The organism is Deltaproteobacteria bacterium (assembly GCA_016208165.1).
In the GTDB taxonomy this organism is placed as follows: Bacteria; Desulfobacterota; Desulfarculia; order JACQYL01; family JACQYL01; genus JACQYL01.
Genome location: JACQYL010000003.1, coordinates 1 through 46835, shown reverse-complemented (window position 1 = coordinate 46835; position 46835 = coordinate 1). Strand labels below are relative to the sequence as shown.

Annotated in this window: 39 protein-coding genes; 23 read left to right on the top strand and 16 right to left on the bottom strand. The window is 55.6% G+C overall.

Annotated features, from left to right (window positions below):
• Window positions 1-106: 106 nt before the first annotated feature.
• On the bottom strand, window positions 107-1291 hold the full coding sequence (locus tag HY788_00825) for an FprA family A-type flavoprotein (GenBank protein MBI4772719.1): 1185 nt from the start codon (window positions 1289-1291) through the stop codon (window positions 107-109).
• Window positions 1292-1492: 201 nt separating this feature from the next.
• Window positions 1493-3532, bottom strand: a complete 2040-nt coding sequence (locus HY788_00820) for a C40 family peptidase (GenBank protein ID MBI4772718.1) — start codon at window positions 3530-3532, stop codon at window positions 1493-1495.
• A gap of 256 nt (window positions 3533-3788) precedes the next feature.
• Here HY788_00820 and HY788_00815 point away from each other — a divergent pair, with 256 nt between their 5' ends.
• From HY788_00815 to HY788_00795, 5 genes are all read left to right on the top strand, one after another.
• On the top strand, window positions 3789-4994 hold the full coding sequence (locus tag HY788_00815; protein MBI4772717.1) for a universal stress protein: 1206 nt from the start codon (window positions 3789-3791) through the stop codon (window positions 4992-4994).
• A complete protein-coding gene (locus tag HY788_00810; GenBank protein MBI4772716.1) occupies window positions 4987-5190 on the top strand; it encodes a hypothetical protein in 204 nt (67 codons plus the stop codon). Before HY788_00815 ends, HY788_00810 begins: the two co-directional genes overlap by 8 nt.
• 5 nt (window positions 5191-5195) lie before the next feature.
• Complete coding sequence (locus HY788_00805) at window positions 5196-6122, top strand: ABC transporter ATP-binding protein (protein MBI4772715.1); 927 nt, start codon at window positions 5196-5198, stop codon at window positions 6120-6122.
• Window positions 6119-6838, top strand: a complete 720-nt coding sequence (locus tag HY788_00800; protein MBI4772714.1) for an ABC transporter permease — start codon at window positions 6119-6121, stop codon at window positions 6836-6838. The genes HY788_00805 and HY788_00800 overlap by 4 nt, the downstream gene beginning before the upstream one ends.
• 119 nt (window positions 6839-6957) lie before the next feature.
• The gene (locus tag HY788_00795; protein MBI4772713.1) at window positions 6958-7374 is read left to right on the top strand and encodes a hypothetical protein; all 417 of its coding nucleotides are present in this window, start codon (window positions 6958-6960) and stop codon (window positions 7372-7374) included.
• Window positions 7375-7495: 121 nt separating this feature from the next.
• Here the strand turns inward: HY788_00795 and HY788_00790 are convergent, their stop codons facing one another.
• The 7 genes from HY788_00790 to HY788_00760 all read right to left on the bottom strand — a co-directional run bounded on the left by HY788_00790 (window position 7496) and on the right by HY788_00760 (window position 16370).
• Window positions 7496-8086: a hypothetical protein gene (locus HY788_00790; protein MBI4772712.1), complete on the bottom strand. Its 591-nt coding sequence runs from the start codon at window positions 8084-8086 to the stop codon at window positions 7496-7498.
• 53 nt (window positions 8087-8139) lie between these two features.
• Entirely contained in the window at window positions 8140-8475 is a 336-nt protein-coding gene (locus HY788_00785; protein ID MBI4772711.1) for a hypothetical protein, read from the bottom strand.
• 13 nt (window positions 8476-8488) lie between these two features.
• Window positions 8489-9955 (bottom strand): cytochrome ubiquinol oxidase subunit I, encoded by a 1467-nt coding sequence (locus HY788_00780; protein MBI4772710.1) that lies wholly within the window; start codon window positions 9953-9955, stop codon window positions 8489-8491.
• Entirely contained in the window at window positions 9952-11346 is a 1395-nt protein-coding gene (locus HY788_00775) for a cytochrome ubiquinol oxidase subunit I (protein MBI4772709.1), read from the bottom strand. Before HY788_00775 ends, HY788_00780 begins: the two co-directional genes overlap by 4 nt.
• A gap of 1863 nt (window positions 11347-13209) precedes the next feature.
• Window positions 13210-14346, bottom strand: coding sequence for an acyl-CoA dehydrogenase family protein (locus tag HY788_00770; protein ID MBI4772708.1), 1137 nt, complete (start codon window positions 14344-14346; stop codon window positions 13210-13212).
• Window positions 14347-14375: 29 nt separating this feature from the next.
• Window positions 14376-15569, bottom strand: coding sequence for an electron transfer flavoprotein subunit alpha (locus HY788_00765; protein MBI4772707.1), 1194 nt, complete (start codon window positions 15567-15569; stop codon window positions 14376-14378).
• Window positions 15570-15581: 12 nt separating this feature from the next.
• The gene (locus HY788_00760) at window positions 15582-16370 is read right to left on the bottom strand and encodes an electron transfer flavoprotein subunit beta/FixA family protein (GenBank protein ID MBI4772706.1); all 789 of its coding nucleotides are present in this window, start codon (window positions 16368-16370) and stop codon (window positions 15582-15584) included.
• 191 nt (window positions 16371-16561) lie between these two features.
• Here HY788_00760 and HY788_00755 point away from each other — a divergent pair, with 191 nt between their 5' ends.
• The 9 genes from HY788_00755 (at window position 16562) to HY788_00715 (ending at window position 24597) form a co-directional block, all read left to right on the top strand.
• Entirely contained in the window at window positions 16562-17053 is a 492-nt protein-coding gene (locus HY788_00755) for an amino acid-binding protein (GenBank protein MBI4772705.1), read from the top strand.
• Between the two features lie 4 nt (window positions 17054-17057).
• Complete coding sequence (gene asnS / locus HY788_00750) at window positions 17058-18452, top strand: asparagine--tRNA ligase (GenBank protein ID MBI4772704.1); 1395 nt, start codon at window positions 17058-17060, stop codon at window positions 18450-18452.
• A complete protein-coding gene (locus HY788_00745) occupies window positions 18453-19016 on the top strand; it encodes an NUDIX hydrolase (GenBank protein ID MBI4772703.1) in 564 nt (187 codons plus the stop codon).
• Window positions 19009-19536 carry an NUDIX hydrolase gene (locus tag HY788_00740; GenBank protein ID MBI4772702.1) on the top strand — a complete coding sequence of 176 codons (528 nt, stop codon included), beginning with the start codon at window positions 19009-19011 and terminating at the stop codon, window positions 19534-19536. Before HY788_00745 ends, HY788_00740 begins: the two co-directional genes overlap by 8 nt.
• 30 nt (window positions 19537-19566) lie before the next feature.
• Complete coding sequence (locus HY788_00735; protein ID MBI4772701.1) at window positions 19567-20091, top strand: hypothetical protein; 525 nt, start codon at window positions 19567-19569, stop codon at window positions 20089-20091.
• The gene (locus HY788_00730) at window positions 20081-20689 is read left to right on the top strand and encodes a hypothetical protein (protein MBI4772700.1); all 609 of its coding nucleotides are present in this window, start codon (window positions 20081-20083) and stop codon (window positions 20687-20689) included. The genes HY788_00735 and HY788_00730 overlap by 11 nt, the downstream gene beginning before the upstream one ends.
• Entirely contained in the window at window positions 20652-22901 is a 2250-nt protein-coding gene (locus HY788_00725; GenBank protein MBI4772699.1) for a PAS domain S-box protein, read from the top strand. Before HY788_00730 ends, HY788_00725 begins: the two co-directional genes overlap by 38 nt.
• On the top strand, window positions 22894-23589 hold the full coding sequence (locus HY788_00720) for a response regulator transcription factor (GenBank protein MBI4772698.1): 696 nt from the start codon (window positions 22894-22896) through the stop codon (window positions 23587-23589). Before HY788_00725 ends, HY788_00720 begins: the two co-directional genes overlap by 8 nt.
• Window positions 23590-23670: 81 nt before the next feature.
• On the top strand, window positions 23671-24597 hold the full coding sequence (locus HY788_00715) for an amidohydrolase family protein (GenBank protein MBI4772697.1): 927 nt from the start codon (window positions 23671-23673) through the stop codon (window positions 24595-24597).
• A 127-nt stretch (window positions 24598-24724) separates the two neighbouring features.
• On the opposite strand, the gene HY788_00710 is transcribed toward HY788_00715, so the two are convergent.
• From HY788_00710 to HY788_00695, 4 genes are all read right to left on the bottom strand, one after another.
• Window positions 24725-26641: a chemotaxis protein gene (locus HY788_00710; protein MBI4772696.1), complete on the bottom strand. Its 1917-nt coding sequence runs from the start codon at window positions 26639-26641 to the stop codon at window positions 24725-24727.
• 302 nt (window positions 26642-26943) lie between these two features.
• The gene (locus HY788_00705; GenBank protein MBI4772695.1) at window positions 26944-28359 is read right to left on the bottom strand and encodes a sigma-54-dependent Fis family transcriptional regulator; all 1416 of its coding nucleotides are present in this window, start codon (window positions 28357-28359) and stop codon (window positions 26944-26946) included.
• A 5-nt stretch (window positions 28360-28364) separates the two neighbouring features.
• A complete protein-coding gene (locus tag HY788_00700) occupies window positions 28365-30275 on the bottom strand; it encodes a PAS domain S-box protein (protein MBI4772694.1) in 1911 nt (636 codons plus the stop codon).
• Window positions 30276-30344: 69 nt separating this feature from the next.
• On the bottom strand, window positions 30345-31256 hold the full coding sequence (locus HY788_00695) for a PAS domain S-box protein (GenBank protein ID MBI4772693.1): 912 nt from the start codon (window positions 31254-31256) through the stop codon (window positions 30345-30347).
• Between the two features lie 778 nt (window positions 31257-32034).
• Between HY788_00695 and HY788_00690 the strand changes: the two genes are divergently transcribed.
• The 9 genes from HY788_00690 (at window position 32035) to HY788_00650 (ending at window position 44159) form a co-directional block, all read left to right on the top strand.
• Entirely contained in the window at window positions 32035-34197 is a 2163-nt protein-coding gene (locus tag HY788_00690) for an alkaline phosphatase D family protein (protein MBI4772692.1), read from the top strand.
• 281 nt (window positions 34198-34478) lie between these two features.
• Window positions 34479-35168 (top strand): hypothetical protein, encoded by a 690-nt coding sequence (locus HY788_00685; GenBank protein ID MBI4772691.1) that lies wholly within the window; start codon window positions 34479-34481, stop codon window positions 35166-35168.
• Between the two features lie 84 nt (window positions 35169-35252).
• Window positions 35253-35885 carry a hypothetical protein gene (locus tag HY788_00680; GenBank protein ID MBI4772690.1) on the top strand — a complete coding sequence of 211 codons (633 nt, stop codon included), beginning with the start codon at window positions 35253-35255 and terminating at the stop codon, window positions 35883-35885.
• Between the two features lie 146 nt (window positions 35886-36031).
• Entirely contained in the window at window positions 36032-36259 is a 228-nt protein-coding gene (locus tag HY788_00675; protein ID MBI4772689.1) for a magnesium transporter, read from the top strand.
• A gap of 542 nt (window positions 36260-36801) precedes the next feature.
• Entirely contained in the window at window positions 36802-38409 is a 1608-nt protein-coding gene (locus HY788_00670) for a hypothetical protein (protein ID MBI4772688.1), read from the top strand.
• Window positions 38410-38437: 28 nt separating this feature from the next.
• A complete protein-coding gene (locus HY788_00665; GenBank protein MBI4772687.1) occupies window positions 38438-39757 on the top strand; it encodes a ferric reductase-like transmembrane domain-containing protein in 1320 nt (439 codons plus the stop codon).
• Between the two features lie 14 nt (window positions 39758-39771).
• Window positions 39772-40140 (top strand): cytochrome c, encoded by a 369-nt coding sequence (locus HY788_00660; GenBank protein ID MBI4772686.1) that lies wholly within the window; start codon window positions 39772-39774, stop codon window positions 40138-40140.
• 906 nt (window positions 40141-41046) lie between these two features.
• On the top strand, window positions 41047-43635 hold the full coding sequence (locus tag HY788_00655) for a PAS domain-containing protein (protein MBI4772685.1): 2589 nt from the start codon (window positions 41047-41049) through the stop codon (window positions 43633-43635).
• 92 nt (window positions 43636-43727) lie between these two features.
• Window positions 43728-44159, top strand: coding sequence for a MaoC family dehydratase (locus tag HY788_00650; protein MBI4772684.1), 432 nt, complete (start codon window positions 43728-43730; stop codon window positions 44157-44159).
• A 140-nt stretch (window positions 44160-44299) separates the two neighbouring features.
• Here HY788_00650 and HY788_00645 read toward each other — a convergent pair whose 3' ends face one another.
• The 3 genes from HY788_00645 to HY788_00635 form a co-directional block, all read right to left on the bottom strand.
• Entirely contained in the window at window positions 44300-45853 is a 1554-nt protein-coding gene (locus tag HY788_00645) for a hypothetical protein (protein ID MBI4772683.1), read from the bottom strand.
• A 183-nt stretch (window positions 45854-46036) separates the two neighbouring features.
• On the bottom strand, window positions 46037-46270 hold the full coding sequence (locus HY788_00640; GenBank protein ID MBI4772682.1) for a CopG family transcriptional regulator: 234 nt from the start codon (window positions 46268-46270) through the stop codon (window positions 46037-46039).
• Window positions 46260-46520 carry a BrnT family toxin gene (locus HY788_00635; protein ID MBI4772681.1) on the bottom strand — a complete coding sequence of 87 codons (261 nt, stop codon included), beginning with the start codon at window positions 46518-46520 and terminating at the stop codon, window positions 46260-46262. The genes HY788_00640 and HY788_00635 overlap by 11 nt, the downstream gene beginning before the upstream one ends.
• Window positions 46521-46835 lie beyond the last annotated feature (315 nt).

Sequence of the window (46835 nt, the reverse complement as noted above, 5' to 3'; positions counted from 1 at the left end):
ATCGGAGATGCCCTTTTTTTTTTTTTTTTTTCAATTCGTTCTCTCTGTGGGCCGTCGCCCCCTATGTTCCATCCTCTGCAGTGGATTAACGTCCCTTGCCCATCGTTTACGACCGCATAGCCGCGGCGACTCTGTTGCCCAGCTTGCGGCAGCTCTCGAGGTCATCCTTACCCGGCACATAGGTAACCCCCAAGCCCGGATCCAGGAGTTCGATACCCGCGGCCTCGAGCTCGGCGTTCATGGAGGGAATGGCCTCGCCGCTCCAGCCGAAGGAGCCGAAAACCACGCCTTTCTTCTTTACGGGCTGAAGCCCCTTGAGGTAGCTCAGGAACTGGGCCACCGACGGGAAGATGCCGCCGTTGATGGTGGGAGATCCCACAGCCAGGATTTTGGCGAACAGAACTTCTTTCGCGATATCGCTGTAGTGTGTTTTTCGCGCATGGACAAGCCTGGTATCCACCCCTTTTTGGGCAAGGCTTTCCGCCAGCGCGTGGGCCATGGACTCGGTGCTGCCCCACATGCTGTCGTAAACGATCAGCACACGGTCCTCGGCCAAGCCTTTACACCAATTTTTGTAGCGCCGTACGATAAGGTCCGGGTGGGAGCGCCAGATAACGCCGTGGCTCGGGGCGATCATTCGGGGCTCGATGTCGTGGGCCTCGAGTTCCCCCAAAAGGCCTGGAATCAATGCGCTCAGGGGCCACAGGATGTTGGCGAAATACTTGGCCGCCTCGTCCATAATGACCTCGATCGACACCTCGTCGTCGAATCGCTCAGTACTGGCATAGTGCTGCCCGAAAGCGTCGTTCGACAGCAATATGCCGTCTTCCCGGACAAAGGTTGCCATGCTGTCGGGCCAGTGCAGCATGGCGGCTTCGATGAACTCGAGGGTCTTGCCGCCCAGAGAGAGCGTGTTCCCGGTCTGCACTTCCCGGACGGGCCAGTCCGAGCGATAGTGGAAGTGCAACGCCTTGGCTCCTTCCCCGGTAGCCGTCACGCTCGCATGGGGAGCTTGCTTCAGGAGCAGCGGAAGTGCGCCCGAGTGGTCCATTTCCACGTGGTTGACCACAACGTGATCGATTTTGGCGGGGTCCAGGATCGCTTTGATCCGGCCCAGCATTTCCCCGAAAAACGGTTCCCGTACGGTGTCCACCAGAGCGGTTTTTTCTCCCTGTACGAGATACGCGTTGTAGGTGGCGCCCCGATCCGTGGTGTATCCGTGGAAGTCCCGCACATCGGCATCGACAGCGCCTACCCAATACACTCCCGGCGCCAGCTCAACAGGCTCCATACTTGGTGCTCCTCCCTATCTTCCGCAGTAACGGCGGGAAATGCCCTGCCGGGCGCCGGCAGGAACCATGGATGACGCGTCCGGAAAGTAGACCGTCATTAAAAGCGCCGCACCGGCTTTGCTGAACCTGCAACATCTCCCGGTCACAAAAGGCCTGGAAAGAATCATGTCTGTTTTTTGTCCGTAACAAGGGACGACTCTCTATTGTATGTCGGTGATTCGTGTTGCGCGCACGTATCGTTTCCAGAAGTACGTGTTATCGAAGAACTTACTGATGGTTACCCCTTGGCTGCAAGAGGAGTGTGCAAAGGTTCCATTACCATAATACATTCCTACATGCGAAATCTTACCTCTGCCCGTCTTGTTGAAGAACACAAGATCTCCAAATTTGAGCTTCTCTGTAGCGATGGGTCTCCCAACGGAGGCTTGTTCGCCTGAGACTCTTGGAATCCGTATCTCCTGTTCTTTGAAGACGATCTGGGTGAAACCGGAGCAGTCGACGCCTTTCCGGCTGGTGCCCCCCCACCGGTAGGGTGTGGAGGGAGGCGGATCTATGAAGGTTTTTACGGAAGTGCGGATGAGCTGGGCTGAAGCGGCGCCAACGGCTTTACCCTGTTGGGCGGCAAAAGGCTTGAGTTTCACGGAAATCATGGCCTTGCTCCGAGCCGTTTGGGCTTCGATCGCCACCCTTTCTTTATCCGCCCGGATCTGTTCGATCTGTTCCCGAATCCGTTTTTCCTGCTGTTCGAGGACCCGTGCCGCCTGAATCCGTTCGTCCTCCTTTTTCTTCCGTTCCTCTTCCTGTCTGTTTTGCTCTTCCACGCGTTTCTTCTGTTCCTCTTCCCGGATTCTGCGCTCTTCCGCGAGCCTCAGTCGTTCCGCTTCCTGTTGTTTTTCGAGTTCTTCCAGGCCCTTACGTTCCGCCTCTTCCTGCCGCCTGCGAGCTTCCACGAGTTCCAGTTGACGCTTGGCTTCCAGTTCCTGCTGGATTCGGATCCGGTCCTGTTCCTCCTCCTGTCTTCTTTTTCCCTCCTGCACCTGTTGAAGCTCGGCTTCTATTTTCTTCTGCTCCTGCTCCTGTCGTAGCCGGTCTAATTGAAGCTGCAGGCGGCGTTCTTCCTCCGCCTTACGCTCGGCGTCTTCCCGGAGCCGACGGGACTCCAGGAGTTCCTGTTCCCCGCGAGCGTCAGCTTCTGCGCGCGCTTTTTTCAGTGTCGCCAGTTTGTCCGCCTCGATTCCGCTTACAAAAGCGATTTCCTGGTCCACCATGGTTGCCGGCGGGACGTCTTTCAAGCCTTGGTCCACTCGAATGATCATGGCAATGGCCAGTTTTTCGGGTGTCAGCCCGATGCCCTGTCCGCGAATCATGCCCTCGAATACAGACTGCATCTCCGGTATGGACCAGTTACGTTCCAAAGCTACATAGGCCAGTTCCTGAGCCACCTGCTCCGGAACTTCCGCGGCTATGGCCCTGTCCATTCCTTGGTACGCCGCCTCCTGCCGCCTCTTTTCCTGAAGCTCCCACGCGGAGAGGGTCGAACCCTCGGCACGGTCGCCGCCCCTCCATAGGTGAGGTTCAAGGGATCGAACGTAATCGATTTCCTCCTCGACCATTTTGGGAGGGGGCACGTCACCGAGACCCTGGTCCACCCGGATGATCAAGGCCAAAGCGATCCTTCGCGGCGTTAGTCCGTTCCTCACGGCATAGATCAAGCCCTGGGAAACCTGCTCCAATTCCTGGGGCCTCCAGTAACGTTCCAATGCGTGGTAGACCACTTCCATGTAGATTTCTTCGGGAACGGTGGACAGCCTGAAAAGATTCAACGCCTTTGATGCGGCCATCAGTTCGGGCAAACCGACGTCCGGCTGCACGAAGAGTACTTCGGACAGGTCGATGAGTTCCGTCTCCGGACTGCCCATTTGTCGCGCTTGGTAGACCTTGTACGCGCACGAAGCCACCCGTTCGGGCTCCACCTCGTTAAAACGGCCGGTTTCCACCACGGACTTTACAATATCGACGAACTCGGCGGACATCGATTTTCCCTCTGCGACCTCTTTAGCAAAGGCGTTGAGGAGCGCATTCGAGAACTGTCCGATTTCCGCTTCGGTCAGTCCGTCTATGGACCGGAGCATCCGGACCAGTTGGTCGGAAGGCAAGGCCGCCCGGGCGGGGGACGGACCAATTAGGAAGAGCGCCAAGAGCGCTCTTATGAACCACGTTAGAGGAATTTGTCGCGCCATGAATCTCAGCCCTCGAACCCCGTTCCTAGGATGGGGAGAGTGTGTTCGGAACATCTTGATCCGGATCATCTTGCCGCGCCGGACCGCGGGAGCTTCAGAAGTTGACGGGTAGGTAGAGGAACGCGATCCGGATCCCAAGGGTTCAGAATAATCCGGTAGTTTCGGACAATCAAGGGGAATCGGGAAAAGCGTCGATCCGTCACCTCCGGAAACGGCCTCCCTTGAAGCCTTGAACGCGCGGTGCGCGAGAGCGGGATTGACTCGAAGAAAGAACTGCCGGACTCACATGGCCAACCCTCGCGTGATCGATCGGACCATTTTCTTGACCCGCGGGAACCGCCTCTGTATAGTAACTTCGGTCCCGTTTCGGGACGTTTTCATTCTGTCTCTCCGCCCGGCAATGGATTCGTCCTTTGCCGGGGATGAGTCGATCATAGACGTTGTCTTCCGAACTATGTACTCAAGAATACTAGTAGCTCTCGACGGGTCCGAATACGCTCGAAGGGGGGGACGGATAGCCCTCGACCTGGCTCGAAACATCGGCGCCACGCTGCTTGCTTGTCACGTGTATGGAGCCGAGCTTCACAATCGGCGCTTTCGGGATATGGAGCCCGGTCTCTCGAGCAGATACCTGGGCGCCCCTTTCTTGAACGAACTCCGTCATACGCACCGGTCATTGATCACCGATGGTTTGCGAGCGCTTTCCCGGGGATACATGGAGGATTACCTCACCGAGGCGAAGCGCGCCGGAGTTCAGGTGCGTGAAATCAATGTGGAAGGACGAAATTACGTCCGACTCCTTGATATCGCCCGGCAGGAAGGGGCGGGCCTGATGGTGCTGGGCGCCTTCGGGACGGCGGCGTACGATCCTGATTTTCATACTCAGCTTTTCAAGTCCATGGCCTGTTCCGTGCCGGCCGAGAGGATTGAAGCCATCGGGTTGAAACGGCAGGAAGAAGTGCACGATCAGATTATCAACGACGGTCTTGGAACCTTGTATTCACGCTTCCTCGAGAAAGCGGTTCAGCTCTCCGGAAGTTTGGGCGCCGCGGCCACATCCGGACTGGTGCGCGGCAAGGCTTACCGTGCTCTGGTGGACCAGTCGGAAATGAAGAACGCCTGTTTGACGGTGGTCGGTCGCTTTGGACACCATCGCGAAAAGGATTCGTGGATCGGTTCGAATGCGGAAGCCCTGGTTCGACTGACTCACAACAATGTGCTCGTTTGTATGTCCGAACAGGCCGCCGAGGCTAGATCCGACAAGGAGGCGTCGGCGTTCGAGTGGGATTCCGAAGCAGAAGAGCGATTGATGCGCATTCCTTCCCCTGCCAGGTCGATGGCCAAGACCGTGGTGGAGAACGAGCTGAAACAACGGGGCGAAGGCCGCGTGACCCTAAAAACCTTCCTCGAGATAGCACGACGGCTGGGCATGGGTGCTCGCCCGGATGCAGAAGATGGCTGAGATTTCAAGCGCCCGGGAGTTGACCTTACGCAAATTCAACCGGATGGCGCCTCCGTTCCATCGTCATATCGTTCGCAGCCGGCTTCTGGGCAAGACTTGTCAAGTCGGTGACCGCTTCGTGGTCTTCGAGGTGGTCCGGACCGTACCCGAAGGTCTGGTTCTGGTCACGGAACAAACCCTTTTCCGTTTCGAGTAGTGCTTGTGGCGTGCATCGATATCAGCTGCGCCGTCCGTCAATACGCTCCCGGAAGAGGCGTCTGTAACGTCTCGTTGTCCGTGGAAGAAGGTGTATGCTGCGCCCTGCTGGGCCGAAACGGATCCGGCAAAAGCACGCTTACGCGCCTCCTGTTGGGGTTGGCTCGGCCTCAATCGGGCCGGATCGCCGTGTTCGGGAACGTTGTATCCGAAGGGTCCCGAAACCACCTCAAACGAACGGGCGTGGTGCTGGATACAAGCGTCCACTGGGACAACCTCTCCGGATACGACAATGCCTATTTTGTGGCCCGATCCTATGGTCTCTCCCACGCCCTGGTGAAAGAACGACTGATCAATTATCTGCAGGCCGCGGATTTGCAGGAATGGGCGGATCAACCCGTAGCCGGCTATTCTTACGGCATGCGAAGGAAGCTCAGCATCGTTCAGGCCCTGAGTCACGAGCCGGATTTGCTGATCATGGACGAACCCACGGCGGGTGTGGACGCCCATTTCCTGACGCGACTGACGAAGATGGTGCAGGACAGAAGTTTGCGCGGCCGGACCACCTGGATCGCCGGAAACGACCCGGAATGGGTGAGCGGCGTGTCGGCCAAAGTTTTCTTTTTGGACAGAGGTTCCATTGTCGCAAAAGGGTCGGTGGACGACCTTGTCGGGGAAACCGGATCGTTGTCGGAGCTGCGCATTCTTCTGGAAGGATACACCCCGATCGCACCTCCGCCGTTTTCGTGGGTTCGCTCCTTTGTCCGGGAGGGTAGGGTGGTGACCGTCTTTCTGGACAAGGAGACTTTTCTCATTCCGGAGTTGGTGGAGTGGATCGTATCTCACGGCGGCTCCATCATCCGGATGGAGACGATCGGCGGCACGTTGCGGGACGCATTCCTGCTCAAGACGGGTAAAACCATAGAAGCATGAAGCCGATCAATGTATTTCGCCTCGAGCTGTGTTCCGCGTTCAGCAGTGTAAGGACCCTGGTTTTCCGGTTGGGCGTGGCGTTCCTGCTGGGAGCTCCCTTTGTTTTTATTGCCATGCCTGTCAGGATCAGGGTGGTCGGCCTGGTCATGCTTACCCTGTTCACCAGTTTTTTCGGCACGGCGGTGAGCCTTGTACGAGCCCGATCGGAAGGACGGCTGACGCGGCTTCGCGTGCTTCCCATTCCGGGGTGGCGGATGGCGAGCGATCAGCTTTTTGCGTGGTCGCTGGTGGATTTCGCTCAGACCGGGCCGCTGATGTTTCTGCTCGTTGCCGTGAGCGGCCATCCGATTTCGCCGGGGTTGGGGCTGCGTCTTGCCGGGCTGTACTGCATCACCGTGCTTTTGCTCAACGTGGCCGGATTCACGCTGGGATGGGTGATGAAAAACAATCCGGAAGTTCATCTCTGCGGGGGGCTGATTGTGATGGGGGTCGGACTGCTTTCCGGCCTTGTGCCGGTTCCGTCCAGGATCGAACCGCTTGTGGAGGTAACCGCGATATTCAGTCCCGTCGGACGACTGGCGGATGCGTTGGAGCGGGCAGTCACAGGCGTGCCCCAGCATGAGGGGGCACTTGCCGGAGCACTCTTTTTTCTGATTTTTTCCGGGACCCTGATCGGCCGCGCAGTGGACTGGCGCACCCGATTCGGACGCCGGTAGAGAGGGCTTCGTCCGCCGTCCGGTTGACGGAACCCAAGCCGTATTCAGTTACGGAATCCGATGTCGGTTGAGCGGTTTTCAGGCGGTTCGCGGACACACGTCAATACCAAGGAGTCCAGATGGATCCGGTGACCAAAACGTACGTGAGCATTGGACTGGTTGTTTTGGCGGCTTTTGAATTCTGGGCGGCCATGCGCATCTTCGGTCGAAAGGGACAACCGGGCAAATACAGCCCCCTCCTATTACGGCTCCACCGGATTTTCGGGTATCTGTTCGCCGTATATTTTGTGTGGATAGCCTGGGTCTGTGTCGATTTGATGGATCGATTGGCCGACGCGGGCCGGACCCTCGATTCCCGAGCCGTTATCCACGCTACATTGGCCATGACCCTTTTTGGCGTCTTTCTAGTAAAAATCAGCTTCATCCGAATGTACCGGAACTATCGGCCCTATGTGCCCATGCTCGGAATCTGTTTGGTCGTCGGAACCCTTGTATTGTGGGGGTTAGCCGGCTGGATGTTTTTGATACTCCTCTGATGCGTTGAGACCTGGGCGGAGAGGGAAACGGTTCCTTCCCCGCGATTGCGAGGGAGGTTGAGGGATCATGGGGAGAGGAGCGCTCTTCGAAAATGTGTTTTGAAGGGAGACCGGATCGCGCCTAACGGGGCGCCGATACCGAAGTCTGTTGGGGTTTGGTTTTCTTTCTCCTGAACAGGAAGAACATATAAAAAAGAACAACCCAAAGGATGCCGGCGAAGACGACGGCGCCCACCTGCCATCCGCTCAACTTGGGAACGTCGTCCAAACCGAGAAAAAAGGCATCTTCCGGAATATCCACACCGAAGCTTTCCTTATATATGTCCCGAATTTTGTAGTGAAACGCCTGGCTTTTGAACGGCCTCAGCTTTCCCAGAAAGAGTTCGATTTTTTCCCATTGCTCGTTGACGGGCTCATAGGTTCGAACAACGAGGCGCGCTCCGTAATTATCGAGATTGAAATAGGTAAACGTGAGGCCGTATCTGCTGTACGTGAAGCGATGCCGGAAATCGGCCGTTCCTTTGACCGCCGCGAACACGGCGCGGGGAAAGCGATTGCTCGAGAGTTCCTCGGGTCCCCCGATGCTCACGGGCGTTCGATCGCCGAGATCGTATTCCAGCTCCGGAATCTGAACCACGATCATGGAGGCTACAAAAATCAAGAAAGCGATTTTTGCCAGCAACAACAAGAGCTTTTTGAAAGGCGCGCGCATCGGGCTGTTAACCGGTTCCAGGGTGATTTAAACCTATTGATGTGAACGTTACATTAGTCGTGAATCGCCCCCAAGATGAGCAGGGTAAGGATGAAAGCAAGGGAGAGCAACGCGAATCCGATCCATATCCAGACGGTGCGCAGGGCCCAACGCGGATCTTTTCCGGGTTCGCGCAAGGGATATTCTTCCAGAAGAAGTTCCAGTTCCGACGCCGGAGGTTGGGGAGCGGGCTCCTCAGCCGTTTCTGCTTCGGATCCTTTTCCGGCGTTCTCCGCCGGCATCTCTGCTGTCGCACCCGTTTTCGGAGGGGACGAGGACGCTCGAACTTCGTCCGGTTTGGCGTCCGACCGAGGCCCGGGGCCTTCTGTCTTTTCCTCGGCTTCACTCATATGGATTCGGTCCTCAATAGGGTTCTCCCGCCTTGAGATAGGCTGTGATCTGCTCCCGGTCATCATGCGTCAGTTCGAGGCCGTACGCTATCATCTGACGCACGATTAAATCCCAGTTGTCGAGCCGGTAAGACTTGACGCGGTCAAGGGTATGGCACTTGATACAATGCAGGCGTATCAGCGCGATCGGCCCGGTTGGTTGGTGGGGAGCAGGCGCTTTTGGAATGCCTGCAACGTCCACATCGACCATCAAATACGGTTGACGTTCTTCGGGCACAAAAACGTTGTCATAATGGGAAATCCGGTCCACAAATCGCGGCCGGGCGGCTTCCCGGGAGTATCCTCCGAGCATGACCGTTGTGAAAGACAGTATTCCTATCAGGAGAAACACGGCGCGCGCGGAACCTTTATGATAGTTCAGCAGATGCCATCCGAGGGCCCCGCCGACAACGCAGGACGCCAGCATGTACCAGAAAAAGGCCCAGGTCATGACCATGCCCATGGCCACGTAAAACATGAGATAGAACAGGCCGACACTATAGACCATCACGGTGGGTATGGAGAACGGCCTTTTGTCGTCGGAGGTTTTCCGGAAATAGATCAGGCTCATTCCTAACATGCCTGCAACGCAGATGTGTTTGAGCCACCACCAGTCCACTCCTCCGCTCACGATGTCTCCGCGGCCCCACATGAGACTTACGTAGGCATCCGGAGCCTCGCTTTTAAGCACGTGAGCATAGAAGTAGCCTATGATGGGCAATGATAGAAATGCCGCGAAGCCCACATAGAAGGCCAGCCTCCCCCCTTCCTCGTAATAGTCCTTGAGCTTCGGACGGGCGACAAAGTACAAAAACGTCCCGCATATGCCCGCCACGGCGAATCCCCCGTAGGCAAAATTCGCCAAGGTCCTGTGGAGAGTCAGCATCAGAAAGGAAGGGTTGTAGAAACCGAGTCTGTCCCATCCGAGGACTCCGGTGCTGAGAGACAACTCCGCCTCGCCGGCTCCCGGAGTCAACATGAACCCTCCGAGGCCGTTGATGATGTAGAACTGGAGGAAAAAGAAAGGTGTTAGAAGGGCGCCGAGGAAAATATGAAGTTTCTTGTGACCCCACAGATGTTCCCAGAAAAAGTAGTGAAAGGTCAGGGTCGTGGCCAGCAAAAAAAACAGGAACTCCTCTATGATCAGGGGCCAGTAAAACTGGACGAATATCTGGCTCCAAAATTGGGGATAGAGGCCTGAAAGGGCGAACACCAATCCTATGGCGTTGATGGTCCCGATGTTGTAGATGCATACGTGGACCAATTGTACGCGCTTTGCAAGATAGTCGTATCGCCGATCCTTGTGAATATACGCCAATATCTGAGCTAGGGTGACGAAAAAGGCAAATCCGATGGCGAGGGAAGCCACGGCGGTATGAAACAACGCGATGGAGCCGATGGCCCATTTGGCGCCCAATATAGGAAACTCAATATGGGTCATCGGTAATTCCCCTTGAGAAAGGAGACGATTCGCGCCGCCTCTTCATTCGTGATGTCGACGCCCGGTCGTTTTCGTTCGATTCCAACGCGCACCTCCCAGTCCTTTTTGGCGTATCGCTCGAACTCTTCCGGACTCTTGTGATGACAGCCCAGGCACTTCTCGTAAGTCAGCCATCGATCTGCTTCCTCTGGAAGCACCTCCACTTTGACGAATTGGTCATAGACATTATACGGCTGCCTTGCCCGTTCCCGCACGAATCCGCCCAGGGCAAAAGTAAAAAAAGCGGCCAGGCCGGCGGTGAACAGCACCCATTGCCAGCCCTTCCATTCAAGGGATTTGAATCGAGCGCCGTTCCACAGAAAAGCCAGAACGCCCAAGAAGGCCACTGTGTAAAACGTACGCCATACGATCGGCCCTCCGGGGATCCAGTGCAGTGGAGGATGCCAGTGAAACACCAAATACAGGCTTATGATGCCGAATGTCATGCTCCCGAGCACGATCTTGCTCTTATACCGTTTGAACATGTAAACGGCCGCGAGCAGCAGCATGGACACCATAAGGCCCATCTTAGTGACAAAATAAGGTGAAGCATGGCCGCCCATGATGGAATAGAACACGACAGGAGCTTTGATCTGCAACATCCTGGCGAAACCCCAGCCGATGAACGGCATGATAAAAAACGACAGGAAACCTATGGTAAAAGTGAAATCCCGGGCAAACACGAAATACGCTTTTTCTTCCGGGTCCTTTTGACGCCGGCATTTCAGCGCAAATACGCCGCCCGTGAGAAGCATCGTGTAACTGATGTTTCCAAAAAAACGATGGAAAAAGAGAAAAGGATAGCTTGGATTGAAAAAGGCTTGCGCCGACCAGGCGACCGGTTCGCTTATCGGGGGAAACGGAGTGCTGGGTGTGGTCATGTACGCGCCCAGCGAGTCCCAGACGGCTTGGATCAAGAGTCCGAACAGGGCCGTCATCGCACCGAAAAATATGTGGAGACGTTTGCGATCCTGCATCCGGTCCCACGGTAAATAGTAGCCGAAAAACAAGAAGCCGACGTCGGTGAGAAAAAACACAAATTGAAACATGAGGGGCCAGAAGAACAGCATCGACCACCGGGACCAGAATTCGGTCCACAGGCCGATGATGAACATGGGTATGCCGGTGCCCAGAGCGGCTCCCGGAGAATAGAGAATCATGGAAAAGTACACCAGGCTCTTGGCCAGGCGGTCATACCGCCCGTCTTTCAAGCGATACCCGATGTACTCATAGATGGGGGCCAAAAACAGGAAGGCGGTGATAAGAGTGGCAATGGGGATATGGGAGTAGGTGACCTCTTCCATCCATACCCAGCGCGGAGCCACCGGGGGAACAATCACGGGCAGGTCCATAGAGCATCCACTTAAAGAGGCCGGTCGAGATCTCGGCGTTCGATAACAGGGTCCAGCCCGGAGGGGCTCTGGAATAACCGGGTGGAACTTCGGGTGATAAAAATTTACGCTAAAACACCCGGAGACGCAAGAGACTATTTCCCCCTACGAAGGGTCATCCACTCGACGGTCGTTCGGCTACGTCGAAGTATGGGACAGCCGAGAATCGACGGCGGTCACGCGATCGGAAGGAGTCCGAGAAACGGAAGGTGAAGGAGTTGTTCGCCGTGCATCCGGAGATCGGTTTCCTCTTCAGGCGGCCGCCTGTCGAAGCCCGATTCCGCCTTTTTGGACGGTTATTCGTTCATGCCGACCGTCCGACGGTTACGTGAAGTGCACACGGAAAGCGCCTGCATACCCTCCTGCCATCAGGATGCCGCTCAGTTTATGCGCTTTGCGGCTTTTTCTCAAGATCCAAAACCCGCCCAAGAACTCGCACAAGAATCGGCAATAAAGAAGATTAGAGTGGATTTTTATGATTTAGTATTGTAATAGAACAATTTCAGTCTGATATAATGACGAAGTGTCTGTTGTAATGAGATCTCCTAAAAGAATTGGTTCCGGAAAGACGCCCTCGGGAGTTCTCATGCCGAGCGGCGCTGTGAATGATCGTCCCAATTATCTCACATGCTGAAATGCGTCGTATCGATCTTTTTCCCCAAGGGAGGAAGTCTTAACCATATATGTCCAAAACCATATATATAGAAAGGGCGCATCATGGAGCGATTCTGGACCAAAATAAAGACTACTCTCGGTTTTCAGCCACCCGTCTCGTCCGAACCTCGACCTTCGGAACCGGATGAATCACCAGTTCCTGAAGAAGCTCGACCTCCGGAAGTGGAAAAAATGTCCGCACCCACCCCACTTCACATTCCTGAGCCACCGATTTTTGTTCAGATGGAACAGAGAATCCTGAACGCCGAAAGATATGCATTTGGCGGCCGGTCCCTCAGATTGATGGGAACCCCGCCCATGCCATGCAGCTCCTGTGGAATTCTCAATGCAAATCGATATCGTTGGGTGACTTTCAAGACCGGAATATTGAATGCGGATCGGTTTTCCTGGCAAGGTCCGCACAATCGGGTCCTGAACGGCGCTCGATACAGCTGGAAGATCATCGAAATCTGATACGGGTAGATCATCGGGGCGGGACCGGGGCCGTCACGGAAGCTGCCGGAATCTGTCATCGAAAAGGACTTTGACGTCTTGCCGAACGAAGGTGGAAGGATGGCCTTCCTTGTCCATTGTGCAATCGTCAAACGGGAGCTGTGTGCTTCGGCTCGCCCGCCCGAATGATTCTTGAATGCTTTTACCGCTTCATATGAATGCTGATGATGTCAGCGTGATAGACGAGAGGCGGGAGCGCGTTTGAAAAGACACCCTGCAATAGGCGGAACGATGAATCTCTCTGACGAGAGAATTCACTCCTAGATCTCACCTGATACGTCCCCCGACTGAATCATCGGCTTCGCCTTGACGTGAGCCCGCCGAAGCGCTCTTGCCGCCTCACCCCCAGACGAAACACTCTTCATGACGCTTCCGGGCTAGGAATCCTTTTTTTCCTTTCGGTGTTGAATGGCCCCGAAAATCTCCGTCGCAAGGATTACGGCCACCGCCAGACCTATTACCAGATAAAGATCAAACATTCCTGCCTGCCTTTCCGAGGACTTCGAGAGCCTCTATCCTGTCAAAAGCACGTTGAAAAGTTGCACTTTGGCGGAGTCATTCCGTGTAGCCCCTTCACCTCTGCCCTTTTCCGCGAGGATATTGCCATTTTCAACCAGCCGGGATGCGAGACCATTTTAGTGGATATGGATCGGACCGTTATTGGAGTCCGACCTCCCGTGCGATAATGGTCTGAAGAATTTCACTCGTTCCGCCTCCGTACAGCAGAAAACGGCAATCGCGATAGTAGCGCTGAGGTCTGTAGTCCATGGCATAGCTGTACGATGCGAAGATGCGTGTCGCCTGGTCTGCGGCCCGGCACGCCGTCTCCGTGGCAAAGTATTTTGCCATGGACGCCTCTTTCATACAAGGCCGGCCCTCATCGATCATACGCGTGGTATTGTAGATCATCAAGCGGCTGGCTTCAATCTCGGTCGCCATATCGGCGACTTTCGCCTGGATAAGTTGATAGTTGCCGATGGGCTTTCCGAATTGGGTGCGCTCTTTGGCGTACTGGAGAGAATCGTCCAGCGCGGCCCGGGCCAGGCCCAACCCCAATGCGGCGGTCATGGTCCTGATTTCCGCCAGAATTCCCATGAGGTTCTTCACTCCGTGACCTTCTCCGCCCAACCGGTAGTGGAGCGGGATCAGGCAATTCGAGAAGGCCACTTCGGAAATGGGGGTGGAACGCGTACCCAAAAGATCGAAGCGCCGGCTCGTGGATACACCCGGAGTTTCGCGTGGAACGAAGAAGAAGTTCAGCCCCTTAATGCCCTTTGTCTTATCGGTCTGGCACAATACGGTGAAAAAGTCGGCTACGGGGCCGTTGGTAATCCAGGTCTTGAGCCCCGTTATCTCGAAAGCGCCGTCTTTCCGCGCGGCCGCGGTTCGCACCGCTCCCAGGTCCGAAGCGGCATCAGGCTCGGTCAGGGCGAATGCGGCGACCTTTTCGCCCTTCATGGCGGGCAGGAAAAACATTTCCCGCAACTCGGGACCGCCATAACGATACAAGAAATTCGTGCCCATAAGGGATTGCATGGCCACAATGGCGGCAACGCTCATGGAACCCCGCGCCAGTTCCTCGCAAGCGATGCAGAACAGGGTCGAGTCGCCCCCGGCTCCACCGTCTTTGGCCGGGTAGCGCATCCCAAACAATCCCATCCTCCCGATTTCACGGAAGATTTCCCATGGGAATTCACCGTGTTCGTCGATTTCCTGAGCCTTGGGAATCAGTTCCTTATTGACATATCGGGCCATAACGGTCCGCAGGAGTTCTTTGGGAGATGACCGAAGCATGCAGCTACTCCGTTCCGGTAGTTGGGCGTTCACGTCAGCCGCCCGATCCTTTCGGTCAACGAAGGCACGATTTCCCCGAGGTCCCCCACCAGGCCGTAGTCGGCGACGGCAAATATGGGAGCCCCCGGGTCCTTGTTGATGGCCACGATGTATCTCGAATTGAGGATACCGGCCCGATGCTGGACGGCGCCGCTGATGCCGCAGGCTATGTACAGTTCCGGGCGTATGGTCTGTCCGGTTTGGCCGATCTGTCGATCCGGAGAGATCCATCCCTCTTCCACGGCCACACGGCTGCCGCCGAGTTCCGCGTTTAGTACTTGGGCGAGGTTCTCGAGCAATCTGAATCCATCTTCGCCTCCTACCCCCCGTCCCCCGGCCACCACGATCTTGGCGGAGGACAGGTCCGCGGTCCGCCCGGTTTCCCGCACCACGTCCAAGAGGGTTATTCTGAAGTCATTTGAATCGAGTTCGGGCCGGACGACGCGCACTTGACCTTTTCGCGTGAGGTCGGCCGGCCTCGGTTCCATCACACCCGGCCTCACCGTGGCCATTTGAGGCCGGACACCGGCCGTAACAATGGTGGCCATGATGTCACCCCCAAAGGCCGGGCGGGTCTGGAGCAGATTCCGGTTGGGATCCTCATGGTCTATTTCGAGACCGGTGCAATCCGCGGTCAAACCTAGCCGGAGTCTTCGGGACAGTCGGGGCGCCAAATCTCTGCCGGCGTGGGTGGCTCCCAAAAGGATAACGGCCGGAGCGTGTTCTCGGATCAGGTCGGAAAAAACCTTGGCGTACGAGGATGTCTGATAACGGTCCAATCGAGGGTCTTCAATGACGAAAACAACGTCCGCTCCGCCCGTAATGAGGTCGGAAGCCAAATGCCGTATGCGGTCACCGGCCAGTACGGCTGAAACCTCCTGACCCAGGTCGTCCGCCAACGTGCGCGCCCGACCCAGCAATTCGAGCCCAACGCGGTTCAAACGCCCGTTTTGCTGCTCGGCAAATACCCACACACCCCGGTGACCGCTCAGGTCCGGGATCGAACGTTTTTCCGCGTCGGAGAGAATGGCTTGTTGTTTGCACGACTCGATGCAAACGCCGCACATGGTGCACCGTTCCGTCTGCCGGGCGCAGTCGGCCACGATCTCCACGGCCCCGTAGGGACAGACACGTACGCAGACCATGCAGGCATTGCACTTATCGGGGTCGATCCATACGGCCACGGCTGGATACCTTTATAGCAAATGCGCGGCGGAAAGCCGATCCACCAGTCTGGTTGCCATCACGTCCGCGGAGTCCTGCCAGATTTCTCCCATCCGCTCCTGTTTGGGCGAGAACACTCGAACGACTTTGGTCAGAGAGCCCAGAAGTCCGATGTCGTCCACCTTAAGCCCTATATCGGCGGCGTTCCACACTTCGATGGGAGCCTTTTCCCGGCAGGCGGATAACAGATTCCTGATAACAGGATACCGAGGGCGGTTCTTGGAGGCCAAAACGGTCGCCAGACAGGGCAGTGGGCTGATCGCTGTTTCGATGCCGCCATCCACCGTCCGTTCGCAAATGATCGAGGCGTCTTTCGTTTCCATATGTCGGACATAGGTGACCTGGGGGAGGTTGAGAAACTCCGCCACTTGAGGTCCGATTTGCGCCGTGTCGCCGTCGATGGCCTGACGGCCGCAGAGAATGAGGTCGAACGGCTGCAGCCGCTGGACGGTCTTGCCCAAAACCGTGGACGTGGCCCAGGTATCGGCTCCAGCGAAGAAGGGATCGGTGAGCAGAATGCCTCTGTCGGCGCCCATACCCAAGGCTTCCGAAATCGCGTCTATTGCCTGGGGGGGCCCCATGGACACCACTGTGATGGAGCCTCCCCTGATCTCCTTGAGCTGGAGGGCGGTCTCCAGGGCGTGGGTGTCTTCCGGGTTGATGATGCCGGGCGCGCCTTCACGTTTCAGGGTGCCGGTGCGAGGGTCGATTTGAATTTTCGAAGTGTCGGGGACCTGCTTAACTAATACAATGATATTCATGTGTTATACCAATATATTAGACAAGAAAGTAAAATATTGTATACAATAGACGTTACGATATCAGAACGGGACCGCTTGTCAAGATAAAAGGCTTACACGGAAGCGTAGCTGTGGCGTCTCCAAAAAAAGTTTGAGTGCGCCGGGCACGAAGTGTATAACAAGCGGAAACGGACTGAATTGGAGGTTGTCCCATGGGCGTTGGCAAACAGATTTGCGTAATTTTGAAAAATGAGCCGGGCGAGTTGGCGAAACTCTGCGATGTGTTGGAGAACCATCATGTAAATATATTGGCGATCAGCATACAGAACGCCAAGAACTACCTGATGGAACTGTTCCGTGCCCGGGAGAAGACAGGAAGGCGCATTACCGTAGCCGACCACTATCGCGGCATCCTGCAAGAGACTTCAACTTACTCTGTGATCCGTCTGGTGGTGGATCATCCGGATGTAGCTCTGGATGCCTTGAACGAACGTGACTACCCGGTAGATACGGCGGACGTTCTCGTTCTGACGCTCAAGAACGAGCCCGGCGTCCTGGGAAAGATGGCTCGTCGTCTGTCCAAAGAGACCATCAATATTGACTATGTATACGGCTCCGTGATGGAGAACGAAGCGACGTCCATCTTTGTCTTTCATGTGGATGAAGACGATTGGGACCGGGCGGTCCGGGAATTTGTTTCATAACGTAATGAGTGCTCGTCCGATGCGCATATCGGAGCTTTTCCAAAAGAAGCCCGTGGGCACGACCGTGCGCACGCACGGCTGGATTCGCACCCGTCGCGATTCGAAAGGCGGATTTTCATTCCTGGAAGTCAACGACGGCTCGTGCCTGAAGAATATCCAGGTGCTGGTGGACGGCAATCTGGAAAATTACACGTCCGAGCTGTTGAAGCTTTCTCCGGGTTGCAGCGTCGAAGTCACGGGTGCGTTGATCGAATCGCCCGGCAAAGGACAGGCGGTGGAAATCCAAGCCTCCGGCGTACGGGTGCTGGGTTGGGCCGACCCCGATGAATACCCCCTTCAAAAGAAACGTCATTCCTTCGAGTTCTTGAGAACCCTGGCTCATCTCAGGCCGCGCACCAATACGTTCGGGGCCATTTCGCGCATACGCAACACAATGGCCGATGCGGTGCACCGTTTCTTCCAGGATAACGGGTTTGTTTACCTCCATGCTCCCATCATTACGGGAAGCGACTGTGAGGGGGCGGGCGAGATGTTCCACGTCACCGCCCTGGATCTCGATAGCATGTGCCGTGGGGGAAGCGTCACGTTTTCCGAGGATTTTTTCAGGAAGCCCGCTCACCTTACCGTCAGTGGACAACTCGAGGCGGAAGCGTATGCCATGGCCTTGGGAAGAGTCTACACCTTCGGTCCTACGTTCCGCGCCGAGGACTCGAACACGTCCAGACACCTGGCTGAATTCTGGATGGTCGAACCCGAAATGGCGTTCTGCGATTTGGACGAAGACATCGACCTTGTGGAAGCGTTCTTGAAATTCGTTATTGGGAACGTTCTGGAACGCTGCCCGGAGGACATGGATCTGTTCCATCGTTTCGTCGATACGACGATTTCACGCGTATTGGAGGACCTTCTGACGCAGCGTTTCGAGCGCATATCTTACACGGAGGCGGTGAATCTTGTTTCCCGCTCCAAGAAGACGTTTGACGTTCCCATTCAATGGGGGGATGATCTTCAGTCCGAGCACGAACGATTCCTCACCGAGGACGTATTCAAACGGCCGGTCGTGTTGACGGGTTATCCCAAAGCGATTCGTCCTTTCTATATGCGGGTTAACGACGATGGAAATACCGTGGCCGCCATGGACGTGCTGGTCCCCCGGGTGGGGGAAATCGTGGGAGGCAGCCAGCGCGAGGAACGGTACGAGGTGCTGGCGGCGCGTATGAAAGAGGCGGGAATGAACCTGGATGACTATTGGTGGTACCTCGACCTTCGTAAATACGGCACCGCGCCCCACTCCGGATTCGGTTTGGGTTTCGATCGGTTGGTGCAGTTCGTCACGGGTATGTCCAATATCCGCGACGTGATTCCCTTCCCCCGTACACCGGGAAATTTGGAGTTTTAGATGGCGGGCATCAAACCCTGGAAAGTACTCAAAAGCGATTTGGACAACTCTTATCGGGTGTTCCGTGTGCGCACGGACCATTCCCAGTCTCCCCGTACCGGCCGTGAACATAAATTTTTCGTTCTGGAGTCGTGTCCCTGGGTGAATGTAATACCGTTGACGAAAGACAAGGAGGTCGTTCTCATCCATCAATACCGTCATGGTATTCGCAAAGTCACCTTGGAAATTCCCGGAGGCCTGGTGGATCCCGGCAGGACCCCCCTCGAGGCGGCCAAGAAGGAACTCCTGGAAGAGACCGGATGTTCGGCGTCCCGGTGGACGGATCTGGGCTGGGTACATCCGAACCCGGCCATTCTGGACAACCGGTGCTACACGTATATTGCCCACGATGTGGACTACTTTGGAGCTCAACAACTGGACGATGCGGAAGACATTCAAACCTGCCTGCACCCTCTTTCTGAAGTGCCCTCACTGATAAAAAACGGCGACATTACTCATGCACTCGTGCTGGCGGCTTTCTATCGCCTGTTTGTTGAATATAATCCCGTTGCCTTTCATGAATGACCACGGCCCGGATCGGAAAAAAGCGTTTCGGTTCTGTCCTTCCTGTGGTGGCGAGTTGGGTTGGACGGTGATTCGCAAAACCGAACCGCCGAGATTGAAATGTCGGCGTTGCGGGTTTGTTTTCTACCTCGATCCGAAAGTGGCGGCTTGCACGGTGATCGATCGGGATGGATCGATTCTGCTCGTCAGAAGGGCGATACCTCCCGAGATCGGTAAGTGGGTCGTTCCCGGAGGCTTCGTGGATCTGATGGAGCCGGTGGAAGCCGCAGCCGTTCGTGAAACGCGCGAGGAAGCCAATATCGACGTTTCCATCGACCGCTTGCTTGGCGTGTACTCCTATCCGGATTCCGAGGTGGTCGTGGTGGTGTACACGGCCCGATGGGACCACGGAGAAATCGAGGCGGGAGACGAAGTGAGCGAAGCCCGGTTGTTCGCATACGACGCCGTACCTTGGGACGATCTCGCATTCCGGAGCACCGAAGATGCGTTGAGGGATTACCTGAACTTCAAAGGAGCTTAGCGGCTTTTATCGGCCGACAGGAACGTACCTATGGACATTGACTGGCGTAAGGAATATACGCGCGACGGTTACCGCGTGAGCCTGGCGGGCAGTCCCATCATCATGCATTGCCACCACTTCAACATCAACCTGCAAACCATGGCCGAGGAAACGTTGGGCATGGAAGGCGCGAATCTCATGGTGTGCGCCGCCGAGCGGGCGTCGGCCAACGGGTTTCGCATCATCCTGGAACGGTATCCCCAGATCCGCACCGTTAAGTCCAAGATCGAGCTGGCCGAAACCCTGCATCAGATTTGCGGCTTAGGGCTGCTGAACTTCCGCCAGGTGGGATCGAGGCGTTCCCGCGTGGAATCCCTATCAAGCCACCACGTCACAGGGTGGCTGGCCAAGCACGGCCGGAGGTTCACTCCGGGATGCCATTTCACCAGAGGCTGGATCGCAGGCATACTATCGGTTTTGTACGAACGAGAGTATGAAGTTGAGGAAACGGCCTGCAAGCTGGTGAAAGGCAAGGTCTGTAAATTCGTAGCTACAGAGAGAAACCATGGCGATTGACGGAGCTAGAATTGTCCGAGCCGTTATGCAGGGCAGTGCCACGCGCGACTCGAAAGGAATCATCCCCATTTTCGGGGTGTATCTCTCCCTGAACTATGCCTCTTATTACAACATGCTTTGCTTTGAATTCGAGCGGATTCTCAGGCCGAAACCGCAGGTTCAAGCTGTGGATCTGCTGATTCGCGCGGCGCAGGAATGCTCTTACGCGACCTTCCACGGTATCCGGACCTCGTCCGAATGGGACGAACTGGTTCGTCCCATGATCGAGACCGAAACCGACCAGATAGAAGCGTTTGCCGCTATCGCCGTTGCGCTGGGATGGGGGGACCTGAAAATAAAAGAGATTGTTCCCCATGAGAAGCTGGTGATCCAGGCCATGAGCGGTTACGAATCGGACGGTTATCTTCTGAATTACGGGAAGGCCGACAGCGGCAAATGCTTCATGCTGTGCGGCGTAACGGCGGGTTTCATGGATCTGATGTACGGTCCGGATTATCCGGACGGATGTTTTACGTACAAAGCTCAAGAGAAACACTGTCGGGCCCAAGGAGACCCGTGTTGTGAGTTTGTTGCGGTCAAAAGGATACGTGAGTCTTAGAGAGTCCGATTCCCAGCGATCCCTGGCGTGTTGGGAGGTCATGGATTGCAACGAGGAGATGTGTCCCGTCCATAGGGGCGGCAAGAGCCCTTGCTGGCTGGTGCCGCGCACTCGGTGTTTTAACTCCTATCAGATCGATTTCCGTTCGAAACTGGCATCCTGTCTCATGTGCGATTTTTTCGAAGCCCACGCCAACGAAGATCCGCTGGGTTGGAACGGATTCGTTGCCGATCAAGTGCGTGTGTATTTCGAGGACGCCCTGAAGCATGCCTACCAGCGTGAAGAAGGATTTTTTCAAATACTGGATCGGCTGCCGGACGGCTTGTTCACCACGGATCGGGACTGGAAGATTACATACATCAATCCCGCGGCGGAACAGATCACCGGATTCTGGTCGCACGACGCAGTGGGCATGTATTGCAAGGACGTGTTCAAGAACAGCATATGCGAAACCGATTGCGCGGTGAAGCAGGCCGTGGAAACCGGGCGCAACATTTACAACCGGGAATACCGCATTCGAAACGCTCTTGGTCGGGAGGTGCCTATCATATGCAGTACTTCCGTGCTACGGGGAGCACATGGGGAAGTCCTGGGCGGGATCGAGGTATTCAAGGACATAACGGACAAGAAACGTCTCGAAGATGAACGAATTGCTTCCGAGAGGAAATACCGCCGGATCTTCGAAGGATCCCAGGATATGATTTACGTGGCTTCCCGGACGGGTGCGCTTTTGGACGTCAATCCGGCCGGAGTGGCCATGTTGGGATACCGGGACAAGGAGGACCTGCTGTCCGTGGGAAACGTGAGCCGGTTGTATTTGAGTGCGGACGCACCGCGAGCGTTTCAGGAGATGATAGACCGGGACGGCATGGTCAAGGATTTCGAGACCGAATTGGTCCGAAGGGACGGATCCCGGATTACCGTGCTCATCAATGGGAATTCGGTCCTGGGACCGGACGGCCGCGTCGAGTTGGTCGAAGGTTTGGCCAAGGACATCACGCTCCGCAAACAGGCGGAGAAAAACCTTCAGCAGCGGAACCGGGAACTTCAACTCCTGAACAACATCGCCCTCACGATGAATCTGACGATGAATCTGGACACGATCCTCCAGTTCGCTCTCGAGAACGTGCTGGCCATGCTGGGCCTCAAGACCGGAGGAGTGTATCTGATCGACCGTGAAGCGGGGAGACTGGTGTTGCGGGCCCAGGTGGGCATGACCAGCGGCATGTTCGGAAAGAAAGGGACGATCACGCTTAAAGACGATCGACTGATGAAAGCCCTGTTCCAGGAGAACATCTCCTTTGCACCCAAGCCGCGGTTCCCCTCTTTCCTGGCTTCCGTACCCCTGCGCGACGGCCATCACGAGCTGGACTTTCATTGTTTCCTGATTACGGCGAAGAACAAAGCCTCCGGATTCTTTTCCCTGGAGCTGCCGGCCGGCCGCGAGCTGAACATCAAAGAGAAAGACCTGATGGGGTCCATAGGGAACTTCCTGGGCGCAGCCATCGAGAACACCACGCTTATGACGGCGGTCAAGCGTCACCGCGAGGAATTGCAAAGACTGGCGGGGGAGCTGTTCCACAGTCAGGAAAGAGAGCGGAAACGCATCGCCCAGGAACTGCACGACGAAGCGGGTCAGAGCTTGACCGGCATCAACCTCAACCTTGAAACCGCATTAAGGGCCATACCGGAGCATCTGACGGACGTGCGGTCGAGCATCGAGGAGGCCCAGAAACAGGTGAACCGGACCTACCAGGAGATGCGGCGTATTTCTCACCGGCTGCATCCCGCCATGCTGGACGACCTGGGACTCAAACCGGCCCTTTCGGAGATGTTGGAGTACATTTCGGCCAACTCGGGCCTGAACGTGAATTTAAACGTGGTGGGGTTCGACGGCAGACTCGATCCGGAAGTCGAGACCGTGCTGTATCGGTTCTCGCAGGAAGCGTTGCAGAACACCCTCAAGCATTCCGGAGCCGAGAATTTCAAGCTGTCGATCATCCGAAGTTATCCGCGCATCATCCTGGTGGCCGAGGATGACGGCGTCGGTTTCGACCCGGAGAAAACGGAGACCAATAAAGGGCTTGGGCTGCTGGGCATGCGCGAACGCGCCGCCATGCTGGACGGGATCTTCAACATACGAACTCAGCCGGGCGTGGGCACGCGCATCCGTGTCGAAATACCTATCAGGGAAAAGGAGAGCGATGGGTAAGATTATTCGGATCTTGTTGGCGGACGATCACACCATTGTACGTCAGGGCCTCGAGAAACTGCTCGAGGTCGAGCCTGAATTCCGCATCGTGGGACAGGCTCGTAACGGGAGGGAAGCCGTGGACATGGCGCTCGATCTGACCCCGGACGTGATCCTCATGGACATTGCCATGCCGCAATTGAACGGCATCGAAGCCACCCGCCAGATAAAGAAGCAACTGCCGGCCTCGAAGGTGGTTATCCTTTCCATGCACTCCCATGCCCACTACATCAGCGAACTGTTCGAAGCCGGCATTTCGGGATATCTGGTGAAGGATTCCACCGGCGCGGACATTGTGGACGCCGTCCACGCGGCCGTTCGCGGAGAAACCTACCTGAGCCCTTCCATTTCCAAGAAGTTGGTGGACGATTACCTGTACCTGAAAAGCGGCTCGCGCAAAGAAGATCTGTACGACACGCTTTCCGACCGGGAGCGGGAAGTGTTCCAGATGATCGCGGAAGGCATGTCCACCAAGGAGATCGCTTCCTCCCTGTGCATCAGTCCGAGCACGGTGAAGTCGCACCGCGCCAACATCATGGAGAAGTTGCAGGTCGACCCGGGGGAACGATGTTCCCCCGGACGCCCTTGCGCGGGGCGAAAGCTGCTCCCGATTGGTCAATTAGTCTATGTTCACGGGGTGCCTGAATAACCTGACTCCGGCGAGATTCAAACGTTTTCCCCCCGCGCAAAGTTGCAGCGGCGTAATTTCGGGAAGAAGGGAGCGCCTCAAATGGTGATCGACGTTCATTATCATCCGTTGACCGAAGGTTGGCTTTCGGAAGGCTGGTGGAAGACCATCAGCGCGGTCTATATTCAGGCGCTGAAAGCCAGGGGGATGGACATGTCCGAGGAGGCTGTGCGGGGCGCCGTCCTTGCCACGTTCTGGGATCCGGATGGGAGTAAGTTGGTGGCCGAGATGGACGACGCCGGCATCGACAAAACGGTGATCCTGCCCATGGACCTGGCGTATGCATACGGTGAGCCGCCAATCCCGGTGGAGGAGCAAAACAAGGCCTTTGCCAGGATGCAGGAGGCGTATCCGGACCGCATCATCGCTTTCGCAGGCGTGGACCCGCGAAGACCGGACGCCGTGGGAATCGTGGAAAGGGCGATCGGGGAATGGGGACTCAAAGGCGTCAAGATCCATCCGGGTGCGGGCTTTTACCCCGATGAGGGAGCGGCGCATCGCTTCCTGGGGAAAGTATGTGAACTGGGGGCGCCGGTGCTCACCCACACCGGCGTGTGGTTGGGGAAGAGCAAGCCGTGTGACCCGATCCGTCTGGATGAGCCCCTCCTCGATTTCCCCGATTTGAAGATCATCACCGCGCATCTCGGCCGGGGCTTCGAGCGACAACTGTGCGAGTTGGGCGTGTACAGGCCCAACCTGGCCACGGATTTCTCGGGATGGCAGTTGGCCGCTCGAGGACACTACACCGCGTTTTGTACGGCCTTGAGGAACGCTCTGGATTGTTTCGGCTCCGGTCGAGTCTTTTTTGGAACCGACGGGCCTTTCCTCCGCCCCGCCATGCCGAACAAGGTTTTCGTACAGATCATAAGAGAACTCCCGCAAAAGGCGCCTGAAGGCATTTCCTTTACCGATGCGGAAGTGGAAGCCATGCTCGGAGGAGCGGCGGCAAAGTGGCTGGGATTGACCTGAGGCGGGTCTTACCGGTCTCCCTCTCGCCCGATGAACTAGCCTTTCCCTCTCCCCGCCGCGGACTCCAATCGGCTCCATCCTGTGGAGCGGATGTGGAGCCACAGAGGGGCGCAACTGTCAAGATTCATTAGAACGCCGACAGGTCAGGACTTTCCAACGGAATCAAACGCTTCGGATCAACTTGTTTCCCTTGCCCGGCGGACCGGTCAAGGGGAATCTTCTTACGAACGGTGGCGTTGTATGGTGCTGCGGCCTTTAGGTCCTTTCCCCCGGCGCCTTTGCTGACGGGACGGGACGGGTGGCTTCTCTTCCCTCCGACCAAAGCCAACAACTCGCCCACCATCTCATTCATCTGTTCCGTCTGGGCATTGAGTTCTTCCGATGCGCTGGCCGATTCCTCGGCATTGGCGGCATTCTGCTGGATCACTTTGTCCATTTCCGCCACGGCCTTGTTGATCTGGTCGATCCCTTGAGCCTGCTCTCCGGATGCGGCGGCGATTTCAGCCACCAATTCCCCCACCTTCGAAACACTGCTATTCACGCTGCCAAAAGTTTCACTGGTTCTGGACAGGATGTCGGACCCGCTGGTAATTCTTTGGACAGTTCCTTCGATCAGTTCCGATGTGTTTCGGGCGGCTTCGGCCGCACGCATGGCCAGGTTTCGGACTTCCTCGGCGACCACGGCGAACCCCGCTCCCGCTTCTCCGGCGCGGGCCGCCTCTACGGCTGCGTTCAGGGCCAGGAGGTTGGTTTGAAATGCGATTTCGTCGATGGTCTTTATGATTTTGGACGTTTCCCGGCTTGCCCGGGAGATCTCCGCCATGGAAGCCGTTAAGTCGGTCATGGCCCCATTGGCCTTGGCAACGATGGCATCGGCTTGTTTCATGAGCGCGTTCGCCTGGTTGGCATGGTCTGCGTTCTGCTTGGTCATGGACGCCATCTCCTCCATGGAGGAGGACGTTTCCTCGACGGAAGCGGCCTGCTCGGACGATCCCTCGGCCAGAGATTGGCTGGCGGCGGAAACCTGTCCGGATGCGGCCGCCACCTGGTCGGCTCCGGTGCTCAGATTTTCCGTGATTCTAGCCAGTACCTTGTTGACGCCCGTGCTGATGAACCATCCCAATCCGAGGCTCAAGAAAACCACTGCAATGGAGATGACGATGATGAGTCGGCCGGCGGATCTTTCCATGGTAACGGCCTCGCCTGAATAGGTCTCCATCTGGTCGTAAGCTCTTGCTTTCAGGGCTTCGACGGCTTCGGCCAGGCTCTTTTGTTTTTCTCTCAGATCCTCTCTGACCAGGGTTCCCAACTCGTCTTTCAGTTTTTGCTGCAGGATGATCTTATCGAAAACGGATTCAAAGGCGGCAAAGTAGCTTTTCCCTAACTGGTTGATTTCGCCCGTGGTGGCGCTGTTGAAATTAGAGTAAGCTTCTTTGAAGCGAAGGACATACCGATCCTCGGCCCGTTGGAGGATATTCTTTTCCTGCCGTCGCATTTCCGACAACAACAAGCGGATTTCCTTGTCGTTGACCCGATCTTCGATTTCACGAGCCGTCTCCACCAGGGTTTTGACTACCCCCCGGCTGTCCTCTTTGCTGTCGTACCATCCTACCGTGGATGTGATTTCAAGGCTCTCCTTCTTCTTTTTGATGATGCCTTGGCAGAGGGAATCAAATTCGGTGAAGAGGGCCGCCGCCTTTTGGGCGTCGGCTTCGATCGCTCCGCCCTTGCGGCAGGGCGGGATTTTGAGGCCTTCCAGGCCTTTGATCGCTTTTCCCAGGTCGGAATGCCCGCCGATCATGGCTGACTGGAGCGTTCCGAATGCAGCCAGCTTTTCTTGAACGCGCGGGTTCAGCGTGTCAAAGTCGTCCGTGCTCCGTTCCACGTTGGCAAGTTCGTTCACGTTTACCCGGATATTGAGTAAGACGCCGTCCATGGTGCTTGCCACCACGTACTGGGGAAAGCGGAAGTCCAGAATGTGTTCGTACGTTTTTCCCACAGCCGTGAATCGATTGATAAAGAACACCGACAGGCCGGCCACCATGACCGAAAGGATGATGGTCATTCCGATCAGTTTCTGTTTGAGGGTCCATGTTTTCATCGTGATTCCTCCTTGGCTGAGTGCTGGTCCATAGAATAGTGAGACAGAGCTCGGCCCCTGGAAAAGCAAGAAATATGCCAAACACGAAGAGACCCTGATTTTCGTGCAGTTACGGCATGTTGTGCAGCGAGGGGATCATGTTTGCCATTGAACAGGCTTCCTGTTTCGCGCGAAAATTCCCGCGATACAGTAATTTTTCTCGATACACAGGAATCTCGCGCCGGGAAAGAAGCGGCTCGGGGTTCCTAATCGGCTTTCGGCCGGGGGAGTTTGTGGATTTTCAGCAGGTGATAAAGGCGGGACTGGGAAAGGCCTGAAATGCGACACGATTCGCGCATACTACCCCCGGTGAGGGATACGAGCTGTCGAAGATAGTTCTTCTCGGCTTCGTCGATCATGCTGTTCCGATATTCCTTGAGGGAGGGAAGTTGGGCCGGTCTTGGGGTAACGGCGCGTTCAGACGTTTCGCCGGCGTACCCGCGCCCGACGGATGACCGGGCCAGCTTCACACGGATATTGGTGGGAAGGTGTTTGGGGAAGAGGACCGGGTCGTTGCCGGAACTCACCATCGCGCGTTCGATCGCGAAGAGCAGTTCCCGCACGTTGCCCGGCCAGTCGTAACTTAGAAGCGCCTCGCAAAACTCGGGCGACACGCCTTTCGTTCCCGCGCCGTATGTTTCGGAGAGCTGGCGAAGGTGGATCAGGGCGATCTCCAGCGTATCCTTGGCCCGGACCTTCAGCGGCGGCAGGGGAATCTCCAGGGATTTCAGGCGAAAATAAAGATCCTCACGAAATCGACCTGTTTCGACCATTTGGGCGAGGTTCCGGTTGCTCGCGGACAGCAATCGGAAATCGCTCGATACCTCTTCGGTCGAGCCTACGGGACGAAATCGACGTTCCTGAAGGACCCGAAGCAGTCCGGCCTGAATATCCAAGGGGAGTTCTCCCACTTCATCCAGGAAAAGGGCGCCTCCGTCGGCTTGCTTGATCACGCCGGTGTGGTGCTTGTCCGCCCCGGTAAACGAGCCCTTTTGGTGGCCGAAAAGAATGCTGGCGGCGAGGGTGCTTGGTATGGCCGTGCAATCCAGAACCACGAAGGGCTTGCCGGAACGCCGGCTGTTTTCATGGATCGCCTGGGCAAAAAGCTCCTTGCCGGCGCCGGTCTGGCCGGTGATCAGCACACTTTCTTCACTGGACGCCGCCTCGGCGGCAAGATCGATGCTACTTTGAATTTCCGGACTGCTGCCTAGAATGCCGATACGCTTGAACGAAGTTCTAAGGCGACGTTCGGTTTTCGCCCCCCGGTATTGCATCGTCCTTGTCAACAGGAGGATGAGTTCCTTCACACGCAACGGCTTTTCGACATAATCCCAGGCGCCGCTCTTTATGGCCAGCTCGGCGCCGTTGGGATTGCCGGCCGCCGTGAAAATGATGATCTCGGGCGAACCGGGCGCTGTCTTGATTTCAGGGATGGCTTTCAATCCGTCTCCGTCGGGCAGGAGCACATCGAGAAATACCACATCGAATGCACCGGAAAAGAGCTTTACCATGCCCGCGTTCAGGGTTAGGGCAAATTCCGCGGCGTAGCCCATGTGTTGCAAGTGCAAACACAGCATGTCGCAGATCTGCGGATCGTCATCGATGACTAGAATCTGCGCCAGGGGCATCAATCCTCCAAATGTCTTCGAAGGGTTTTGGCGATCTTATGTATAACCAGCGGCTTCATGATTACGTCGCGGATTCCGATCATTTCGGCTTTTTCCTCCGAGATCCGTTCGCTGTAGCCGGTGCACAGGATGACGGGGATATCCGGACGGATTTTTAGTACCTTCCGGGCCAGTTGGTCCCCCGGCAAGTCAGGCATGGCCAAGTCGGTGATGACAAGGGAAAAGGCTAGGGGGTCGGCCCTGAAGATCTCGAGGGCTTCCATGCTGCTGGTTTGAACACACACGGAGTAGCCAAGGTGTTCCAGGACGCGCTTTCCCAGATCGGCGAGCATTTCTTCATCATCGACAAAGAGGATCCGTTCATGACCTCCGGGAAGTTGGTCGGGATGAAGGACCGCTGATGAATCTTTTCCGTGGAAGGCGGGCAGGAAGATCGAAAATTGAGAACCCTCTCCCGGCTCGCTTTTGACGCGGATGGCTCCCCCGTGGCTCTGAACGATAGTTTGCACTACGGAGAGGCCCAGTCCGGTACCCAGGTCCTTACATTTTGTGGTGAAATAGGGCTCGAAAATGCGGTTCAATAGTTCAGGCGACATTCCGTGGCCCGTGTCCTTGACCGTCAACACGATGTGCTCTCCGGGATGAAGTTCGGGAAAGTCGGCAACGGCCCGGGAATCGATCTGTTTCATGTTCAGCGACAGGTCCAGCACCCCTCCGCTTTCGGCCATGGCGTGGTAAGCGTTGGTGCACAGATTCATCAGCATTTGATGGATCTTATCGGGATCAGCCAACACAAGGTCATCCGGGGTGGCGAGCTGCAGGCGAATGCCGATGGTGGTCGAGAGGACGGCCCTGAGCAATTCTGAAACCTCCTTCATAATCGGTCCGATTCTCACGGGCTTCGTCACCTGCTCGCTCCGGCGGCTGAAATAGAGGATCTGTTTGACCAGTTCCTTGGCGCGATGTCCGGCCTTCAAGATGTTTTCGAGGCAGTATTCGACGACTCCCGGTTCTTGAGGCAACTTGAGTTGGGCCAGTTCGGTATAGCCCAGGATGGCGCCGAGAATGTTGTTGAAGTCGTGGGCCACGCCGCCGGATAGAGCTGCCATGGCTTCCATTTTCTGGGCCTCGAAGAGTCGGGATTTCATGTTCTCTTGTTCGGTAAGGTCCAGGTAAATCACTAGATGCTTGCCGGTGCTCATGGTAACAGGCCTGAAATGGACGGTTTTTTCTTTTCCGGACTTGCATGTGACCTGGAAGGTTCGGTATCGGTCCCGGATGTTGGTGGCCCGTTTCAAATCGTCGATCCAAGTTGAGATCGCTTTCCGCCGGTACTCCGGGTCGGGATACGCCTTTTCAAACCATTCCTTTCCGGTGGGGATGTCCGCCAGAGTGTACCCGAACATATGGGTGAATTCCGGATTGATATAGGTATAGCGTCCTTGCCTGTCGATGATGGCGATGCCAAGAGAAGATTCCTCCACCAGAATTCGGAATTTTTCCTTTTCGATATACAGGGCCGCTTCTGTTTCCAATCGTCCGGTATCGGCGACGACGGCCGCCACCACATAGCCGTCTTGAGGATCCCTGCTATTCGTTGGGCGCGCGTGTACCCGGCAGTTAAGTATGAAGCCGTCTTTCCGAACGCAGCGGGCGCTCACTTCTCCGAATCCGTCTCTTTCCAGCATTCCGTACAGTTCACGGCCGACACGGTCGAATTCTTCCTTGGAGGGATAAAGCACCGCGGCGCTCTTTCCATGCAATTCTTTGTAATCGTACCCCAGCATCCTCTGCATTGCGGTATTGCCCCAAAGCAATATCCGCTTTCTCACGATACCGATTCCCACGGGTGAGACCTGGAGAATGGCTTCGAGCAGTTCTTTCTCCGGAGGACAGGAATCGCTTATCATAGGTGTTTCTGGGTCCTCCGCCACGCTCCTTTCAATCTGTTCGATGTTGCTTCCAACCATGGCCAAACCTCAAGGATACAGTTCCGGATAGAGCGCTCTTTTGCAGTCGGGGCAGATGCTGTGGGAAAATTCGGCGCTAGTTCGGTCTTTCAGAAAGGATTCGATCTGAATCCAGTTTTCGTTCTCATCCCGGATCTTCTTACAGTTGGCGCAGATGGGGATAAATCCGCTCAATGCTTTTTCAAGCGCATTTGACAATTGCTGCTCGAGAATGCGCTGTTCCTCCCTGATTTTCTTCTGCTCGGTGATATCGAGGAAGGAGGCGACGCTTTGCAGGGTTCCCGGAATCATATCGATGCTTGCCAAAAGGTGACGAACGTCACCGTTGCGGTCATCGAACCCGAACTCATAGTTTGTGGGGGCCCCATTTCCCGGAAGTCGTCGTTGATGGTGGTAGGCCTCCATGCGTCCCCGGTCGGCGGAGTGAACGAACTCGGACCAGGATTTCTTTCCTTCCACCTCCTCCTTGGCGAAGCCGGAAAGCTTTTCGAATTCGCGGTTCATCAGGGATATGGTCTTGTCGTTTTCGATGATCACCATGGCGGTGCCTGTATTCTCAAAAATGGTACGGTACTTTCTTTCCGATTCCGCCAGGGCCGATCTGGCATGGGCAAGTTTTTCACTCAAAGCCACCGTTAAGGCCGAAATGACCAGCATCATCAAAGCCCTGAGATAATCGTTGGTTGTGGGACGATGACCGATCGCCATATGTTGGCCGAATGTCAGTACGAGGATCAGAAGCGTTGTCACCACAAGGCCTCGTCTGCGCCACCAGACGCACGCCAAAATGATCGGAATGTAGAAGAAATGGGTGAACAGTACTCCTGTTCCAAGAACCTTTCGGAAATAATAGGTGAGAATGCAGGCGGCGACCAGTAAGGCCGATATGATCGGCAATCGTGATTTCGAATCATCCAGCATATTCATCGACTCGTCAAAAAACGGACTTAGTTCGTGTCAATCATGTCGAAGTACGATTCATTTGGACGTGTCCAATAGCTGATCGCCTTAACCGAGCAAAAAATGTACCAGATCGCACACGGGACGGATTGACGCCAATAAAGCGCGCAAGTAGCCTGTTGCCTGGAACAAAGACACGCGTCCCGGCGGATGGAAAAGCCAATAAATTCGGTTTGTTTCACCTTCCGAGTAAGAATGCCCTATTGGAGGCCCCCGGCATTCGGGAGAGCCCGAAGATGGATGTACTCGGCGCAATCGTTCGACAGTAATCAACGCAGGGTGTCAAGGTTCTTCTAAGATTCGAAAGAAGCTTGACACTTCCCGTGCAAGAAAAGTGGTCGGGCCGGACAGGGGCGTGAGAATTTGAACCATTTCTGTATTGTTTTGAGTAAGAGGACGTGGGATACGCTTATGGACCGGCTTCAGGCGAACACCGTTTCCATACAACAAGGACGTGTTCCGTGCCGGGGTGCGCACGGTGCTGGAACGTCGGTCTATTTACGAGACCCGGAAGGCAACCCGATCGAGGCGAGGCATTACAAAGGTCAAAATAGTCCGGAGAGATGCTTCAGTGGGTCATAGACAGAAATAGGAAGAATGGTGTAGGGACATTCCGGAAGTTCTATACCCGGGCCATGATGAAAGCATAGCAGAGTGTTGAAAAAGCCCGGATACCTGGGGACCTGCGGCGCAATTCGACTCAGCGCTTGCACTCTTCGGAACGGAGCCCGGAGGAACCATGATGAAAAAGACGCTTCTCACCCTAGTGATCCTAGGACTGATTTCAGGACTCTCCGCATGCGGTTCCGATACGACCCCTGCGTCTGAACCGACGGAAGTGAGCTTTCCGCAGTCCGTGGCGTCAGGGGACCCGCGCGCTCACAGCGTTGTCGTGTGGACACGGGTTTTGGACACCGGCCTGCCGGATCGGGACCTTGCGGTGACCCTCACTGTGGCTGCGGATGAACACATGGCGGACGTGGTTCAGATCCGGGGCTTGGTTGCCAAAGCGGAGTACGACCACTGCGTCAAAGTGAGCGTATCGGGCCTTTCTCCCGGCGCCTTCTACTACTATCGCTTCACCAGCAACGGGGTCTCCTCGAAGATCGGAAGGACCAAGACCGCTCCCGAGCCCGACGCGGACGTGCCGGTGCGGTGGGCCTTATTTTCGTGCCAGGACTACGTGCACCGGTACTACAACAGCTTCACGCATTTGCTGCACACGTACGATAGCCCGTCCAACGATCTGGATTTCCTGGTACATTCCGGTGACTATGTGTACGAGAGCACGCCCGCCTCTTCTTTGGACACGACCGAGGGAGCGCGCGTGGTTCGATTCGAGGACCCGGAAGGAGCCGTCGTGCTGGAGGAAACGGATGGCACGCTGCTGGCCGCCGCGACCCTCTCCAACTACCGCGATCTGTACAAGACCTATCGTTCCGATCCCATGTTGCAACGCATACACGAGCGGTTCCCCATGGTCGTGATCTGGGACGACCACGAGTTCTCCAACGACAGTTGGCAGGACACGGCCACGTATTTCGGCGGCCGCGTGGACGGGCGGGATCTGCAGAGGAAAAGAGCGTCCGAGAGGGCCTTTTTCGAGTATGTGCCCTGCGAGATCGGCCTGAACGGGCAGGGAGATCTCGAGATCACGGAAGAGATCCTCTATCCCAACACGCGCATATACAGGAGCTTTCGCTTCGGCGCGCACCTCGATCTGGTTTTGACGGACTACAGGACCTATCGTCCCGATCACCTCATTCCGGAGGACGCATTTCCGGGTACGGTGGTCATGGACAACGCAGCATGCCGAGCGGCCCTTGGCGACGCGTACGCGGAGTACGAACCGCTTCTGGACTCGTACGTTTCCATTGATGCCGAGGGGTTCGAAGACACCAAGGCGGTCCTGGTGTCCATTGTGGCCATGCGCTATGATCAGGAGAATCCATACCTGTCCGGAGAACAGGCCGCGGCCAAAGCCCGGGAAGTGGTGGCGGGGGACCTGAACGCACGGTACATCAATTCGGTGTTCGAATCGGAGGGATTCCCCGCGCCTTTGGACTCGGGCGCCCTGTCGTCGCTGCCTCGCGGCGTGGCTTTCTATACGCTGGGCAAGCGAAGCCTCTACTCGGATATAGGATCCCGATACGGTATCTTTCAGGACGTGTTTGAGCTATATGCCACTTATCTTCGAAGCATAGACCCGAGCGCGGACGATGTGTTCGGCGCGGCCCAGGAAGCCTGGCTCAGGAGCGTATTGGACACCAGCACGGCCACGTGGAAGGCGGTTACCAGTTCGACCTCCCTGGCGCCCCTGGTGGCGGACTTTAGCATCGGGCTCATTCAACCCTTCCTTCCGCCGGACTTCCCGGAGGACTTCAAGGCCCGCATCCTCATTAACGCGGACCAATGGGACGGGTTTCCTGTGAAGAAACAGGACATTCTGAACTATCTGAGCACGGTGCCCGGCCTGGTGCTTCTATCCGGGGACATCCATGCGTCCTTTGTGACGGATCACGGGGATCGAGGGCCGTACAGGGTACACGAGTTCACCGGGCCGGCGGTGTCTTCGGGAACATTCCAGGATTTCGCCGGACGCACCATCGGCGATCTCGGATTCGAGGCGCCGGAGGATTCCATCGCTCTCTTGGGATCCCTGTTAGGGCTCTCCGCGGTGACCAATCCTTTCACCCGGCCGTCGGCGCTCCTTTGGGCTAATCTTGTGGATAACGGCTACGTAGTACTCGAAGCCGGTCCGGACGCTCTGGAAGCCACGTACCATGTGGTTCCCACCGAGTTCGTGCGGGAAAGCTTCTACGAGGACTTCTTCTCGCTGGCGCCCCTTTTCACGGATAGGGTGTTCCGTATTCAAGACGGCATTCTGACGGAAGGTTCCTAAAAAGGTATTTGTCTACGGGACATCAAGTTAGGCGGATCCATTGTGCACCGAGGGAGCTCTTCAATAATGAACTCATTTGAATTGAGGATGAACGATTCCGTCATTGCCAGGGCCGGACTGAACGGATCGAGTAATAAATAGGCTACCGAAGCTTGCGGGCCTGTTTGACATTCGTGCCTCCCGAGAAGAAGATACGGGGTCAAACGGCGCGATTTTGGCGCGACAGAGACTCCGAGGAAGTAAGGAATGAGGAAGTATGTCAACCCGAAGGGGGAAGGGCGATGTCTCCGCTGAGAGTGAGGGTTGTAAGAATGAGGTGTCTATTGTTCGCTGTTTTTCTCTCGTCGATTGCGGGGTGCCAGGGCCCCGGGATCGAGAGCCCCCGTGAACAGAGCCTTCTGGGGCCGCAATCCGTCCGGGCAAGGGGAGAACAGCGCGTCCTCATGGTGGCGGTCAGCTTCCCGGACGTCGAGCCGGCGCTCTCTCTCGATCAGATAAAACAGAAAGCCGTGGCGGGTCTGAGCCGATACGTATCGGAACAGTCCTACGGCCTGACCTGGGTAAATGCCGACTTCAGAGGACGGGTCATGCTCCCCGACCCGATCTCGGCATACAAAATAAGTCCCTACAACTTCCAGGTTGACAGGACAAGAGTAAGGAAACTCGCCGAGGACACCATGACGGCCCTTGAGAAAGATGTGGATTTTTCAAACTACGAGCACATGCTCATTATCCCCTGTGCCCTCACACAGCCCGGAAAAGGCTATGGCATGATCTGTTATTGCGCCAATCCGGGCATGTTGTCCGGCGTTCGAGGGGACGTTGCTTACGTCAAACTGGAATCCAAGAACAAGAAAGCGTTTCAGGGCGGAGTGTTCGTCGGAACCGAGAACGCACATTTGGGCATGTTCGCCCATGATTTCTTCCACGCGCTCGGAGGGATTGACGGAAAACGACGGCTTGTCCCCTGACTGTACGACTTCGAGCGTCAGTCTGACGCTTCGCACCTTCCCAGCTTCGAACATCACGCCATCTACATGGGCCCTTGGGACATCATGTCCCAGCACCTGGTTGACAGAAAGGAGCCGCCTCCCGGCATCTCTTCCTTTACCAAAATCAGATTGGGCTGGATCTCCCCCGAGCAGGCGGTCTTGGTCCAACCCGGCGATACCCGATACGCCTTTCTGTCTCCGCTGGCCAAGAAGGGCGGTACCCTTGTCGTTAAGATTCCGCTTCCGCAAGGCCGCTATTACCTGGTGGAAAACCGTCAAACCCTGGGCTTCGATCGCATGTTGCCGGATTCGGGCATACTGGTCCTGAAGGTCGATCCCGAGGTCCGGGAAGGTTCCGGCACCGTCAGAGTGATGAATGCCGATCCGCGCTTCGCCGACTTCTCGCATGCCACCTTCAGGCCGGACAAGGAGAACCGGTCCCTTTTTCTTGACAGCGGGAGCAATGTGGCCGTCATTCCTCTCTGGGCCGAAGGGGGGAACCATGGCGTGCTCGTTACCACCCCGGACAAGAGCCGGAGTGCGGTGCAGGCGGCCATGGCGATACAGAGGCTATTGAAGCGGTTTCCCGAGCCCAGGAATGAAAAGCAAGACATGGCCGTGCGGGAAGCCGTGGCTTCCTTTAAGCGCCTCGACTTCAACGCAAGCAGTCAGAAAGCCCGAGAGTTGCCGGATTAATGCCGGAGACTCGACTTGGCATGTGGGTTTCGTTCCTTGCCCAAACAGCCCGGCATGGCTTGATATGAATTTGTTGGCAGCGTCCCCGGGAATCAAACTGTTACTAAGAATTACCGGGGACTCTTCGCGTCGATTCGCAATGTGAGATTCCAGTTCCTGCCGGCTTTTCGCTCGACAAGATCGGGTTGGCCATCGCTCTCGCCCTAAGCCTGCAAGTGGTTACCGCGACGTTGATCGGAGCCCTCCTGCCCCTGGGTGCGGCCAGGATGAAATGGGACCCCGCCGTGGTGGCCAGCCCGGCCCTCACCACCATTGTGGATATCACCGGATTGCTGATCTATTTCACGACCGCCAAGATCCTGCTGGGGATTTGAACACGAGGAACCCGGGCATGAACGATGACCCGTTCGTCCTCTACATCGATAGGACGGGATGCGATGGGTTGGAAGTTGCCTTGCTTGATCGACTGAATCTACGGCCGGAGGATCAGCCAACCCGGCATCGGTTGCGGGGAGGGTTGCCGCAGGATGAAAACGACGACTGGAGTGCCGCCTGAAGCATTTGCGCCACCCGACCCTCGACAAAGGGGACGCTGTTCAATTACGCACTCATTTCAGTTCACTAGCGGGATGGGCTGTGATAGAATAAATAAAATTTCGCCCAGGGGGAATTTTCTTTGTGATTACTTGATAGGCACAAGAAAACCAAAAAAACATTTCTATTTTTACAAATTTCTACGATGTGCGGCGCGACGGAACGGATCTCCGTTGCACCGGCCGAGCCGCTTCGGGCTCCACTCGGCCTGACCTGCGGTCTCGGCGCCCAAGCATCGTACAGCTCCAAAACAGTACAGCTCAAACTCAAGCAAGAGTGGCGCCGAATCCGGGCGCCACCTCCTCCAACTCGAAGGGTCATAATGGAAGCAGCGTCTGTGGTTCGGAGAAATTATGCAGGCTTCTTATTCGGCGTAGCCGTCGTCACGGGCCTGTACCTTGCCAGCCTATACAGCTACCTCCTTTTTCACAGCCTGGCTGAACTTTTCAGTGTCGTAGTTGCTGCCGGCATTTTTATGATTGCCTGGAACTCTCGCGGATTATACCAAAACAACTATCTTCAATTTATTAGTATAGCCTATCTATTTGTCGCTGCTTTGGATCTGGTGCATACCCTAGCCTATAAGGGAATGGGCGTATTCCCGGAATACGGCTCCAACTTGCCGACGCAGCTCTGGATCGGCACGAAGTTTATCCAGGCTATTTCGCTCGTAATAGCGCCTTTTCTCTTCAATCGAAAACTGAAGACCGGATTTATATTTTTTGCTTTCGCTTTGGCAACAAGCCTTCTACTGGCATCTATTTTTTACTGGAACATTTTTCCGAAATGCTTCGACGAACAAACAGGATTGACCACTTTCAAGAAGACGAGCGAGTATATAATATCTATACTTCTGATAATTTCTGCGATATTGCTGATCCGAAAGAAAGGAGAATTCGATCCGGAAGTATTGAAGTTGTTGGTCACATCCATCATATTGACCGTGCTTTCCGAGCTGTTCTTTACATTTTACATACATGTCTATGGGTTATCGAATTTGATCGGGCACTTTCTGGCGATTGCCGCCTTCTATCTCATCTACAAGGGCCTCATCAAGATAGGCCTGGAAGAACCCACCAAGGTCCTATTCAGAAACCTGAAACTGAGCGAAGAGAAGCTCAGGCAAGCGCGTGGGGATTTGGAAATCCGTGTGGAAGAGCGCACGGCCGAGCTGAAAAAGATGAATGAAGAGTTGGGACTCGAAATCGAAAAACGCAAAGAAATGGAAGAGAATTTGAGGGACGTTTCGAACCGGCTCCTGAAAGCCCAGGAGGCCGAAAGAAGAAGTTTGGCCCTCGATCTTCATGACAGTATCGGCGGCAGCCTTTTGGGAATCAAAATGGCGTTGGAGCAAAAGATCGATGCCATCCAGCAGGAAAAGGCGTTTGCGGACAGCATAACCTTGGAGGAGATCCTGGACCTGGTGAAAACCAGCATGATAGAAACCGGTCGGATTCAGCACAATCTGAGGCCCTCGCTTCTCGATCATTTAGGCTTGAATGCCGCTCTTCGCTCTCTCTGCCGGGAGTTTGACAACACGCACAGGGATATCAAAACCGAGTGTACTCTGGAGGTCAAAGAAAAGGACGTGCCGGAAGATCTGAAAATCATTGTGTACAGGATATCACAGGAAGCACTCAACAACGTGGCCAAGCACAGCGGTGCGGAACACGTGAGCCTCTCCTTGATTCAAGAAAATGATGAAATCCGATTGACGATTTTGGACGACGGCTGCGGTTTCGATACGCAGGAGGCGATCGAACGGGGAAGAAACAACCAGCGTATGGGGCTTGCCAGCATGGGGGAGCGATGTGAACTCTCGAGGGGATCCTTTTCGATCGATTCCAGGAAAAATGGAGGGACTAGGATTCGGGCAAGTTGGTTGAGGGAGACATGCGAATGCTCCATGCGGTACGCTGAATCGGACTGAACGCCGTTTTCAAAAACAGAGATTTCCCATGCTTGGAGCTGTTTCACGTCTTGTTTTGTATACGGGCTTGGTTTCTCTGCCGGTGGTCCTGGCAGCGTTGCTCGATGTGGAACCCAAGAGGTTTGCATCCGAGCTCGGCAAACATTGCGCGCTCATGGCATTCGTGATCCTCATTCTCCAGTTCGTCATGGCGGCCAGGATACAATGGATTGAAAGGGCATTTGGTTTTGATATCCTGATCCGGTTCCACAAGCGTATGGCCGTGTTCGCGGGGTTTCTTCTGTTGGCTCATCCCCTGCTCCTGGCTGCCGGGGGAGGAGGATGGCGCCTCCTCGTAGGACTCGACCTCCCGTGGGTTATCTGGCTCGGCAAGGCGACCCTCCTGATTCTGCTCCTCAATATCTGTCTGAGCAGCTTTCAGAGATCGTTCGGAGTCAAATTTGAGAAGTGGCGACTGGGTCACGACATCGGAGGCCCGTTGATCATCGCCATGGCGTTCACCCAGAGCTGGGTGGTGGGGCACGATCTGAGGCCGGCCGGCATGAAGGCGCTGTGGGTCGTCGCTTTGGTCTCGGCGATCTGTCTGTTCGTCTATCATGTGCTGGTTCGACCTCGGCGCCTCAAGCGTCAAGCCTACCGAGTGATCGACGTTCAACCGGAAACCGAGGATGTCTGGACCGTCAGGATGAGCCCGCCCGAAGGCCGGCCCATCTATCGTTACCTTCCCGGTCAGTTTCATTTCGTTACCTTTTACCGCAATAGAAATCTGCCCGTGGAAGAGCATCATTGGACCATCTCCTCTTCTCCGACGGAAGAGGATTATGTGAGTTCGACCATCAAGGCTTCAGGCGATTTTACGTCGACCATGGGCCGGACGAAAGTCGGCGATAGAGCGGCCGTTCACGGAGCATTCGGCCGGTTTTCCTACGTGCTGCATCCGGAAGAGAATGACCTCGTGTTCGTGGCGGGCGGAATAGGTATCACTCCCCTGATGAGTATGCTGCGTCACATGCGTGACACGCAGGATACCCGTTCCGTGCTGCTTGTGTATGCAAACAGAGAAAAAAGCCGAATCGTCTTCCGAAAAGAGCTTTCAGAAATCGAGGCCGGCGGACATCCTCGACTCAAGGTCGTTCATGTACTCAGCAGACCAAACGAAGGATGGCAGGGGGAGACCGGTCATGTCGATGGGGAAAAAATCGAGCGGCTGTGCGGTGAAGACCTGGGTGAGAAAACGTTTTATGTGTGCGGTCCGCCGCCGATGCTGAAAGCGGTCGTCGCCGCTCTTAAGAACATGCATGTCCGGGATAAACGAATTCGAGTCGAGATCTTTTCTTTCTTGGAATAGGGAGGACGGCCATTATGAGGAAAACCCACCTGAATCAGGCTTCCGTTGCGGTGTGGGTCACGCTTGTCTGCGTGGCGGTCTTGTTCGCCCTGGTGCGATCCTTTGCCATGCATCCGGACGATCCGGCGGCCAAGCAAGGCTCGCAATTGTTTGCAAGCGAAGGATGCGCGCATTGTCATGTTACCGACAGCGAAGAAGCCAAGATCGGTCCCGGCCTGAAAGGTCTCTTTAAGCGGGACACGCTGCCGGCGAGCGGTAGAGAGGCGACGGAAGAGAATGTAACAAAGCAGCTCAAAACGCCATACAAGAACATGCCTTCTTATGCCGATCGTCTTAACGACGAAGAAAGGGACCAGTTGATTGCCTATCTCGGAACCCTGTGACACGATCTGTGTCTTGAGAGGAGTCGCACCCATGCGTGTTCCAATGATCGTCCGATTCCCCCACGATGCCTTCAATGCCGCCGTTGCGGACGGGTGTGCGGGAAAGAAAACAAAAGGGAATAGGCCGATCGAAGCCTGTTCGAGAGCGGCGGAACCCTAAAGCCGATGCAACACGCGGATGACCGCCTCAATTTCGCCTCAAGCCTTCCACTAGACAGCGTGCCCCGCCCCGTTTCCTCGGATGTTCAACGGCGCTCATTCCAGTAAACGAAACACGGCGGCCCGCCCCCCAAGTCCCGTAGCAACTCACGCAACAACGTCGGCATGCCCGTTGAGCGGCATAAATGGATTGCTCAAAAATTGAGCAACCTGCGGAGGGCTGCTGCTCAATTTTGGGGCAATATGCAGGAATCCGTCTCGGCCCACAAATGAAGAATCCAAGTAAAATTAATCGGATACTGCAAATGGCACACAAACTGCACTTGGTTTCTACTGCGAAAAGCTACAATCCTTCGCGAGTTTCACGCATGTAGCGCTTGTCCATTCCGGCGCCTCATGACGGATTCCCGCTAGGGGCGGCCTGCAATCCGCGGACCGGCATTGGAGGATTATCAGACTCGGCCTTCACTACCGTCCACCGGCGTCGAGGTTCCGATCCGATCTAATGTGAACTCGGCGAGAGGCGCGGAGCGCTCCTGTATTTTGTTTTTGGGCCAACTTTTGATATACTGGCAAACCTCGGCCTCTCCGGTTTCCACCTCTCCGGGTTGAGTTCGGGGCGCGCGGCGCCTTCAAGGCGTTTGCCGGTCATTGAAGAATTCATCGGGTACTATCGACCGGGACTGGTTTCAGGCATAGATGCAGAATGTTCAACTCGGCTCGATCCCGGAAACACAGGTGATGATCATGCTCAAAAAGCCGACCTACGAAGAACTGGAAAAAAGAGTTCAAGAATTGGAATCAGCCGAACTCGAGCGTGGGCTCATTGAAAAGGAACATCTGATGGTTCTCGAGGTCCTTCAGCTGATCAATGAGACTGAAAGGCTGGATGATTTGTTGGGGAGCATCCTGCACCGTCTGAAGCATTGGTCGGGGTGTGAGGCTGTGGCTATACGACTCAAGGATGGGCCGGATTTTCCATATTTCGTGACTTCGGGATTTCCGGATGAGTTTGTTAAGATGGAGAGGTATCTCTGCTCGTATAAAGAGGATGGTGAAGTCGAGCGCGACAGAGACGGCAACCCCCTTCTGGAGTGTATGTGCGGTAATATTCTTTGCGGAAGATTTGATCCCTCCAAAAACTTTTTCACCGCAGACGGCAGTTTCTGGAGCAATTGCACGACCAGACTACTTGCAACTACAACCGATGCCGACCGCCAGGCGCGCACCCGCAACCGGTGTAACAGTTCGGGCTACGAATCCGTCGCCCTTATCCCTTTGCGTTCCGCCGGGGAGACCTTCGGACTGATACAACTCAACGATCATCGCGAAGGACGCTTCTCGCCGGATCTGATTGCCATGTATCGCAGGGTCGCAGACTCTATCGCCGGCTTCCTGGCAAAAAGACAGGCCCAGGAAGCGCTCCGGAAAAGCGAAATGCACTTGCGCATACTGATCGATACACTGCCCGATCTGGTCTGGTTGAAGGACCCGGATGGGGTATATCTGTCCTGTAATGCGAGGTTTGAGCGTTTCTTCGGCGCTCGAGAAGCCGAGATCGTCGGCAAGACGGATTATGACTTCGTGGACAAGGAGCTGGCGGATTTCTTCAGGGAAAAAGATCGAGCGGCCATGGCTGCGGGCAAGCCATGTGTAAACGAAGAAGAGATTACGTTCCCGGACGACGGGCACCATGAATTATTGGAAACCATTAAAGCGCCCATCTACGACCGTGAAGGACGGATAGCCGGCGTTTTGGGTATTGCCCGCGACATCACGCCACGCAAGCAGGCTGAGCTGATGTTGAAGGAGAGTGAAGCACAACTGAGGTTGCTCATCAAGCATACGCCGGCCGCCATAGCCATGTTCGACCGCGAGATGCGCTACCTCGCCGTCAGCAGCCGATGGATTTCAGACTATCGTCTTGGAAACCGGGACATCATCGGCCGATCCCACTACGAGGTCTTTCCGGAGATTCCGGATCACTGGAAAGAGGTGCATCGCCGGGGGATGAACGGTGAGGTTTCACGAGTGGATGAGGAATGTTTCAAGAGGATGGACGGAACCATCCAATGGCTGCTGTGGGAAGTCCGTCCCTGGTACAAGTCTGACAACTCGGTGGGAGGAATCGTGATCCTGACCGAGGACATCACCAATCGTAAGCAGGCGGAGGCGGCGCGGAATAAGCTACACGATCTGCTGGTGCAAGCCCGGAAAATGGAATCGGTGGGTCGATTGGCAGGGGGGGTGGCGCATGATCTGAACAATCTGCTTTCCCCCATCCTCGGCTACAGCGATATGTTGTTGGAAGATCTGGGTCGCAACGATAACCGGCGCGAATCGGTGAACGAAATTCTTAATGCGGGAAACCGTGCCCGGGACCTTGTGCGCCAGCTGCTCGCCTTCAGCCGCAAGCAGACCTTGGAATTCAAAGCGGTGGATATCAACGAGACCATTGAAGGTTTCCGGAGCCTGTTGCGGCGCACGATCCCCGAAGATATCGTGATCAAGATTGTTTCTTTACCCGGTGTCCTGCCTGTCATGGCGGATGTCGGACAGATGGAACAGGTGATCATGAATCTTGCCGTCAATGCAGCCGACGCCATGCGGGACGGCGGCGCGCTGACCATTGAAACTACCATTACCGACCTGGACGAATCATACGCGGAAACGCATCCGGACGTGTCGCCGGGGCAGTATGTCATGCTGGCCATCAGCGACACCGGACATGGTATGGATGAAGAGACACGAAAGCAGATTTTCGAGCCGTTTTTTTCCACGAAAGGGGAGCGAGGCACCGGCCTGGGCCTTGCCACGGTCTACGGCATTGTCAAACAACACGCAGGCAACATCTGGGTCTACAGCGAACCCGGCAATGGGACAACCTTCAAAATCTACCTGCCCATTGCCGGAAAAGCGCCTGCTAAAGAAGATACGGATAAGAAAGCGGCTACGGACTTAAAAGGTTCCGAAACCATTCTATTGGTGGAGGATAATGAACAGGTCCGCCGGTTGGCGGAGACCGTATTAACGCGGCGGGGATACACGATCATTTCTGCGCAAAGCAGCGAGGAAGCGCAGGGGACATTGGCATTGCACCATGGTCCGTTGCACTTGCTGTTGACCGACGTGGTCATGCCCGGACTGAACGGCAGGGAACTGTACGAGAAACTATCTTCCGAACAGCCCTCTTTGAAGGTGCTGTACATGTCCGGATACACTGACAACGTCATCGCTCATCGCGGTGTACTGGACGAAGGGGTTCACTTCATCCAGAAGCCTTTTTCAAACCAAACGTTGGCTGAAAAGGTCCGTAAGGCATTGGATGAAGCCTGACAGCGCGTTGAGAGAGCCGCAGTCAGTTGTGTTTCAGGTCCCTTGATATGGAAAGAAAGCAAGGGATCTCGGCCATCAAGGAAAGGAGTCAAATGGAGTTCACGCTGACCGGATATTCAGATCTTTCCGGGGGGCAGTCGGCCCGTCTTTCAAAAAAGATTACCCAGGAAGACGTTGACCGTTTCATCGCCATCACCTCGGACACCAATCCCCTTCACGTTGACGAGGACTACGCGAGCCGCACCTTTTTCAAACAGCGGGTGGTCCATGGAATGCTCACGGCATCGCTTTTTTCCACCCTGGTGGGCATGTACCTGCCCGGTATCGGAGCTATTTACCGTTCGCAGACCATCGAGTTCGTCAAGCCGGTGTATATCGGCGATACGGTCACGGCCCATATGACCATCACAAGAATCGACCCGAAGCATGAAATCATCGAGTTGCACGGTGTTATCGAGAATCAACAGGGAGAAATCGTGGTCAAGGGGATCGCAACCGCGAGTCTGATCCGTGGACTGATCTAGAAGGCGAAAAAATACTGGACGTCGGACGCCGGACGCCGGACGCCGGATGGGTCGGGCGTATCGTCCATCCCGTGTTGGAACCAGTCAGGCAAGAGAAGGTGCATGAAAGCGGTATCCGTGTCCTTCTCATCTCCCGTCGGCTAATACGGAAGAGGGCAATACACGGTAAATTTCCACTTGGTGCCGGTTCCACCCGCGCAGTTGGGTTCCACGAAAACCTCCACCTGTGTCGAACTTCCCGAATACAGTACCTGGGTGCTCCGATTGCCGTTGGTGCCGACGCACCCGGAATCGAACTTTTTCTTGCCTTCGTACCAAATGGTGATTCGATCTTCCTGATCGTAGGTCTCGTAGTCGAACCAGAATTTCCCCGACGGCCGGCCCAGGTCGATCCAGTGTTCCTCCGCGGCGTCTCCACCTTCCTCGACATGCGTTCCGCAGGGTTTCTTCAAGTCCAAGTAGATGGAACTGCTCAAGGTATTGCTGGCGTGCCCCGCCGAATCCTTCACGTATACGTCGATATAGTGGATGCCGGGAGTCGACGGCTCGACAAATCGATAGACCTCCTGGAAGCGGCCCGAGCCTCCGGCCGGGTAGGACAACGACGAGGCGCCTAGGCCTATATGGTGCGTCACCACATCATCCACGCCGTCGGGATCGTCGTAATAGTAGCTGATAATGAAGTCTTCATCATAGGAAGAAACCTGGGAGGGCGTTACCGACAGATTGGACACCGTGGGAGGCCGGTTGACCGGGACGGAGGCCGGATCGACGGTAACGGTGAGTTCGTTGCTCTTGACCTCCCGTCCGTACATATCCTTAACCTCGGCCCACGCCTTATAGACGCCGTCCGATGTAAACGTCTGCTGGTTATACACCGCGCACCCGGACCGCTGGTCTCCCACCACAAACGTACAGGTGTCCTTGATGTTTTTCGGATCGTTTACAACGACCTGAAACGTTACATCCAGCGGAGCCTTGCCGGAAAGCGGGCCGCCCGAAAGCGATACGGAGATGGGATTCTTTACGCGCGCGACCGCGTAGTCATATTCCAGCGACTCGAAGTCCGGCAAGCCGTTGGGATTTCGGTCATACGCATGGTAAAAGACATACGTTCCCACGGGCAAGCCTTGAACGTTCAGTCTTAACACCTCTTCCGTAACCCAATCCGGCGTGGCATTGAACACGGTATAGGATTCACCCACGATCCCCAGGGACCATGAATGCTCCGGACCGCTGTGCGAAAACCAACCCATGGGCGCGTTCATGGGGGTATTGACCACAATAAACCGGTCGCCCCCGCCGCTTATGGTTTCAAAGAACCGATAGCTGATCCGCACTTCCAGTTCGCCGGAAACGTCGGTATCGGAAACCCAGTAGGAGCCGTCCCCTTTGACCTGTATCGTGTAGCCGATCTTGTTGTCCGACAGCGGAAGAAATGTATTACCCTCCTCAACTCTCGTGAGCTTTGGAACCCTGGGGAAGGGAGGGAACGCTCGACCGGTTTCGCGGGCCGGATCCGCTTGGTTCGCCGAATCGGATCCGCACGGCGCATTCGATTCCTCGAAAAGACCGGTTTCCAGGGCGCCGAAAGGAAACTCCGGGCCTTCCGACCGGCAGATCGAACCGGCCAAGGAAATCCCGACGAAAAGGAGACAAACGACGGACCATAGCTTGAAACGCATGCGAGTCATGGTATCGCCTCCTTGCTGTCGATTCGGAATCCATCGCCAAAGAAAACCATGCCTGGGCCTCCCGAGGTAAGTCGAAGACGGTTTTCGTGATGGATGTAAGTGTTGCGGAAAAGCCTTTTTCGGTGACGCATCAAAGAAATTCTAACGCCGATCGTGGATTTGACCCATCTGTCATTGTGCGAATCAGGAGCGCCCGGCCGCCTCTTTCAATTTTTCCGCGATCCACATTTTGATGAGGGATTGTCGGGGTACTCCGAGGCGCCTGGCTTCCTTATCCAGGTTCTGAATCATCCATAAGGGAAAATCCACATTGACCCGTTTCTGTTCCTGCCCCGGTCTTGTGGCTTTTGAAAGATCGAGAAACCCGGTAATGTCCTCCCCGGCATCAAATTTCTTGTCCAGGTCTTTAGCTTTCATAGATCCTGATTTCCTCTTTGCGGGATCGACGCGCGGAAATAATCCTGACTCTCTCTTTCCGGCACGTGATGATGATGGACCAGTATGAACCGGAAATTTTACCGATTATGAGGAACCTATCTTCATCCATGGTTTTCGCCGGGATTTCGATTCGATCCGGATCATTCCACAAAGCTTGTGCTTCAACAAAGTCAATCCCGTGTTTCCTCTTGTTGCTCAGGCTCTTTCGATGATCGAATTCGAATTGCATTTCAGTATAAATTTTATACCCATGATATACCTGAAGTCAACTTGCCCGCGAGGATAATCGCGAAAATCGCCGTATCTGTTCAGGGGTTGCTTAGGGAACCCTTCTGAAGAAGGGTTCCCCAAACCCCTCCCAAGACTCTTAAACAAGGGTCATTCCGGCTTACGCCGGAAAGACCCCTGGACTTTGGCCCTTTGTGATACTGGTTGGTGCATGGTTAGTAAGAATTACCTAATTAATTGCATATAATACAGCGGATTCGAGATTGGGTCTGGTATTTTTATGAGTTCGGTCCGCGGTACGTTTGTCAACGAAGTG

Coding starts and splice junctions, on each gene's coding strand:
- HY788_00825 (MBI4772719.1), bottom strand. CDS start 1,291: ATGGAGCCTGTTGAGCTGGCGCCGGGAGTGTATTGGGTAGGCGCTGTC.
- HY788_00820 (MBI4772718.1), bottom strand. CDS start 3,532: ATGGCGCGACAAATTCCTCTAACGTGGTTCATAAGAGCGCTCTTGGCG.
- HY788_00810 (MBI4772716.1), top strand. CDS start 4,987: ATGGCTGAGATTTCAAGCGCCCGGGAGTTGACCTTACGCAAATTCAAC.
- HY788_00800 (MBI4772714.1), top strand. CDS start 6,119: ATGAAGCCGATCAATGTATTTCGCCTCGAGCTGTGTTCCGCGTTCAGC.
- HY788_00795 (MBI4772713.1), top strand. CDS start 6,958: ATGGATCCGGTGACCAAAACGTACGTGAGCATTGGACTGGTTGTTTTG.
- HY788_00790 (MBI4772712.1), bottom strand. CDS start 8,086: ATGCGCGCGCCTTTCAAAAAGCTCTTGTTGTTGCTGGCAAAAATCGCT.
- HY788_00785 (MBI4772711.1), bottom strand. CDS start 8,475: ATGAGTGAAGCCGAGGAAAAGACAGAAGGCCCCGGGCCTCGGTCGGAC.
- HY788_00780 (MBI4772710.1), bottom strand. CDS start 9,955: ATGACCCATATTGAGTTTCCTATATTGGGCGCCAAATGGGCCATCGGC.
- HY788_00775 (MBI4772709.1), bottom strand. CDS start 11,346: ATGGACCTGCCCGTGATTGTTCCCCCGGTGGCTCCGCGCTGGGTATGG.
- HY788_00770 (MBI4772708.1), bottom strand. CDS start 14,346: ATGCTTCGGTCATCTCCCAAAGAACTCCTGCGGACCGTTATGGCCCGA.
- HY788_00760 (MBI4772706.1), bottom strand. CDS start 16,370: ATGAATATCATTGTATTAGTTAAGCAGGTCCCCGACACTTCGAAAATT.
- HY788_00755 (MBI4772705.1), top strand. CDS start 16,562: ATGGGCGTTGGCAAACAGATTTGCGTAATTTTGAAAAATGAGCCGGGC.
- asnS (MBI4772704.1), top strand. CDS start 17,058: ATGAGTGCTCGTCCGATGCGCATATCGGAGCTTTTCCAAAAGAAGCCC.
- HY788_00745 (MBI4772703.1), top strand. CDS start 18,453: ATGGCGGGCATCAAACCCTGGAAAGTACTCAAAAGCGATTTGGACAAC.
- HY788_00740 (MBI4772702.1), top strand. CDS start 19,009: ATGAATGACCACGGCCCGGATCGGAAAAAAGCGTTTCGGTTCTGTCCT.
- HY788_00735 (MBI4772701.1), top strand. CDS start 19,567: ATGGACATTGACTGGCGTAAGGAATATACGCGCGACGGTTACCGCGTG.
- HY788_00730 (MBI4772700.1), top strand. CDS start 20,081: ATGGCGATTGACGGAGCTAGAATTGTCCGAGCCGTTATGCAGGGCAGT.
- HY788_00720 (MBI4772698.1), top strand. CDS start 22,894: ATGGGTAAGATTATTCGGATCTTGTTGGCGGACGATCACACCATTGTA.
- HY788_00715 (MBI4772697.1), top strand. CDS start 23,671: ATGGTGATCGACGTTCATTATCATCCGTTGACCGAAGGTTGGCTTTCG.
- HY788_00710 (MBI4772696.1), bottom strand. CDS start 26,641: ATGGTGGCCGGCCTGTCGGTGTTCTTTATCAATCGATTCACGGCTGTG.
- HY788_00700 (MBI4772694.1), bottom strand. CDS start 30,275: ATGATAAGCGATTCCTGTCCTCCGGAGAAAGAACTGCTCGAAGCCATT.
- HY788_00695 (MBI4772693.1), bottom strand. CDS start 31,256: ATGCTGGATGATTCGAAATCACGATTGCCGATCATATCGGCCTTACTG.
- HY788_00690 (MBI4772692.1), top strand. CDS start 32,035: ATGATGAAAAAGACGCTTCTCACCCTAGTGATCCTAGGACTGATTTCA.
- HY788_00685 (MBI4772691.1), top strand. CDS start 34,479: ATGTCTCCGCTGAGAGTGAGGGTTGTAAGAATGAGGTGTCTATTGTTC.
- HY788_00680 (MBI4772690.1), top strand. CDS start 35,253: ATGTCCCAGCACCTGGTTGACAGAAAGGAGCCGCCTCCCGGCATCTCT.
- HY788_00670 (MBI4772688.1), top strand. CDS start 36,802: ATGGAAGCAGCGTCTGTGGTTCGGAGAAATTATGCAGGCTTCTTATTC.
- HY788_00665 (MBI4772687.1), top strand. CDS start 38,438: ATGCTTGGAGCTGTTTCACGTCTTGTTTTGTATACGGGCTTGGTTTCT.
- HY788_00660 (MBI4772686.1), top strand. CDS start 39,772: ATGAGGAAAACCCACCTGAATCAGGCTTCCGTTGCGGTGTGGGTCACG.
- HY788_00655 (MBI4772685.1), top strand. CDS start 41,047: ATGCTCAAAAAGCCGACCTACGAAGAACTGGAAAAAAGAGTTCAAGAA.
- HY788_00650 (MBI4772684.1), top strand. CDS start 43,728: ATGGAGTTCACGCTGACCGGATATTCAGATCTTTCCGGGGGGCAGTCG.
- HY788_00645 (MBI4772683.1), bottom strand. CDS start 45,853: ATGACTCGCATGCGTTTCAAGCTATGGTCCGTCGTTTGTCTCCTTTTC.
- HY788_00640 (MBI4772682.1), bottom strand. CDS start 46,270: ATGAAAGCTAAAGACCTGGACAAGAAATTTGATGCCGGGGAGGACATT.
- HY788_00635 (MBI4772681.1), bottom strand. CDS start 46,520: ATGCAATTCGAATTCGATCATCGAAAGAGCCTGAGCAACAAGAGGAAA.